The sequence below is a fragment of the Comamonas thiooxydans genome, from assembly GCF_000964545.1.
GTDB classification, from domain to species: Bacteria; Pseudomonadota; Gammaproteobacteria; order Burkholderiales; family Burkholderiaceae_C; genus Comamonas; species Comamonas thiooxydans.
The window spans coordinates 227004-284674 of record NZ_BBVD01000009.1; the positions used below are offsets into that span (position 1 = coordinate 227004).

The following is a 57671-nucleotide window of genomic DNA, read 5'->3' on the forward strand; positions in this document are numbered from 1 at the left end:
GCCGCGGCGATGCCGGAACGCTTCGCTGCCTCGCCAATGCGCCAGCGCGGAATATCGTGCGAATTGAGGGACATGCTTGACCTTGAAGTGACTTTATTGTTTTCAATACTGCCATGAAGCAAGAAAGCCTGTCCACCCACGCCCATGGCGGCGGCCACAATGGTCATTCACATGATCACGATCATGCACATCCGCATGAACATGTGCCAGCCACGTCGAAACCTATTGCCGCCACAGCCACATCGGCCTGCGGAACCGGCTGCTGCGCACCGTTTTCCATCAGCGAGCCAGCCAAGAGCCAGGCTCACGATGAGGGTGACGGTCATGACCATGCTCACGACCATGGCGTGCTGCCCGGCTGGCCGCGCATCTATGCCGCTCTGGCGGCGGCTCTGGCGGCCGAGGCCTGCCACTGGTTTGGCGGCGACGACGCCAACTCGACGCTTCAATATCTGGGCATGGCACTGGCCGTGCTGGGTATCGCGTTGTCGGGTCTGGGGGTCTACAAGGCCGGCCTCAAGGATCTGCTGCGCTTCAAGCTCGGAATTCATGCTCTGATGGCGGTGGCCGTCACGGGCGCCTTCATCATCGGCCAGTGGCCCGAAGCCGCCATGGTCATGGCCCTTTATGCGGCGGCCGAGCGCATCGAAGACCAGGCCATGGACAAGGCCCGCCTGGCCATCCGCAATCTGCTGCAACTGGCGCCAGAGACCGCCGATGTGCTGCAGCCCGACGGCAGCACTGTGCGCATGGCCGCCAGCGAGGTACCTTTGGGCGCCGTGCTGCGTGTGACGCCAGGCGCTCGCGTCCCACTCGACGGCCTGGTCACCGAGGGCGAAAGCTCGGTCAACCAGGCCCCCATCACGGGCGAGAGCGCGCTGGCGCACAAAGGCCCGGGCGACGAACTGTATGCCGGCTCCATCAACCAGGACGGCGAGCTGCACTTGCGTGTAACCGCGCCGGCCAGCGACAGCCTGATTGCACGCATCGTCCATGCCGTGGAGCAGGCGCAGTCCTCGAAGGCCCCTACACAGCGCTTTGTCGACCGCTTTGCCGAGATCTACACCCCGATCGTGCTGGTGCTGGCGATTGCCCTGGGCCTGCTCGCGCCCTGGCTGCTGGACTGGAGCTGGCATCAGGCCGCTTACCAGGCCCTGGCCCTGCTGGTCATCGCCTGCCCCTGCGCCCTGGTGCTGTCCACCCCCGTCACCGTGGTCAGCGCGCTCACGGCTGCTGCCAAGCGCGGTATTCTCATCAAGGGAGGCAGCGCACTGGAATCGGCCCGCCAGCTCAAGGCCATCGCACTCGACAAGACCGGCACGCTGACCACGGGCTCACCCAAGCTGGTGGACTGGCAGGGCTGGAATGCTGCGAGCAGCGATGAAGCCGCAGCCCGCGCCTATGCTCTGGCATCGCGCTCCGACCACCCCGTATCGCGCGCGATTGCCCAAGGGCTGGAGGAGCAAACAGGCAAGGAACTTGCCACAGCCCAGGCCTCGGCTCAGCAATTGCAGGCCCTGCCCGGCCGCGGCGTGCAAGCCCAGATCGACGGTGAACGCTGGACGCTGGCCAATCTGCGCTGGGTGGGCGAGCAAGGCTGGGACAGTGCCGAGCTCCAGGCCGCGCTGATGCTGCAGGAGCAACAGGGCCGTACGGTCACCCTGCTGGCCAGTGAGCAGGGCGTGCAGGCGCTGTTTGCCGTGGCCGACCCGCTGCGCCCGCAGGCCAAGGCGGCCGTGGCCCAGTTGCAATCGCTTGGCGTCAAACCCATTGTGCTCAGCGGCGACAACAGCGCCACCGTGCGCACGGTGGCCGCAGAAGCGGGCATCAGCGATGCGCGCGGCAATATGCTGCCCGAGGACAAGCTCAAGACCCTGAGCGAGCTGCAGCGCGACATCGGCCCAACGGCCATGACAGGCGACGGCATCAACGACGCGCCGGCGCTGGCTCAGGCCGATATAGGCTTTGCCATGGGCGGCATGCATGCCACCGACATGGCCATGGAGACTGCCGATGTGGTGCTCATGAACGACGACCTGCGCCGTATCCCCGAGGTGGTCGATCTCTCGCAGCGCGCTCACAGCGTGCTGTGGCAGAACATCAGCCTGGCCCTGGGCATCAAGCTGGCCTTCTTCATTCTGGCCGTCAGCGGCAATGCCAGCATGTGGCTGGCCGTGCTGGCCGATATGGGCGTGAGCCTGCTGGTGGTCGCCAATGGCCTGCGCCTGCGCCATTGGGGGAACAGGCCTGAAAACACATAAAATTCGACCTTAACCCTTGATCGGCAAGCGCAAGCAGCTATCTAATTTACGATTTACTGCACCGGGCGGGGAACTAAACCCCGCCCTTCGCTATCATTCAGCCCATGCGTCGCTTTTTCTCCTTGTTCCTGGTTTTGCTGCTGGCCCTGCGCGGCCTGGCAGGCGATGCCATGGCCATGGAGCAGAACACCGACCAGTCCCATCACATGGGACATGCGTTTGTGCAGACGCAGAGCTTGGACGAAGTGGCCGCCATGGCAGCCGCTGTGCACCACGCGCATGTAAGCCTCGCGGCCGACGCACAGCCGCATCACGACATGGCCGCGTCCCACAAGGCAGGCCCTGCAGGGACCGTCAACTGCAGCGCCAATGCCGCCGACAGCGACTGCCACCAGCATGAAGGCCATTGCACGGCCTGCGGCATCTGCCACTCGACGCTGGCCAACCCCGAGTTGCTGACGCTTCACTCCAGCCTCCCCCTGGCCGCCCAGCCGGCCCATGGTGCAGCGCGCTTTGCCAGCGCAGCGCCTGCCGACCTCGTCAAACCACCGATTTCTGCGCTCTGACGCCATAGGTGCGTCCGCATTTTGATAGCAGCCATCGCGCTAGCTGTCTAGTTTCGAGCCGTCAAACGCTCAAAACTGCGGACCTTCTCCCGGTTTTAGACGACAGGAATCCTCTATGCGCCAAGCGCATCCTCTTTCTTTGATAGCCATGGCTTTGCTCATGGCCGGCGTCAGCCCGCCGGTTCTGGCCCAGCCGTCTGCATCGACTCTCCCGGTGGCCCAATCCCCAGCCAACGGCAACCGCGTTTTCGATCCCGATGCTCCCACGCTGGCGCTGCAGCACCAGCCACTTGCCGCCAGCGCGGCCATCGTCGCCCAGCCCGGTGACTGGAAGGCCGCCAATGCCGCGGTGAGCGAGTTCCCGCGCGGCCATGGCGATGTGCTCAGGTGGGAGAAATCCCAGGGCAATGCCTCCGGCCCAGCCCCGGACAGCGGTGCTTCCGCACATCAGCACCATCACGGAGGCCAGCCATGAAGCGCCTTGCATTCAAAGCCACGCCTTTGCTCGCCGCAATGTCACTCACACTTGTGCTGGCCGGCTGCGCCAGCATCTCGCCCGACGGACTTCGCGGCGACGTGGCCAGACATACCGAAGGCAGGCTGCCCGCGGGTGCACAGCTGCCGTCGCCGGACGCCCAGGCCCTGCAGGATGCGCAGACCCAGATTGCCGACTGGCTCAAAGCCCCTGTCGATGCCGACACCGCCGTGCGCATCGCCCTGCTCAACAACCCTGGTCTGCAGGCCCAGCTGGCTGCGCTCGGCATTGCCGACGCGCAGCGCGTGCAAGTGCTGACCCTGCCCAACCCCAGCTTTACCTTCGGCCGCTTTCGCAACGGCCACGAGCGCGAGATCGAGCGCCAGCTCAGCTTTGGGCTGGTGCAGCTCATCACCCTGCCCTGGCGCAGCCGCTGGCAGGGCTGGCAGATGGAACAGGCCACTCTGACGGCCGCCCAGCAGGTGCTGCTGCTGGCCTCCGACACACGCCGCGCATGGCTGCGCGCCGTGGCAGCCGAGCAAGCCCTGGCCGCCAACGAGCGCATGCACGAGGCAGCGGCCCTGGGCGGTGAGCTGGCCCGCCGCATGGCGCAGGTCGGCAACTTCAGCAAGATGGATCAAGCCAGAGAGCTGGCCCAGCAGCAGCAGGCCGCCGCCCAGCTGGCGCGTGCACGCCTGAACGCCCAGCTGGAGCGCGAGCAGCTGGCCCGCCGCATGGGCCTGTGGGGCGAGCAGTTGGCCTACAAGCTGCCCGAGCAACTGCCCGCCTTGCCCAAAGCGACCGAGCTGCGCGGCGGCAATGACGCCGAAGCCACCGCCTTGCGCCAGCGGCTGGACTTGGGCGCTCTGCGCCGCGACCTTGATGTGACCGCCGGCCGCCAGGGCTGGGCCACGATTGGCACCATCTTTGGTGATATCGGCGCCAGCTACAGCAACAACACCAGTACTGAACGCGCCACCGGCCACAGCGACAAGACGCAAGGCTGGGAGTTCGACGTGCCGCTGCCGCTGTTTGACTGGGGCTTTGCCGCGCGCGGCATGGCACGCAACCAGGTTCTGCGCAGCGCATCGCTGCTGCGCGACAACGCCATACGCGCACGCAGCGAAGCCCGCAGCAACTGGCTGGCCTACCGCACGGCTTACGACCTGGCCCAGCAGCAGCAGGCCGAGGTTCTGCCCTTGGCCAAGCTGATGCAGGAAGAAACCGTCTATCGCTACAACGGCATGTTCATGAGTGTGTGGCAGTTGTTGGCCCAGGCCCGCAGCACCACGCAAGCGGTGGTGACCGCCACCGAGGCACAGCGCGACTTCTGGCTAGCCGAGACCGATCTGCGCCTGGCCCTGACAGGCACATCGCCAGGAACCACCCCCACCGTCAACACCAGCGCAGCGCCCGCTGCACAAGCCGAAGCAGGTCACTGATATGCAACGCCGATCCTTTTTCACTGGCGCTGCCACTGCAGTGGCAGCTGCCACAACTTCAATGGCCGTCAGCCGGGTTGCCATGGCGGCCCTGCCCGAGCCCGTCATGCAAGGCAGCGCCGACACGGCTGCGCCTTTGACGCCGCCCAACGGTCGCCCCTACCAACCCGTGGTCACGCTCAACGGCTGGACCACGCCCTGGCGCATGAATGCGGGCGTCAAGGAGTTCCACCTCGTGGCCGAGCCCGTGGTGCGCGAGGTGGCGCCCGGATTTTTCGTCAATATGTGGGGCTACAACGGCCAGTCGCCGGGCCCCACGATCGAAGTGGTGGAAGGCGACAAGGTGCGCATCTTCGTCACCAACCGCCTGCCCGAGAGCACCACCATCCACTGGCATGGCCAGCGTCTGCCCAATGGCATGGACGGTGTGGGCGGTCTGAACCAGCCCCACATCCCGCCGGGCAAGACCTTCGTCTATGAGTTCGAGGCGCGCCGCCCCGGCACCTTCATGTACCACCCGCATTCGGACGAGATGGTGCAGATGGCCATGGGCATGATGGGCTTGTGGATCACCCACCCCAAGACAGCCCACCCGCTGATCGACAAGGTGCAGCGCGACTATGCCTTCCTGCTCAGCGCCTATGCAGTCGAGCCCGGCACCATGACACCGCGCATCAACGAGATGACGGATTTCAATATCTGGACCTTCAACAGCCGCGCCTTCCCCGCCATCAGCCCACTGGTGGCTCGTCAGGGCGACAAGGTGCGCATCCGCGTGGGCAATCTGACCATGACCAACCACCCCATCCATATCCACGGCCATGAGTTCGAGGTTACAGGCACCGATGGCGGCCCTGTGCCAAAGTCCGCCCGCTGGCCCGAGGTGACGACGGATGTGGCCGTGGGTCAGATGCGCCAGGTCGAATTCATTGCCGACGAACCCGGCGACTGGGCTTTCCACTGCCACAAGAGCCACCACACCATGGGCGCCATGGGTCACGACGTGCCCACCATGATCGGCGTGGACCACCGCGGCCTGGTGGGCAAGATCCAGAAGATCGTGCCCGACTACATGCTGATGGGCGAGCGCGGCATGGGCGATATGGGCGCCATGGAAATGCCTTTGCCCGACAACACCTTCCCCATGATGACCGGCCAGGGCCCTTACGGCCCCATCGAAATGGGCGGGATGTTCACCAGCTTCAAGGTACGCAAAAACCTGGGTGCCAACGACTACAAGGACCCCGGCTGGTACCAGCAGCCCAAAGGGACCCGTGCCTATGAATGGCAGGGCGCACCTTTCGATGCCAAGGCCCCCCGCCAGAGCACGCCCGGCACCGCTCCCGGAGCCGCCACCGTACGCAAACCCGAAACCGGCCCCGCCACGGGTGCACACACCCAGCACTGATGCCAGGAGACTCCCATGAAGACTATTCATTTCATAGCTGCCTGCACTTTGGCAGCAAGCGCTGGCGCTAGTTTTGCGCATGGAAACAGCACCCATGCCAGCGGTCCCGTGCTCAAGGAGCAAAAGCCCTGGGGCATTGCCGCCGAGGCCAGGGAGGCCCGGCGCACCATCACCATCGAGATGACGGACGACATGCGCTTCAGCCCCAGTCATTTCAGCGTGAAAAAGGGCGAAACCCTGCGCCTGCGCGTGGTCAACAAAGGCCTTCTCATGCACGAGATGGTGCTGGGCACCCGGGCATCGCTCGATGAGCACGCGCAGATGATGCTCAAGTACCCCGGCATGGAACATGCCGAACCCTATATGGCCCATGTGGCCACAGGCCAGACCGAAGACATGGTGTGGAGCTTCAACCGCGCAGGCGAATTCGACTTCGCCTGCCTGATCGCCGGCCATTACCAGGCCGGCATGACGGGGCACTTCACCGTCACCGAATAACGCAAGAAAGGAATTCCCGATGACAAGCACCAACCGCCGCCACGTCCTGCATCTGCTGGCCGCCGCTGCCGGCATGGCTGCGCTGCCAGCAATGGCAGCCACTCCTGCCAAGATTGCCATGGAGGTCTGGAAAGACCCGAACTGCGGCTGCTGCAAGGACTGGATTGCCCTGATGGAGCAGGCTGGCTTCGCCGTCAAGGTGCACGACGTGGGCAACAGCGCCGTACGCGCCAAACTGGGCCTGCCTACCCGCCTGGGTTCCTGCCATACCGCCCTGGTAGGCGGTTATCTGGTCGAAGGCCATGTGCCTGCCGCCGATGTGCACAAGCTGCTGAAGCAAAAACCCAAGGCGCTGGGCATCGCCGTACCGGGCATGCCCATCGGCAGTCCCGGCATGGACGGCCCCGAGTACGGTGGCCGCAAAGACCCCTACGACGTGCTGCTGGTCACCCCAAGCCTGATGCGCAGCGATGTCAGCACCTCGGTCTTCACCAGCTATCGCGGCTGACCCCCTCAATTCAGGAGAACATGATGAGAAACCTCTTTCACACCACTTTGGCAGCCCTGAGCCTGGGCTTTGCGCTGACCACTCCCGCTTTGGCGCAGGATCACTCGGCACACGCTGGTCACGGCGCAGCAGCCGGCACTTCTACAACCGCACCTGCAGCTCAGGCCGATGCATTGACCGCCGGTGAAATCACCCGCGTGGACAAGCGCACAGGCAAGCTGACGATTCGCCACGAAGAAATCAAGAACCTGGACATGCCTCCCATGACCATGGTGTTTGCGCTGGCGGACGCCAGCCAGTCCAACGATTTCAAAGCCGGTGACAAAGTGCTGTTCCGCGCCGAGGACAAGGATGGCTCCCTGATCATCACCCGCATCCAGCCAGCGCCCTGATGCAGTCTCGCCGTTAAAGCGATGACGATGCCATGCAAGCATGGCATCGTCATCCCGTCACAACCCCGTGGATGTCACTCCCGCATGGCCTGCCACGCGCTCCAGTACATCCCCGGGCACATCACGACCGCTGTGCACCAGCAGATCAAAGGCATTGCGACCCTGCGCATCTCTGCGCCGAAGATCGACCCCGGCCGACCAGAACCAGCGCACAGCCTCCCACGCGCCATGGTCCACGGCCATCAGATACGGGGTTCGGCCCTTGTCATCCCCGGTCCTGTCGAGGTCGCTCCCCGCTTGCAGCAGCACTTGCAGCATCTCTGTGCGCCCGTTGAAGGCCGCCCAGGCGGTGGCGGTCATGCCGGTTGTCAGGCTCACCTGATCCAGCGGACTGCCTTGCTCCACCAGCCATTGGGCCGCGGCATCGTTGCCGCAATTGAGGGCCGTGATCAGCGCATTGAGGCCTGTGCTCTTTTGCACATAGGCTATATCGTCACCGTCCCTCAGGCGCAGCTCCAGCGCAGCAATATCGCCTTTTTCAGCGGCCTTGAGCAGTTTCATACTCATCTCAGTACATCCATTTCCTGATCAGCGCCCGCCCAAAGCGCTTTGCCAGCAGCACTTCGGCCTGCTCATCGCCATCATCCTGCCCCTGGGCCACAGCGTGACTGCGGCATAGCGACATCAAGGCCAGCGCGTCCAGATAGTCGCCCACATCGTCGAACATGCGGGTCAGCAAGGGGCTGCTGTCATGGTCCAGATACCAGACAGAGCCATCGCGACGGTCAAAGCACCATAGATTGCCATTGCCCAGGTAGTCCCCGAACACCACCAGCTCGCTCAACTGCGCCTTCAAGGCCAGCGCCTGTTGCGGCGCACTCATCTCCACAATATCGGCGATGCCCGGAAACACGACTTGCACCGGCCCGATGGCATCCATGTCTGCATCCGGCGCCATGAGATCAAAGCACGGACTCAGCAAGCGCTCGGCCCAGTCCAGCACACCGAGCTGCAAAAGATAGTCACGCAAGGACTCGGGCAGATTGCAACCCAGGCGCCATTCGCACAGGCGCAGCTCGGCCCGGCTGAATGGCCTGGCTTGGGCGGGCTCTTCATCCATCCAGGCATGAGCCTGCAGGCCTTGATACCAGTGGGCCAGCCGCTGATCGAGCGAAGCATCGGCGGGCTGCCAATACGGCTCGGGCAGGTCGGCCTCATCCCACACATCATGGTTTTCTACAAAGCGCTGGCTGCGCCCGAACTCGGCCTGCAAAAAACGAGACCATGCCACCGCGTCCGAGGGTGAAGGCCAGTGCATCTGAGCGAGCACCGCCACCGGCATCCAGGGCTTATGGCCCATGCGCGGCGCCTCATTCGCATCACGCACCACAAAGCGCAAGGCAGGCTGTGCCAGCAGACCTGCTGGCGGGGACTGATGTGGCGCATCGAGCTGGGCAGCGGCATCGGCAGGCAGATCCACCCAGTCGCTCAGCGTCAGTTCGGGCAATGCCTGCACCAGCGCAGGCAGGTCTTTGAAGATTTTCATGCAGGCATTCCGTGCATTGTGTGTTTTAGGTGCATGGGGTGCACAGGGCGTAGACTGCGCGTCCTATGTTGACGCTAGAGCAGTTTCACTCCGGGCTGGCCAATGGTTCACTGGCCCGCGCACACCATATCAGGCTCTGCGATGGGCTGACCGAGTTCCCCGCCGCGCTTTCTCAGCTGACCGAGACGCTGGAGATCCTCGATCTGTCCGGCAACCAGCTCACCACATTGCCAGAAGAGCTGACGCGTTTTGCGCGGCTGCGTATTCTGTTTGCCTCGAACAATCCGTTCAGCGAACTGCCCCGCGTGCTGGGCCGCATGCCGCAACTTGAAATGGTGGGCTTCAAGGCCTGCCGCATCGAGCATGTGCCCGAGGACAGCCTGCCGCCGCGATTGCGCAGGCTGATTCTCACGGACAACCGCGTGCAGCGGCTGCCCGAATCCATGGGCCGATGCACGCGCCTGCAAAAACTCATGCTGTCGTGCAACCAGCTGAGTCAGTTGCCCCAGAGCCTGGAGCATTGCCAAGCGCTGGAGTTGCTGCGCATTGCAAGCAACCGTTTCGAAGATGCTCCCGAAGTCATCTTCCGGCTGCCTCGCCTGGCATGGCTGGCGCTGGCAGGCAATCCATTAACTCAAAAACAGGAGCTGGATACGCTTTCAGGGCATGGGATTGAGCCCATTTCCTATCAAGATTTGCAAATCGCCGGCAAGCTGGGCGAAGGTGCCAGCGGCCGTATCTACCGCGCCAGCCTCAACGGACAGGATCTGGCACTCAAGGTTTTCAAGGCCGCCCAGACCAGCGACGGCACGCCGCAATCCGAACTGGCGGCAGGCATTGCGGCAGGACAGCACCCTCATCTGCTGACGCCGCTGGCGCAGGTTCTGGGCGCTCCTGACGGACAAATGGCCACGGCCCTGCCCCTGCTGGATTCAGCCATGCACCCGCTGGCCGGGCCGCCCAGCTTCGACAGCTGCACACGAGATGTCTATGACCCCGAACTTCGCCTGCAAGCCGACCAGGCCCAGCAGCTGCTGCAAGGCATACGTTCTGCCATCACCCATCTGCACGGCCGTGGTCTGCTCCATGGAGATCTGTATGCCCACAATATCCTGTGCAATCTGCAGACCGGGCAGGCCGTGCTCAGCGACTTTGGCGCCGCCGCGCTTTTGCAAGGCCTGCCCGAAACGCAGCAAGCGCTGCTGCAGCAGATCGAGCTGCGTGCGCTGCGCCACCTGGAAAACGAGGTTCAGGCTCTTGTCGGCTGAGTCTTATTGCAAGAATGCGGGCTTGGCATAACCCGCAAACTTGCTGTCCACCACGCCCTTGAACTCGGCGGACTTGTAAGCTGCAGCCAGATCCTTGGCCCATTGCGCATCCTTGTCCTTGGTCTTGACGGCCACGATGTTCAGATAATGCTCGGGCGTTTTTTCCAGCAGCACCGAGTCCGACAGCTTCAGGCCCGAGGAAATCGCAAAGTTGCCGTTGATGATGGCGTACTGTGCATCATCAAGCGCGCGCGGCAGATGAGCCGCATCCAGGGGCACGAGCTTGATCTTCTTGGGATTGGAGGCCAGATCCAGCTCGGACACGCGCAGCGGGTTCACGCCTTCCTTGAGCCTGACCAGTCCCGCCTGCTGCAGCAGCAGAATGCCCCGAGCCAGATTGCTGGCGTCGTTGGGCAGGGCAATGCGATCCCCCTCCTTCAGGTCGGCCAGACTTTTGCGCTGCTTGCTGTAGACGCCCATTGGTGCAATCGGCCCCTGTACCAGGGCCGTCAGATCGAGCTTGCGGTCGCCCTTGAACTGGTTGAAATAGACCTCATGCTGGAAGAAGTTGGCATCGAGCGAGCCATCGGCCAGGGCCAGATTGGGCTGCACATAGTCGTTGAACTCCACCAGACGCACCTTGTAGCCCTTTTTCTGCAGGATGGGGACGATGCCGTATTGCAGCTGATCAATGTTGGAGCCTGCCGTGCCGCCAATCACCAATTGCTTTTTGCCCGCGTCCTGGGCCGCCGCCGGCAAGACGCCCATGACCAGTGCAGCACCTGCCAGCAAAGTGGTGGCTAGAAGACTGCGGCGGCGCCGTGCCACGGAAAAAAGATGGGTCATGCTTGCTCCTCGTTGATGTACTGTGTTTTGATATCAAAGGTCTGACTCTGCATCCATGCAGAGGCCTTTGCAGTATCCAGACAGGGAGAGCAAATTCCAACCAATAAAAACCCATGCTCTTATTTGCTTTTCATCTAAAACCAGCAAATCCACGGGCATGAAAAAAGGGCCGCATCGCGGCCCTTGGCGTATTCAGTCCAACCCCATCACTTCAGGAAAGCAGGCTTGGAGTAGCCGGGGAACTGGCTGTCCACCACGGCCTTGAACTCTGGCGAGCGGTAGGCAGCGGACAGATCCTTGGCCCACTGGCTGTTTTCGTTGCCGGTCTTCACGGCCACCACGTTCAGGTACAGATCGGGAGTCTTTTCCAGCACCACGGCCTCGCTCAGCTTCAGACCCGAGGAAATGGCAAAGTTGCCATTGACCACCACATAGTCGGCGTCTTCCAGCACACGCGGCAACTGGGCTGCCTCCAGCGCCACAAACTTGAGCTTGTGGGGATTAGCGGCCAGATCCAGCTCGGAGATACGGGCCGGGTTCACCCCTTCCTTGACCTTGACGAGGCCTGCCTGCTGCAACACCAGCAATGCACGCGCCAGGTTGCTGGGGTCATTGGGCAGAGCCACCTTGGCGCCACTCTTGATATCGGCCAGAGACTTGTGCTTTTTGCTGTACACACCCATGGGTGCCACCGGGCCCTGAGCAATCGCAGTCAGCGCCAGCTTGCGATCCGTGGTGAACTGATCGAAATAGGCACGATGCTGGAAGAAATTGGCATCCAGCGAGCCATCGGACAGCGCCAGATTGGGCTGCACATAGTCGTTGAACTCGATCAGCTTGATCTGGTAGCCCTTTTTCTGCAGCTGGGGCACTATGCCTTTTTGCAGCAGGTCGTAATTGGAGCCGGCGGTGGCGCCAATCAGCAGGTTCTTTTTGGCCGGGCCCTGTGCCAGAGCAGGTACACCGGCAGTCGCCAGCAATGCTACTGCGGCAGTGCCCAGAACGGCACGGCGGCTGGCGGCAAAAGAAAAATGGGCGGGCATGGATCTCTCCTGGAATTGGATTCGCGTGGGCAGCACGGCTCTCATTTGTTTACCGAGCTGCAACAATGTGAGCAAGTATGACCCCTACACGGGCAAACCCTAAAGAATAAAAAACCATCTGTTTATCCATAAACATATATAAGAAATACAAGGAGCACTGGCATGAGCGCTTTTTCAACTATTGAGGATCTGCTCGCGCACGAAGGCCATATCGGCCGTGTGCAGGGCATTTCCGTGGGCCATTTCAGCGACTCGCGTCGCCCCACGGGCTGCACCGTCGTGCTGTGCCCCCAGGGTGCCGTGGGCGGTGTGGATGTGCGCGGCGCAGCCCCTGGCACGCGCGAGACCGATTTGCTGCACCCCAGCAATCTGGTGCAGGAGGTCCACGGCATCATGCTGGCCGGCGGCAGTGCCTGGGGGCTGGACGCAGCCACAGGGGCCGTGCGCTGGCTGGAAGAGCAAGGTGCCGGCCTGAATATCGGCGTGGGCCGGATTCCGCTGGTGCCGGCAGCCGTGTTGTTTGACGTGATGATGGGCGATATGCGCATACGCCCCGATGCTGCGGCCGGCTATGCCGCCTGCCGGAATGCGGGGCCGGACTCCGGCACCGGGCGACCCGCCGAAGGCAGCGTAGGCGCTGGCGCTGGCGCCGTGGTAGGCAAGGTCTTCGGCCACGAGCGCGCCATGAAGGGCGGCATAGGCACGGCCAGCTTTACCGTCGATGGCGTCACCGTAGGAGCCATCATTGCCTGCAATGCGCTGGGCGATGTATTCAACCCCTTCAACGGTGAGTTGCTGGCCGGGGCACGCACGGCAGACGGCCTGCAATTGTGCGGCACCCGCGATGCCTTGCTGACGGGCGAAGAGCCCAGGCCGATTCTGGCCGGCAGCAACACCACGATAGGCGTCGTAGCGACCGACGCTACCATCACCAAAGCCCAGGCCCACCGCCTGGCCGTGGTAGCCCATGATGGCCTGGCACGTGCCATCAACCCCGTGCACACCATGAGCGATGGCGACAGCCTGTTTGCCCTGGGCACTGGCCGCAGCGGAAAATCGCCGGGAATGATGACGCTGAGCACCTTGGCGGCCGAAGCCGTGGCCATAGCCACCGCACGCGCCGTCTTGCTGGCTCAATCGGTACAGATCGAAGGCCAGACGACACTACCCAGCCACCAGGATTTAAGCGCAAGAAGCTAGGCCATCGCCTCAAGTCGCCGCAACTGCCCCTGTGTCAACAATTTATCGCGCATGCGGCGCGTCATGGACTGGGTGCTTCCGTCTTCGGCGGTAAACAGAAACAGGCTTTGCTGCGGGCTGACCCAGGTGAGCTTGGTGCGCAGCTGCTGGCGCTCGTTGCACAGCTCCACCCAGGTGCCCAAAGGCCATTCGGCAACATCAGCAGGCTTGCTCTGCCCCATGGATGCATGCGTCGGCATGGGAGCAGAAACAACTGCTTCAGTCTCATTCAATGGAGCACTGACTATCTTTTGCGGCGCTGTGGTCTTGAAGACAGGTCCTGAGGAATGGGTTGCAGCCTGAACCTGCGCCTCTCGCATCACGGCCACTGATGGCGGATCCTCGACTCTGTCGGTCAGCACCGGCAAGGTGATATCCAGTCCTGCGCGCACGGTTTCTGAGGCACCATCCAGACCCGCCAGCACGCTGGGCAGTTCACCGAGTACATCCACCCTGGCAAATTCGTCGGAGCCGGACAGGCCCGCAGCCTCGGCCGCATCCAATACCCGCTGCTGAAGGCTTCCCAGCCGGGCCGCCAGTGCGGCGATTTCGACATCCGTGCGGCCCACGCTGCGCAAGCCTCGCGCCAGGCGGCGCTGCAACTTGGGCGCCATGGCCACCAGCCGCGTCACATCCTGAGCGGCCTGCGGCGACACGCTCCACAGCAGGCTGGGCACCAGCGCCAGATAGCCACCCGGGTCGCGCTCCTGCCCTGGTTCGGCCCGCTGCTGTGCTTGGGCAATCACACCGGCCCACGGGCCCGTCACAAAATCCAGAATATCTTCAGGCACACCCTTGGCACTGGGCAAGCTGCGAATCATCTGCGCCAGTTGCAGGGCATCGGGCTTGGTCTGCTCGATGGCGCTCACAACTTGACGATCGACCAGCCCCAGCGCCGAGCTCATCAGCCCTTGCCGCGTGGAATGCTCGACTTCGGTATGCTGGCTCAGCGCCGCAATGCGGCTCATACGACCTTCCGGCGGCCACTGCTCGCGCACAAATTGCAGCACTCGGGCAAATACATTGGCATTTGCCTGCCCTGCACTAGCCAACTGGTTCGCCGCAGCCTCTGCCACGGTGATGAAGTGGGCAAATCCCAGAGCAGATTCGCTGGCAAACCAGAGACTGCGAGCCGTCAGCTCGTCCAGCAACTGCCGTGCCGGGTGCAAGCGATCTTCAAAGAAAACACCGTCTTGCGCCACCAACTGGCTCAACATGGGTTCAAGCCGCAACAAGACCCGCTGCACCGGCGGCAGCAGGCGGCCGTCGCTGGTCATATGGCTCATCATTCGCTGCAGCGTGCGTATCTGAATCAGAGCACTGGGCGCCTGACTGGGCTGTGGTGCGCGCAATCCCCTCAGAGCACTGGGTACCCAGGGTTGTTGCGAAGTCTGCAGCGCATTGGCCGAATACGAAGTCCAGCCTGGCTCCAGCCCCGAATCTTGCACAGGCGCGATAGAGGCCGGCTCGGTCGCCGGCCAACCCGCCAGCATGGAGTCCGTCAGCGACTGGGGCACGGTGCAGCGCGAATCATCAATCCAGCGCAGATCTGAGGCCAACTCCTGCAACAACCGCAAGGTCAACAGGCATTGAGGCCGGGTGTCACCGTCCGCGCCATAGCGAGCAGGCTGCACGCCATGCTGGCGCAGCAAATTGGCAGCACGGGAATATTCAGAAGCCAGAATCGAGCCCAGCTGCTGCGACATGAATTCATGCCAGCAATCGGCCACTTCCGTGGCGGGCTGAACAGCCGTCAACGACTGGCTCAAAGCGCGTACATAGTTCTCCAGCCGCAGCGGATTGCACTCTGGCCGAGCGGATTCAAGCCCCTGAGCGCCGCTCATCAACGCATCCAGATCGGCCAGCGCCAGCTCGACCTGGGGCTCGACCATCTGCACCAGCTTGTGCTCGGCCTTGAGCTGGCGGCTGGCCGACTCGGCCATGGCCGCCAATGGCAAAAGCCGGCCAGTGACAGTATCCAGCGTCTGTGCAGAAAAGGAAAAAGGTTGGCGCGCTGACAGTACCAGCGCCTCCAGCAAATTCTGCGGGAAGCTGCTGATCACCGAGGCCCGGTGCTGCTGCAGGTTATGCAGCGCAGCGCCGAGCACATCGCGCCTTACAGAGTGGGAACCCGTCGAAAGCGATTGCTCCAACGCATATTCGGTGCGCTGCAACAATCGCAGCGCGAATGCATCAGCGCCACGCACCACCTGGACAAGGCAGGTGCGCAGCACGGAAACGGATGCATGTGCGAGGCTCATAGCCCCTAAGAATACCCGCTCCAGCCGATGCTGGAGACATTTTGATGCTTACTTCAACGCCTTGTAACGCATGCGCTTGGGCGCAGCACCTTCCTCACCCAGTCGTTTCTTCTTATCGGCTTCGTACTCCTGGTAGTTGCCGTCAAAGAATACCCACTGGGAATCGCCTTCGGCGGCCAGGATATGCGTGGCAATACGGTCCAGGAACCAGCGGTCATGCGAGATGACCATCACGGTACCGGCATATTCCAGCAGCGCGTCTTCCAGCGCACGCAGGGTTTCCACGTCCAAGTCATTGGAGGGCTCGTCCAGCAGCAGCACGTTGCCGCCTTGAATCAGCGTCTTGGCCAGGTGCAGGCGACCGCGCTCGCCACCGGAGAGGTTGCCGACCTTCTTTTGCTGGTCTTGGCCGTTGAAGTTGAAGCGGCCCGCGTAAGCGCGCGACGCCATGGTGAACTTGCCCACGGTGATCATGTCCAAACCGCCGGAGATGTCTTCCCACACGGTCTTTTCGTTGGCCAGTTCATCACGGTGCTGGTCCACAAAGGCCATCTTCACGGTCTGGCCGATATCCACCGTACCTGAATCAGGCTGCTCCTTACCCGCTATCAGCTTGAACAGAGTCGACTTACCGGCACCATTCGGTCCGATGATGCCGACGATGGCACCAGCGGGAATGTTCATCGAAAGGTTGTCGATCAGCATGCGGTCGCCAAAGGACTTGGAGACATTGGTGAACTCGATGACCTTGGAGCCCAGACGCTCGGCAACAGGAATGAAAATTTCCTGTGTTTCATTGCGCTGCTGGTATTCGTAATCGCTCAGCTCTTCAAAGCGCGCAATACGGGCCTTGGACTTGGCCTGACGCCCCTTGGCGTTCTGGCGTACCCACTCCAGTTCCTTCTTCAGGGCCTTGGCACGGGCTTCTTCGCCCTTTTGCTCGGCTTCCAGGCGGTTGCCCTTCTGGATCAGCCAGTCGGAGTAGTTGCCCTTGTAAGGAATGCCGTGTCCACGGTCCAGTTCCAGAATCCATTCGGCCGCGTTGTCGAGGAAGTAGCGGTCGTGGGTAATGGCCACCACGGTGCCGGAGAAGCGATGCAGGAACTGCTCCAGCCAGTCCACGGACTCGGCATCCAAGTGGTTGGTCGGCTCGTCCAGCAGCAGCATGTCAGGCTTGGACAGCAGCAGCTTGCACAGGGCAACGCGGCGCTTTTCGCCACCGGAGAGCTGCCCCACGATAGCGTCCCATGCCGGCAGGCGCAGTGCATCCGCAGCGATTTCCAGCTGATGCTCGGAGTCCGTTCCCGCAGCAGCGATGATGGCTTCCAGCTCACCTTGCTCGGCAGCCAGGGCGTCAAAGTCCGCATCTTCTTCTGCGTAAGCGGCGTACACCTCTTCCAGACGAGCCTTGGCATTGTTCACCTCGGCCATGGCTTCTTCCACAGCCTGGCGCACGGTGTGTTCGGGATTGAGCTGAGGCTCCTGGGGCAGGTAGCCGATGGACAGGCCCTGCATGGGGATGGCTTCGCCTTCATACTCCTTGTCCACACCGGCCATGATCTTCAACAGCGAAGACTTGCCCGAGCCGTTCAGACCCAGCACGCCGATCTTGGCGCCGGGGAAGAAACTCAGGGAAATGCCTTTCAAGATCTGGCGCTTGGGCGGCACCGTCTTGGTCAGCTGATTCATCGAAAAAACGTATTGAGCCATGTCCGAATTGCTTTGAGTTACTTGGATTTATGCAAAAAAGTGTGCCGCTTTACACGGCAATCAAACCATGATTATCAGTGCATGCGACAATACCCCTCGCAACAGGCGTCCAGTTGCCTGCTGCAGCAGCACTTCAGCTGGGGACAAAGGAAGCGTTTCCAAGCTCCCAACACGCAAACTATATCTGCCTACAACTGGCCAGGCACCCCACGGGTGCCATGACAGGCTGATACCCCGCGCCCAGGATTGGCGCAATTGATCACAATGACATTTGAAGAACTGAATCTGGCACCCGCCATTCTGAAGGCCGTACAAGAACAGGGTTATGAAAACCCGACTCCCATTCAGGCACAGGCCATTCCTCTGGTTCTCGCCGGGCACGATCTGCTGGCCGGCGCCCAGACCGGTACCGGCAAGACTGCCGCCTTCACGCTGCCCATGTTGCAGCGCCTGGCAAGCGGCACAGCGCCCAAGAACAAGTTTGGCGGCAAGGGCATCCGCACTCTGGTGCTGACCCCTACCCGCGAACTGGCGGCCCAGGTGGAAGAAAACCTGCGTAGCTACGCCAAATATCTGGACATTACCTCCACCGTGATTTTTGGCGGTGTCGGCATGAAGCCGCAGATCGCACGCATCGAAAAAGGCGTTGACGTTCTGGTTGCCACGCCAGGCCGTCTGCTGGACCTGGCTGGTCAGGGCTTCATGGACCTGTCCACCGTCGAGATGCTGATCCTGGACGAGGCCGACCGCATGCTGGACATGGGCTTCATCCATGACGTCAAGAAGGTTCTGGCTCTTGTGCCCAAGGACAAGCAAAGCCTGCTGTTCTCTGCCACCTTCAGCGATGAAATTCGCGAGCTGGCCAATGGTCTGCTGCGCAACCCCCAATCCATCCAGGTCACGCCGCGCAACACCACCGTGCAGCGTATCAAGCAGGTCATCCACCCCGTGGGGCGCGGCAAGAAAAAGCAGGTGCTGCTGCACATCATCCAGGAAAACAACTGGAGTCAGGTGCTGGTGTTCACCCGCACCAAGTTTGGCGCCAACAATGTGGCCGAGTACCTGACCAAGAACGGCGTTTCCGCCATGGCCTTGCACGGCAACAAGAGCCAGAGCGCCCGTACCCAGGCCTTGGAAGGCTTCAAGACAGGCGAACTGCGCGCGCTGGTGGCAACCGATATCGCGGCACGCGGCATCGACATTGATGAACTGCCCAACGTGGTGAACTACGAGATCCCCAATATCTCGGAAGACTATGTACACCGTATCGGCCGTACCGGCCGTGCCGGCCGCGAAGGCAACGCAGTCAGCCTGGTCTGCATGGACGAAGAAGGCTTCATGATGGATATCGAGCGCTTTACCAAGCAGGAGATTCCGGTACAGCCCATCGAAGGTTTTGGTCCTGAAGAAGGCGAGATCGCCGAGCCCATCGCCATGGGCCGACAGACCCTGTGGGGTGGCGCTGGCAAGCCTCCCAGCCGCGATGTAATGCAGGCAGCTGCCAAGGCAGCCCGCCAGGAAATGATGGAGCGTATCCGCTCCAACAAGACTCCCAATGGCAGCCGCGGTGGTCGCCGTCCTGCTGCAGATGCCCAGCAAGGCGAAGCAGAAGGTGAAGCACAGCAACGCCCCGCACGCCAGCACAAGCCTCGCAGCAACAGCCGCGTCAACAGCCAGCGCGGCCAGGGTCAGCAAGCGGTGGAACGTGGCGAACGCAACTCCGATCGCAGCAACTCGTTTGGCCAAAGCGACCGCGCTCCGCGCCCCCAAGGCAATAGCGATCAACAGCGAGCCCCCAAACGCGGCGGCGCCCGCCAGTTCGGTGATCGTGAGCGCGGCAACCGCTACGACGACCAGCCCCCCCGTGCCGATGCGCACCTGGGTACGCAACAAGGCCACGCCCGCCACAACGGCGCGCGCGGCGGCAACGCTGGTGGCCAGCCAGATCCAATGCGCACCAGCGTGGACAGCATGGCTGACCGTGGTCGCCGTGGCGGCTTTGGCGGTGGTCGTGGTGGCTTTGGCGGAGGCAATCGCGGTGGCAACCGTGGAGGCTTTGGCGGCGGTTACGGCCGTTAATCCACGGCGTCTATGGCTGAAGGTGTGAAATCACCTTCAACCCAACCTCCTGAAGGGCTGCAATCTCCAATATTGCAGCCCTTCTGTTTTTTCCAGCTGCAGCATCGCTGCGCGCTGACAGCCGACAGCAAGCCAGCCGACCTAATATGGGTTCCAGATGTGCGAAGCTCGAGCTTTCGCTCTTGGCATGTTCTTTTTATCTGCGTTGAACTTATGACATTTCTTACCAAGCCTGTTTTCTCTCATGCCAAGCGCACGCAGTCCGTCTGGACCCAAAGCATGCTCAAGCTGACGACAGTGGGCTCGGCAGTGCTGTTGACGGCCTGTGCCAATGTGCAGCTGCCGCCCTGGACTGGCATGTCAGGCCCGGCACCGGCCCCTTCCGCAGCAAGTTCTCCTGCCGCCCCTTCGGTGATCAGCCAAGCGGTTGCCCCTACGCCACAGCTGACAGCCCTGCCCTATAACCCGGCCATCGAGTCTCGCTTTACCGACCCCACCACTCTTTATGACACACCGGGTCTGGGTAGCGGGCGACAACAGTTCAGCACGCAGACAGAAATTTCTGCATGGCTGCAATCAATGAGCAGCAAGGCCGGTAACGGCTCGCAACTGTCCACCGTCACTATCGGCACCTCTCAAAGAGGGCTGCCGATTCAAGCACTTATTGCGACTCAGGGCCAAAGCACCCAGGCAACAGCCATCAACAGCAGCGGCAAACCCACCGTGCTTTTGGTCGGCGGCCAGCGTGGCGACGAACCCGCCAGCACTGAGGCCCTGCTGGTCGTCGCACGCGAACTGAGCCAGGGCGGCCTGCTGGCGCCTTTGCTGCAGCAGACCAACATCATCATCGTACCCCGGGCCAATCCTGATGCGGCAGGCACGGCCAGCCACGTCACAGCAGATGGCACAGACCTCGTTCACGATCATTTGCTGCTGAGCACTCCGGAAGCACAGGCCCTCGCCCGCCTGACCCGTAACTACCGGCCTGCAGCTGTGATTGATCTACGTGAATTTGCAGCAGCTGGCACGTTGCTGCAGAAATTTCAGGCCGTGCAGCGCTACGACGTACTGCTGCAACCCGCTGCCACGGCCAATGCACACGAATTTGTCAACAAGGCAGCGCGAGAGTGGTTCAGTCAACCCATACGCAACGCTCTCAAGCAGGCAGAGCTCAGCAATGAATGGTTTTTTCAGCCCAGCGCTCAGCCTGAGGACAAATCAATGTCCATGGCCGGTTTGACTGCCGACACTCTTGCCAACACCAGCAGTCTCAAAAACTCTGTCGCTCTGCTGATAGCCAGCCGCGGCTCCGATCTGGGGCGCCTGCACATTCAGCGCCGCGTGCACAGCCTGGTCACTGCGGCAACTGCAGCACTGCGAGCCACAGCCGAGAAATCAAAAAACCTGAAGCAGGTCGAATCCTTTGTGTCCCGCGACATTTCCGCTCTCGCTTGCCGCAACACCCTGACCATCCAGGCCAAACAAACACCTGAGCAGCGCACCATCCGCATGCTGCAGGCCGAATCCGGCCAGGAAATCGAAGCCCGTGTGGACTGGAATTCATCGCTGAACATAAAGCCCGAACAAAGCCGTCCCCGCCCATGCGGTTACTGGCTGTCAGCTGACTCAGGGCGAGCCGTCGACCGTTTGCGCCTGCAGGGGGTGCAAGTCATGCAGATTGCAGAATCTGGTCAGATGCTGGCAGAAAACTACACCCCATCCCGTACCAGCAGCAACACCCCTGTGCTGACGCGTGGCGCCATTGAAGCGCCAATGGGCAGCTACTACATCACTCTCAACCAGGCAAAAGCGCATTTGGCGACTGCAGCCCTCGAGCCTGACACACCTTTCAGCTATGTAAGCAAAAGCCTGATTACTGCCCTCACGGACATTGCACGCGTCGTCGCCGCACCATCGGTCGTTTTTGAAGAAGAAATGGAATGAAAATATAGAGGCAAGATCGCAGAGTCTTAAATGCACTCTGCAGCACGGCTGATGCAGAAATCAAAAGCCCGTTCATGCAATTGCATGAACGGGCTTTTTCTTCGCTTGGCCTGCCCGACAGGGATCGAACCTGTGACCCACAGCTTAGAAGGCTGTTGCTCTATCCAACTGAGCTACGGGCAGATGATTGATTTCACTAGGTTTTTTCGCTCTGGACTCAACCTAGATTTGCGGAGCGCTCCGCATCGGTCATTTCTCGTTTGATATGACCGGTCGTTATTATGCCTTGGTTCGGGCCGTCTTCGGCACAACGCGCGGCAGGCATGCATCCACCGCCAAAAGGGTTCATGAGTGGCATGCCCGTCCAACTGATTGCGTCCCCGGTTACTTTGCCGCTGGCTGATCGCAGCGCACGCGCGGGCTCGCCCGCCAATGACTTCGCAGGCAAGCAGCTGGATATTACAGACCTGCTGGTCACGCACCCCAAGGCCACGTTTGTGTTGCGCGTGGCCGGCCCGTCCATGCAGGAACACGGCATCGATGACGGCGATATCGTCGTGGTGGACAGGGAGTTGCGCGCTCGTGATGGGAGCATCGTCGTGGCGGTTGTCGAGCGCGAGCTCGTTATCAGAGTGCAGCTCGGGCAGCAGGTCGGCATCGGCGCTGCCCGCCATGGGCTGCCAGTCGCTCAGCACCAGGTCGGTGTGTGATGCGCCCTGGTAGGCAGACATCGCAGCCCCGCCCTTGAGCGGCGCTGCGCCCAGCGGCGCCGCAAACGACGTGCGGCTGCGGCTTTGGCGGCTTAGTTGGTTCTTGCGGCCCATGCTTACACCAGGTAGATGGGCTTGCGCACGGCCTGGCCGTTGCGCTGGGCCAGTTCGGCGTTGATATCGTCAATGGCGCGGCGCAGCTGCGTCGTGTCGGCATTGAACTGCACGGAGCGCGCGCCCACGCCATCGGTGCTGTGGCTGGCCTGAGTGGGGCCGGTCAGGCGCACATCGATGGCGGCCAGATAACTGTCGCGCCGGGCGGTGAGCTGTTCGGTAGTGAGGTGGCTGTAGAGACCCATGCGCCAAGCTTCTCAGCGCAGCGCGGACATTTACAGAGGACAGATGTCACCAAATTATGTCCGCCCCCTTGGGATCTTATGCAGCAATGCCTTTAACAATCAAATTAATAGCAAAGATAAGATACCCGGCACAGAAAACAATATCTTGAGAGGGAAAATGGACGACTACTACAAGCTAGCTGCCGCTTATTTCAAGGAGTTCGAGCCAAGAAGCTCGTTTCCCGGACTCAAGAGCTACCACTGGTATTTATCGATCTTCCTATTCGCACTGTTTTTCTACTTTGGCTACGAATTTTTCTTCGCTGAAATGCCATCAGCAGACAAGCCGTTTTGGCAGTTCTTGGGAATAGAAGTTGCCTTCCTTTTATCTTGTGGGCTAATTGCATTCGAACGTTTCAAACTCACTGTGCGAGCGACCAGCGAAGACAGTGATCTAAGGCCGATTGAGCGCCTGACCATGTCCAAAAGATCAAGGCTAGAGGCCCTACTTGAAAGGCCCGCGTGGAAGTTCATGGCAACAGCCAAAGAAATCATTGAACTTCGGGCCCTGGAAAAAGCCTGCCGCTCGACCTCTGACAAAGACTTTGACGAGCTATTTCCCAAAATCTACGACCCTGAATCCAAAGCGCGGCTGCTGACACTCATGACCGCGTTGATTGGCCTGGTTATCGCCTTTCTTGGCAAGAGTGAAGCCTTGAACTTCATGGAGACGATGGGTGATGAAGGAACATGGGCTTTTTTGAAGGCATTGGCACAGCTAGCCGTCGTGACATTCGTTGCGTGCGTTGTCGCGTATCAGGTTTTGCGCCAAATCTATGAGCTGGTCCTGTACCTCTTTTCGTCCCTATTCCCTGTACTGCACAACCGGCAAGTGACACTGGATTACTTGCTACGCGATCTCATCCAGCTCCATCGTGCAGAGCCCCCGGTTCTGCCTTCAACAGAAGCACCACACAAAGCCAACACCGTTTCAGCCCGCCACATGCCCTTTGCGCCGTCCGTACCTACGCGACGAATTTGGACTGCACGCCGTCGACGTGCGTGAACATGATGTACACACCTTTAAAGATGCAATCGCATCTTTTTATTGCAACTGAGGCTCTGATTCATAAAAATAGATCCGATTGCTTCTTTTTAAGCAAGATCATCTGCTGTAATTTAAAAAAAGATGCAAAAGCATCTATCAGTAGAAAAATTTGCAAAAGCATGCAAAAATAGATGCGAACCAATCTTTTTCTGAACCATGCAACACACCATTCAATCCGTCGCTGATTTGGGCCTGGTGCTGCGGGCCGTACGCAAGAGCCAGGGCCTGCGTCTGGATGACTTGGCTGGTAGCGCTGGCGTAGGCCATGTATTTGCCCGCGAAGTGGAGCATGGCAAGGAAACCGTGCAAATGGGCCGCGTGCTCAAGCTGCTGGAAGAAGCTGGGATCAAGCTCAGCGTTGAAATTCCTTCAGATGCGCTAGAACACCTGCAAGCGCTGCAAGCCACCGGTCTCAAGCCCTTGAAGCCCCGTACAAGCAGCAATAACAAGCAGACCCAGTCATGAGCACTGCACGTCAACTACAGGTGCGCATCAATGACCAGATTGTCGGCACCCTCAGTGCACAAGACGATATCTGGCGCTTTGCTTATAGACCTGAATGGATAGCAAACTCCCAAGCATTTGCGATGGCTCCCGGGCTACCGCTGTCTGAAAATGAATATATCGATGGCTCAACCCAGCGCCCCGTGCAGTGGTACTTTGACAACCTGCTGCCCGAAGAAAACCTGCGCAGCGTTTTAGCCAAAGAAGCCCAGATTGACGAAGCCGATGCCTTTGGGCTGCTCACCTACTTTGGGGCGGAATCAGCAGGCTCACTGGTTCTTGCTTTGCCAAATGCACCTGCAGCGGCAACCGGCCTGATTGCGCTGCCCCTGCCAGAGCTGGATGCGCGCATTCGCAACCTGCCCCGTGCCACACTGACGCACAACGCCCCCAAGCGCATGTCTTTGGCAGGTGCGCAGCACAAGATGGTGGTGATCTACCGAGAGGGCGAGCTATTTGAGCCACTGACCGGCACCCCGTCCACCCACATCCTCAAGCCCGACAGCCAATCGACGGACTACCCGCACTCCGTCATCAACGAATACTTCAGCATGCGGCTGGCCGCTGCAGTGGGCTTGAACGTACCCGCCGTACACCACCTCTATGCGCCAGAGCCCGTTTACCTTATTAATCGCTTTGACCGCAGCCCAGCACCAGACGGCAGCACACAGCGCCTGCACATCATTGATACCTGCCAACTACTGGGCAAATCACGCGCTTTCAAATACGAGCAAGCCACACTGGGCACCTTGACACAGGCCATTGAGCAATGCAGCGCCAAGGCGCTGACACGCTTGCAACTGTACCGCTGGCTGGTGTTCAACTACCTGATCGGCAACGCAGACAACCACCTCAAGAACATCTCATTCCACATCAGCCACGAAGGCATCCGACTGGCCCCTGCCTACGATCTACTTTGTACTGCCGTGTATGACACAAAGGCTTTCAACGACAACCCTGTATGGCCAGCAACGCAGCTAGCTCTTAGCCTGGGTGAAGCCACAAGATTTGACCAGATCAACCGTGCCACCATGCTTCAAGCAGGTAAAGCGCTGGGCCTGAGTCAATCTACCGCCCTGCGCGAGCTGGAGAAAATGCGCAAAACACTGCCCGAACAGGCAGACCAGTTGCTTGCCGAAATAGAAGCCAGCTACCCCGCCCAAATCGCAGCCAGCCCAGACCCTGGCAAAGCAGCGCAATACCAGGGCGGCGAGTGGCGCCTGCTGCTAGCGATACGCCACGTGATCTTGAAAGAAACCTTGCAACGCCTGCAGTAACCCCCGAACAAAAACAAAGCCCCTGCCAGCCAACGCCAGCAGGGGCTTTTTGTCATAGTGACAAAAACTTCAAGCCGAATCAGCCTCTAGCGCTTATCCATCAAGCGCTAGAAGCTATCAAATTTGCTTACTTGAAGGTCATCATCAGCAGGTCGGGCGCGGCTTGCGAGGTGGGAAGGCCGGGCTTGGCGGCCTGCTTTTCGCGATGCTGGGCGCGTTGGGTAAGGCGCTGGGTGCAAGCGGTGGCCAGGGTGGCGAGCTGGGCGTCGGTGGCTGAGAGGATCTCGCCGCTGGCAATGCGCTCGGGCAGCGCGTTGAAGGAGACGATCATCTGGTCGTCACCAATGGGCTGGGCATGGGGCACGCTGGGCTGGCCTTCGCGATCGTAGCCCAGGTTGAGCAGATAGCGGGCGTGGCGCCAGTCGGTGCTGTCTGCAGCCATCACGGCGTCGAACACGGCCTGCGTGACCTGGGCTGCCGCCTGAGTGGCCAGTCGCTGGGCGAGCTGGATGCGCTGCGGGTCTTGCGCGGGCTTCTGCAGCTCGGCTTCCATGCGGTTGAAGGCGGCGATATAGGCCAAGCGCCTCTTTGCCGGTAAAGCCCATGGCCAGCAACATGAAGCCTTCGCGGGTCATGCGGTAGGCACTTTCCTCGCGTGATGCACCGCTGCCGATTTCAACGAAATGAACCATGCGCGCAAAATTGCGCGCATGGTCTTCTGGCATCTCTGCAGTCAAGCTCCGGATGGCGCGCATCACATCACGATGACGTTTGCCAAAGAACTGAGCGACCTGAAGACTTGTAGTGGTGACAGTGCCGTCGTGAATGGAAAGCTCAGGACGAGCAGCGACGACGGATGCAGAAGAACCGGTAGAGATGTCAGCCATGGTGAGGCTCCTGTTGATGGACTTTGAGCCATCACCTCCCCTGCCAAGAGAAGGTGGTGGACCGTGCAGGGTTGGCAGACCGGCAACAGGCACCGGCACACCCTCGCGGGTGTCCCCACACGGCCCACCGTAAAGCGGAGCCATGTGCACGCAGACATGCTCTAGAAAGCAAAAAGCCGCTGACCATCTTTGTATGGCGCGGCCGCTGCGCCTGTTGTTTCCGGGCTGCCAAGCCCAGATCACGCTTACGGGCGTGACGCTCAAATTCTACTTCAAAACAAACTACAGCTGCAATTCGTTTATTCATCCGAAAATCCTTGTCAAGGGAATTTCGCACCTAATCGCTGGGTAATGCAAATAAAATAACAAAAAGATACAAAATGTAATTAACCAATTTTGGTTAATTCACAAGAGGATCCAATGGAGTACGCAGCAGCACTGAAGGTTGGTCAGAATGATATTAAAGCTCTTGTTAATTTAGAAAGTTTCAGAAGGGATAGATTCGCCCCTATTTTGATGATGCGAGGCATCGACAGAAAATATATAGATAATTTTCTTCAAACGTGGGGACCTACCAATTTTTATCTAGACACATCCAGATATAAAATCGACGAAGATGACCCATTCTTGGTCTCAAGCCAAGTTAACGATCCAAGCAATTTTTACAAAAATAAATTCGATTTTTATCAAAGCTGTAAATCAATAAATAACTCATTGATACCAACAGTCGGCTGGAAAGCAAATGACCCAGCAAGAGAAATAGTACAGTTCGCATTAAATCTAGAGAAATCTTACGAGTGCATCGCAATAAGATTTGATGCTGCAGCTGACGGCGATAACGAAATCAACATCGTTAGAAACATATTAAACTCAGTACAAAATCCAAAAAAATTTGACGTAATCATTGACTATGGGAAACAATTAAAACTAACAACAACACCATCAAATGCATCTGCAATTGTAAATGAATTGATGAAAAATTATGGTGTGCGAAAAATAATCCTGCTCAGTTCATCTTTCCCGGAAGATAAACCACCATCAGGGACAACTAGATACATGCCATGCAATGACCTAATTTGGCAAATCCCCCTTATAAGAGCAGAGAAAAAAGATAACATTATCTATGGCGATTATGCAGCCACAAACCCGGACTCCATTGTGGAATATATTCCGGGGATGGCTGTCATACCTTTTGCAAATTATTTGGAGACTTACGATTGGTGGCAAGGCCGCAAAGGTAAAGACAAAGAATTTTCAAAATATGTTGACTTAGCCAAAGATATCATCAGCCTTCCCGGATATCACGGAGATAACTTCTGCTGGGCTACTAAGGAAATATCTAGAATCGCAAAACTACCAGCAATACAAGGAGAAAGATATGGTAGCAACGGTAGCTGGAATGGTTACAAAGTAAACCAGCATATTTGCGCCATTCTTGAGAACTTCAGCAAAATTGTAGCTAGCTCTTCTGGTTCACAAGGAAGTGGACAAGCAGATGAGGATGAAGACGAGTTCTAAGATACAGAGTATCTTTCTTTAATCGCCTTTAGCACATAAGCCTTCAACAAATCGACCGACACCGAATTTGAAACTCGGTGTCGAACTTCTTTAATCAACTCTTTTCTTGTAACAGAAAGCCCTTGCTCTTTGCACAATTCATCGAGCTCTTTTCTCCACAGCAAACCAGTTAGATCATACGAATTAACAGACTTGTTCTGTTGAGCAGGTCGCAAAACAGCCAACGCACCGTACTCATCAACAATGAGAATTCCGACAGCAGGAATGGACTCCGACAGAGCTCGAACGGCATGCTTACGGTGGCAGCAAAGCCACACTTCATCAAAAACTCGCAGGTAAGCATCCATCTGGTGCGGCCAGCGAGTCAACGTATCAGCTTCGGACTTAACTTCAAAACCCGTCAACTTTCCGTTTGCATGCACTAAATCGGCCCGGCAGGTCTTGTCGATGATGCACAGCTCATCAACCAATACATCCGCAGGCCCAGGATCTTTGGCATTGACGACCCACGAGCGGAGCATTTGACGGATTTTTTCAGGGCTTTGCATAGCTGGATGATTATAAGTATCGACAACAGGAGACAGCTCTAAGTGAGACTACGAGATTTCGGTGGCACAGAACAAGGTGCAATAGGCTTAGAGCCAACCTCTGTGCTAGAAAGCAACCGCTGCACCTGTCTCACACTCAGCCCAAACCGGCAAGCCAGCTCCCGCGCATTACACCTATCAAAGCTGGCGCGAATCTCTTGAGCCACACGCTCCCGCTCCCGCTCCCGCTCCCGCTCATTGCGCACATAGACATTGAGCCCACCCAGCCGCTGCACATAGCGGCGCACCAGCTCTTCCGTCAAATCCTCCACCCGCTCCACGCCATGGCATAGCGCGGCGGCGGCCAGCTCTTCACTAACAGGCCATGCCTTTGCAAGGTAAGTCCAGTGAGGCATCCCAATTGAAGCCGCAGCCCCCCAACACCACGGGCGTGATGATTGCGGTCGATGGGACGGAAATGCCTTTGGTGGAAGGCTATTGAGGAAGCAGCGAGTTCATGAGGGCAGATTCAGACTTTTAGCCCAAGCCTCTGCGGTCCTTGTAGCTGACTGCGACAGGCCATCCTGGGCGGCCTGCAGACTCTGACCGCCACCAGCAGGGCAATTGGTGCAGCCGGCATTCGGGCCACAGGTGCAGACCGCTGTAAGCGTCTGAGATCCGCGACCCTGAATTGAGTTGACCACATCCCGGATAAATGCCCCCAGTTCTGTCGCGCTCTTGGTGTGCACCAAATGAGGCGCCAGCGCATGCACAAGGGAATACTCCAGGTCGTTGCGGTGATCGCGCTGCACCCCGACCACGTTCGACCCTAGTGTGCCACCCGTCTTGGGTTCCAGCTCCTTGAGCTTCTTCAGGATCTTGTCGGCCACTTCCACGATGGGCAGCGCCAGCAGCGCGGAGCTGAACAGCGCGAACAGCATGATGTCGATCACCAGGGCGGAATCGCTGCAAAGACGGTAGCCGAACACGGCCAGGAGCAAGGCGATGACCACATAGAGGATGGCTGTCGCGTGCTTCTTGATGAATTGCATGGTTACTCCAGATTCCGGCAGCCGGCCGGTGCGGGCCGGAAGGCTTAGAAAGCAGAGATGCGCTCGCCCAGGATCACAGACAGCTCGCGCATCACATCGAGCTGGCGGCGCATGCGGGCCTGCTCATCGGGGTCCAGCTGGCGGAACAAGGCATTGCGCAGGATGAACTCATCCAGCTTGGTGATACGAATGTCCAGCTCCTGCTTTTCATCCAGCACGCGTTGCTGGTGAGGCGGTAGCGCGCCGGCGCTGGCAGTGCCACCGTTGATGCAGTGCTCCAGCATCGCCTTGGCCTGGCCGAAGTGCAGCAGGTTCGTGCCAGTGGGGCTCATGCCAGCGTGTGCCGGGCGGGTGAAGGTAATGCCACAGTCAGGCGCAAAGTCAGCCGGCAGTGGCCAGGACAGGAAGCGGCCGACCATCTGCTCCGTGATCGCAATTTTGCTCATTGGGTTTCCTTGGTTTGAGGAATCACTGGCCAGGCTGCGCGGCAGGTTGCTGCATCAGCTGCGTGGCCATCAGCTCGGATTGCCAGCTCCGTGTATCGCTGGCTGCACTGTCCGAATACGCGGCTGAGGGCTCGGGCGTACTCGATGAGGGCGGCGGGGGAAGCGTCGGCAAGTCGCTGCTCGGCTTCGGACAGTTGCTTGTGCAGGCCGTCACGCTCACGGCGAGCGCGATCTGCAGCAGCCTGCAAGCCGGCCTGCTTCTGGATGGCGTCATTCAGGGCTCCTTGGTATTTGTCGTTGACCGTGCGTTCCACGGCCAGCACGCGCCGGCCCGCGGACGTGCGTTCATCAGCGATCTGCTCGCGGTACTGGCTGGCCTGCAGACGCTCGTCGGCCAGCTCCGCTCCCAGGCGCGCAGCCTGGAAAGACCACGCCAGCGTCGCGCCGGCAGCCGCGGCCGCCAGGGATGTGTAGAGGGTCAGCCGCGCCATGACAGCCCCCACTCGCAGAGCTCGGCATTCGCATCCCCGCGGATCTTCAAACCGGGCAGCACCACGGACAAGCCATTGACCGTACCCTTGTTCCAGCGGACGTTTTCACGGCAGGCCTTGACCCAGTTGCCCGCGTTCGCATCGCGCCTCATGGTGCTGGTCTGGAAATTCCCATCGCCCTTGTTGTGCAGGAAGTCGTAGAACGTAGCCTGCTGAAATGGGTTGTAGCTGCCCCAGTAAGTCAGTGAGCGCTTGGCGATCTGCTCATACTGCACATAGCGCTGTTTCTCCAGGCGGAAACAATCGGCAAGGCTGTACCACTTGCCGGCGATCACATCCTTGCCGGTCAATCCATTGCAGACCGTCAGCGGCTGCCCCTTACCCAGCTTGTCCACGTAGGGCGTGCCGATGTGGCGATTGCTGGATTCATAGAACGCGGCCATGACCATGGCAATGCGCATGCCATCCGGCATGTCGAGGTCGGCCGCCACGGTCTGGATGTATTGATTCTGCTGTGCCTCAGCCGTCGCGGCCTGGTCAACGTAATAGCTGCCGCCGCCCAAGCCGCTCAACACCAGCAAGGCACAAATGCTGGCGCGCAATTGCGCTGGAATCTTGCTCATGGCGTGCCCCCTACGGCAGCCTTGGCCTTATCGCGCAGCTCCTGGCGCGCCTGCTCATGCACATAGTCACGGCGCCATTTCCAAATCAGATAGGCCGCCTGCAGCGCCACAAAAGCGATGGTTGCCACCACGGCCCAATCACTGAGAGGAAGCCCGCCCAGTCGCGCTGCGCCGGCTGATGCGGCTCCGGGCGTGGTCTGCACGGCCGCAATGGCTATGTCTTGTTTTTGCTCGGCACTCAGATGCTGGTGAATGCCCAGCAGCGCCAGCATTGATGCGAGAGCTTTTTTCATGCCCCGAAGTTTTCCGGGAGCGGGCTCAGCGGTCGAACCCTAGAGGGGTGCTACGAATATCGATCTAGGGCCAGAAGTAATCCTTATCGTTTCTAGACATACCGCAACAATGCGCGGCAAATCAGTTGGTAATGTAGAACGTCTATCTAGCAACATGCTAGCCTTACCTTGATCAGTCTTGAACAAGCTCGAATGTGCTGGAGCCGCCTGCGGTGAACGAACCAGAGCTATTGCGTGCATCTGTTTCTGCACTCTGGTTCTGCCGGCCATCGAGCCAACCGGAGTGCTGCCTTGCGCCGTTCCATTCTTCTTGTCCTCGCTTCTTTCTTTGTGATTTGGGCAGTGGAGGCTTTTTGGCTCTCACCATCGCCACCTGGTGACCTGCTGTGGGTGATGCGGCAAGAAGGCATGCTGCTCACCGGTATTCTGGCTTTGGGGGCCATGACTGCCATCATGGTTTTGGCCTTGCGCCCTCGGTGGGTGGAGTCGCCTTTGGGCGGCATGGATAAGGCATACCGTTTGCACAAATGGCTGGGCATCATTGCCATTACGTTGAGCTTGGCGCACTGGCTGGCCAAGCAGTCCAAGCCCCTTATCGCGACGGCTATTGGTAGCACTGGCAGGCTGGCCAAAGTACCCGTGCCCGAGTGGGTCAGCCTCCTAAAGCCCTATGCCAAAACCTTGGGCGAATGGACCTTCTATGCATTGATCCTGATGCTGGTCATTACGCTGGCTCGTCGCGCAGTTCCATACAAGCGCTGGTACTGGTTTCATCGATTCATGCCTCTGGCGTATTTGATACTGGTGTTTCATGGCATTGTGCTGACTCCTCCTGGCTATTGGAGCGGAGTGGGCGGCTGGCTGCTGGCGTTGACAATGGCCCTCGGCGTCGTTGCCGCCGTGATGCAACTGGTGCGTGACCTGCGATCGCGCTATCCCCATGCGGGCACCGTACTGTCATGCACACAGCTCGGCGATGTGCTGGAGGTGCAATGCCGTATGGATGATTCCTGGCCAGGCCATGCTGCGGGGCAATTCGCCTTTTTGCGCCTAGCGGGGGAGCAAGAGGCGCACCCGTTCACGCTGTCCGATGCGGACCAGCAAGATCATGTCGTGCGCTTTCACATCAAACAACTGGGCGACTGGACTCGCAGCCTGCCCGAGCGTCTGCAGCCCGGCATCGTTGTGGAGCTGGACGGTCCTTATGGCCGCTTTGTGCCTCCGGATCACGATGATGGTGCCGTGCACGTATGGGTTGGCGCCGGCGTTGGCGCAACCCCCTTTCTATCGTGGCTAGGCCAACTACACCATGACGGTCATGCCCCTCAGGCCTGGCTGCAATACGCCTGCCAGCATGCAGCCGATCCTCTTGCCCAAGCTCTGGAAGAGGCTGCGACGCTTCATCCCGATGTGCATCTGGATATCTTTGCTGATGGCCGTCGCTGGTCGCCCAAAGAGGTGCTTCAACGTTATCAAACCAATAAGCCGCTGCGGGTGTGGTTTTGTGGTCCCGCTGCCATGGGCAAGCAATTAGAGCTGACCCTCAAGCAATCGCTACCAGCGGATTCCTGGCAACTGCACAGAGAACACTTTGAGTTTCGATAAAACTATCGCGGAGGAAATTCACCAGACCTACCAGAGCTTCAACCTGGATTGATTCGTCACCAGGCCCTTCTTACTGATCCAGCGATCCGCTGTAGTTCCAGCTAACCCCACCGCGAATGTCCGCCGACGCAGACACCATGCTCCAGGCGCTGGCCACGCGCTGCGCTGAAGTCGTGAGGCCAATCTTGGCCGCCTCCAGCCGCACGGCATTGCTCTGGATGGCCACATCGGCATTGAGCTTGGCCGTCTGCAGGCTGATGTTGCTGCCGGCCTCGTACTGCTTGATGTCAGCCTCCCAGCGGCGCGTATAGTTCGCGGCCGTCGCCTCGATGGCATTGGCGCTCACCTTGTAGCCATCCACCAGAATGGCCGACTGCTTGGCCGCGGCGTCCATCTTGGCTACTTCAGCCGACAGGCGCGCCTTCCAGCCATCCCACTCCAGGCCCTTCGCGGCAATCTTGACCTGGGCCTGGGCAATCGCCACCCGGGCACGCTCGGCCTGAGCGCTGGCAAAGGCGCTATACGCCTGTACCTGGGATCGGTAGGCATCCTGTTTGATGGCCTCGCCCTGGGCGCGCGCCTTGTACAGCTCCACCTTGGAAGTCTCGGCATTGAGGGTTGCCACAAAGGCGCGGATTGCCTCGCCACCGGCCTGAATCCGGGTCTGCTCCAGGCTCACCAGCGTCTGGGCGGCCTGCACGCGGGTCTTGTAAATCTCCACGGCCGCCATGCGCCCATCAATCTCGGCCTTGTAGCGCGCCACCAGCGACTGATTGATCTCGGCCTTGGTCTGCTCGGCCTGCAGCATGGCCTTGTAGACCTCCACCTTGTTCATCTCGGCCTTGATGACAGTTTCATAGGCCATGGCATAGGCGCGGTAGCCATCCAGCAGTGCCTTGAAGCGCTCGAGCGCCGCGTTATGGGTCGCAATGCCATGGTCGGCCGTCGCCTTGGCCGCCTCAAACGACAGGCGATCGAGCTGCATGGCCTGGTCCATCAACTGCCCTTCCAGCGCCAGCCCCTGGGTGATTGCATCCTTGACGTTGCTCTGCTCAAGCTCGGCCTGCTTGATGGCAATATCGCGCGACAGGCCCGAGAGCTTGTCGTGGAACTCGCGCCGGGCATCGGCCAGTTGGCCGACCAGCACGCCGGACGGCAGCGGAAAGCCCAGCGCCTCGGCCGCGCGCATCACCTCCTGCTCACGCGCCAGCGCCACCTGGGTTTCGCGGTCGCGCGATCGATCCCAGATGGCCTGCTCTGCTTCGGGCTTCAGCCCGGTGCCGCCCTGAATGCGGGCGCTGATTACGGCCTGCAGATTACTCAGCAACTGCGAGGCATAGCCTGGCGCACGCTTGAACTCGAATGGCGCAGGCTCCAGCAGCTGCAGCTCGGGCATGTCGTCCAGTTTGGCCAGCCAGTCCTCGTGCAGGTTCACCCCGCCAAACTGGTGCGTGGTCAGCGCCAGAAACTCCGGCGCATCGGGCAGGCTCACATCGGGGGCATCGGGAATCGCCACCTCGCGCATCTGGGGCAAGACCGGCGCCTGGCCGATCACCAGCTCGGGAGCGGCGCCAAAGTCCATGGCCGGCGGCTGCAGATCAAAGCCGGGCACCTCCACATCGGGCAGGCTGGCCAGATCCAGCTGGCCAGGCATATCGCCCGGCACCGCAAAGCCCACCTGCGGCATCGTGGGCAGGTCCGGCACTTCGGGCAAAGATGGTGCCGCAATCGTGCCCCAGCGCACGCTGATGGTGGGGGTGGGCAGCACCAGGTTGTTGAAAGCGTCCTGCATGGACTTGGACTCGCGCAGAGCCTGGTCGGCCAGTGCAATCGAGCGCTGGTACTTGTCCTGAACAATTTCGGCCGGGCCGTTGAAATCAAACTCTGCCATCTCAAACTCTCCGTGTTTTGGACTTCACGCTCATCACCTCCACGCGGTCCAGCGTGAAGGCCTGGCCGTCTGGGGTGCTCAGGCCGAAGCCCAGATAGTTCTCGCGGATGCCCTTGCCCACCGGGCAGCGCGTCTGGTCGCTCTCGCGCAGTGGAAAGGTGTAGCCCCAAGCCTGATCTTTCGGGCCAAATACCGTAAACCGCGCCTCGCCCTGGCCGCGCATGGACAGATAGACCATGGCAATCTGCTGCTTCAGGGTGTTCTCTCGCAGCGTGGCCGGCAGGCGCAGCTCGGTCGTGATCGGCAGACCTGCATCATTATCGCCGCCAAAGGCAAACAGCCCGTCCACACCCGCGCAGTGCGTGGTCGTGACGCTATCAAAATCATGGCGCGTGTACTCGGTGACGGCGCCGCTCAAGGTGTTGCAAACAATGGTGTTCATGGTTCTAGGCAGAGGCTATGAATCCGGTCATCTGGGCCGGGTTGATCGGGGCGATGGACGCCAGCGGCACGGGCGAACCCCGGGGCGGAAGTGCCCAGGCCGCAACCACTTTGTCCTCCTGCAGTAGCTCCACAACGCCAGCGGCACTGCTGCCCTGCCAGCTCCCCGGGTCGATGGCGGCGCGCACCGCCAGCGATGGCAAGGCCTCCAAACTGGGCCAGGGGATGGGGTAGTTCTGGGGCGTGAGCGTGGCGCCAGTGGTCACGACTTCCAGCGGCGCGTCGTAGGAGGGCACGTAATAAGGCACATCGCAGCCCACAATCAGCTGCTCGCCTTCGGGGCCCGTCGCCGGAAGCTGGCCCTTCTCGGTCATGGACTGGTATTCGGGCGGCACGGATCGCTCCAGATCCTCGGTAGCCAGCCAAGAGCCTTTGCCGCCGGTCACCGATGCCTCGGCAACGCCGGCCAGCGACTGGCGAAAGAACACCTGCCCCTTGCGCTCAAACACCACGGCCGCCTTGGTGCCGCTGGTCGTGACCGTGCTCGCGTCATTGACACCAGCAGGCACAAAGGCCTGTGTCACCACCTCCAGATAGGCCACGAATTCCAGCAAGGGATCGATGTACAGCAACTGCCTGCGCGCCGCGATGCCTTCGACGGCACGGATCGTGAACAGCTCCGGCTGCAACAGCTCGTTGTTGTGGCGCACTTCGTAGCTGTATTCGGTGACCACTTGCACATCGACATCCAGAAGGGCTATCGACCCCCAGGGCGTCTGCAGCAGCTTCTTGGAAACCAGCTGGCCGCTACGCGTCTTGACGGCCGCCTCGCTGATCGCTGCACTGGCAATGAAGTCACGCCACTCCTGCAATACAGCGGCACCAGCTTCTCCCTCGGGTAGCTGAAACAAGAGGCTGACGCGGCCGCCTTCTGGCGGATCTTCGATGTTCTCGACGTTGATATAGCGGTAGAAATATATGCCGTCTCCCCGCGCCAATGCCTGCGAGTCTGCATCCGGGCGATCCAGGCGCACGGTCACATGCTGGCTGTCCTGCGACTGCAGGCTGAAGACTTGCCGGTCATCATTCCAGCCATAGCCCAGCAGCACCGGCGCGCTGCGGGTGAACTCATACTGATAGACCCAATCCCAGGCCACCTGCCTCGTGAAATTGACCTGCGCCGGAGCGATGCCGCCCTCGCGGAACGGAATCACGAACAAGCCGGATTGACTCGACCTCATGGAGCCTTGCGAGCTCTGACGCCATTGCGGCGAAGTGGGAGGAAAGCTCACACCCGCTGGTATCACCACCGTCATGTTGGCCGAGCCGACCGCCACCGTATCCAGTTCATAGCCACCAGCCGAATTGATGCGCAGCTTCAGCTCGTGGGTTAGTGCCTGCTCGGCAATCCACTTGCGCTGCGCCAGGGTCGGCAATTCCTTCAGGCCAATGCTCTGACTAGGGCTCACCACGCCCACGCTCACGCCGGTACCGCCGCGCAGCCGGCTCTCGCGTGCTACCCCGTTCACATCCGCAATCACGGTGTCAGCAGGGAGCACTGGCGTGAAGGTCGCAATGACTTCGGGTACCGCAAACACTTCATCCGGGCTGATGACAAAAGACGCATCGGACACCAGCGGCGCCTCGGCCACACTCACGCTCTGCTTGTCCAGCTTCGCTTGGACATAGACACCATGGACGCCGATAAAACCCAGGCCGCCATTGGCATCACCGTAGGCCATACCCAGGGCAATGCTGCTCGCGCTTCTGGGCTGGGGCACCACGGAGTCGCGCAGTCGGTGCTTGCGATTGGGCATTTCTTCAATGTCGCCCCCTCGGTTCGTCGCGTCCGTGAAATAGCGCGCGCTGCGGTTGGAGACCCAGGCTCCCGTGCCGCCAAATGCACTGTTCACTTTGCGATAGCGCCAGCGGCCGGCGTGGTAGCCGACCAGGTACAGCTGCGCTGCGGTGCGAACCAGCACGCCTCGATCCCCGCTTTCCAGATCGGGCTGCTCGGGCCACAGCTGCACGATGGTGGTATTGCCCACCGTGGTGATGCGATACGGGCTGCCGTCGCCCAGCACGCCGCTTTCGGTGGGATTGGGCACATGCGCAAACGTCGCGCGCCGTGCAAAGCGAGCGAAAGCATCCTGCACCGCCCTCACCTGGTCGCGCGAAGCACTGCCCTCCTCAACACGCAGCTGCACCGGCGCAAGCCCGTTGAAGGGCTCGCCCGTCACCCTGCGATTGAAGGGATTGAATAGCTCAGCCATGCGGCACCGCCATGTACTGAGGAATGCCATTCACCTCGCGGAAGGCCGCGCTTACCTCCTTGGCTGGAGTCTTGAACCGGTTGGCCGTCAGGCTGGTGGTCTGTCCACCGTCAAAGCCGGCCACCACCTCGCCGCCGGCAATGCACAACATGGCCGCGCCCGCCCCGGTGCCGTCGCCCAGCGCCAGCCGATGGCCCGGTGCCTCTATTCCTGAGCCCAGCACAACCGGGCCGCGCTTGGTCGCGGTATAGATCAGGCCGTCAAAGGTTTCCCCGCCCAGGAAAATCAGATCCTGGGTCGTGCCCACATAGATGCCCGTATCCACGGGCACCAAGGCCGTAATCTCTGCCGTCATGGGCTTGAAGTCGCGCCAGTCGCTCAGATGCGGCACGGCGGGTCGGCTGGCCCACAGCACCTTGCCCTGGGCCACAAGCACACGGCCGCGCCAGAACGCCATCAGCGTGCCATCTGGCAGCACCTGGGCTCCCAGCGTGCGGGCCGGCAGCACCAGCGCACTATTGCGCCCGCCGAATTCAAAGCTGCGCTCCACCGCAGTACCGGCAAAGAACATGCCCTCGCCATCGCGCCCGCTCAGGTAGACATTCAGGGCATACCCAGGCAGCTGCGGCAGCCCATCCAGGCGCAGGCCGCCTTGCAGCACCGATACCGGCTCGGACACCCGCACCGGCCCCTCGGCGCGGTCGCTTAGGCGCACATGGCTCAGGCCGTAGCGGTACTGCCCCGGCTCCAACTCGCCAAAGGCAAAATCCAGCGATCCCAGGATGTCCGGCTCGGGCACCGCGAGCATCTGGGCCGTCAGCCCGTCCGTGATGCCGCGCTGCAGCCCCGTCGAAAACAGCGTGCGCCCGTCAGGCAGATTGCAGTACCAGACCCGCTCGGGGCCAATGTTGGGCCATAGCACCGTGGTAAGTCCGTGCGCAGCAATCGAAACCAGTGCCCCCTCGGTCGTCGCCAGCTGAAACCCAGCCCCTTGCCAGAGGTTCTTATGGCAGACCTCAGACAGGCGCTGGTAGCCACCGCGGCGCGATACCTCGCCATCCAGGCCAATGTCCACATCCTTGGCGGCCAGCAAGTCCGAAGCCTTCAGACGATGCTCGGCCTGCACATTGTTGATACCGGTAAAGCTCTTGAAGGTCAGCATTGATTCGTCCTTGCAACGGTCGGGCTGCCCAGCTCCAGGGCAAAGCTCTGGCGAACATGGAAGGCGTAGGTCAGCGGGCCGGGATGGCCCAACTGCAGGGAATCAGCCGACTCGACCTGCACCACCCTCTGCGCCAGCCTGACGGAAGGCACGCCACCCACGGCCAGAGGGATGCCTGCCGGCCGCAGGCCTGTGTGAATCCCCGCCCGCCCCAGAGTCAGAGCATGCCCACTGGCCGGCTTGACGACCTGTACCGTGCGCGGCTGGCCCAAGGCCATGGCTTGGCTGGGTGCAGCCTTGGCTACCTGCACCATCCGCGCGCTGCCCATGCGCAATGCATCCGCGCTTTGTGGCTTCACCACGATGGACGGCAGCTCGATAGCCGCCGCGCCAAAGCGCATCGCGCGCGCCGCCGGCACCTGGTAGGTCACCGAAGGTTGCGGCTGGGCCTGAGTCGCGGTCGCCTGGCCCGCCACGCACATGCCCAGGCCCCAGGGCTTGAGCTCCACATCGGTGCCGGTCTTGACCTTGGCAGCGCCCAGCGCCAGCGCGTCGGCAGGCTCGGGGAAAACCGTCAGCACCAGGCGGGCTTGCCCTTCAACGGCCATGGGCAGCGGTGCTGGGTATAGCGTGGCCTGGAACTTGGCAGTTGGCACGCCGGCCTGCGCCAGCGTCAGCGAAGGTGGGCGAATCGGCTGCTGAATCCTGTGTGCGCCCAGCGCCAGCGCGTCGGCCGATGGCGCCAGCAACACCCGCACAGAGGTTTGCGTGCCGCTGAGCGCCATGGGAATGCCGCGCGTAGGTACCAGCGGTGCTTCGGACGAGCCCCCCGAGCTATTGATGGAAGCGCCATTGATGAGCGGATAACTCATGAACCGCCATCCACCATAAAGACACCGCGCCAATAGAAGCGTCCAGGGATGGGGCCACCGACGCCGGCTTGAGTGACCGTGACTTTAATGTCTTCGACCAGCGCGCCACCGGCGGCAATCGGGATGCGATGGACGCTCAAGTTCCCGCTGGCCACCAGCGAATCCAGGCTCACGGCATTGGCAAAGCGGGTGGGATCGGCCTCGGTGCCAAGGGAAACCACGGGCATCTGCGTCACATCCGTGCTCGCGCGCCCCATAAAGCCCACCTCGGTCACCATCAGAGGGTGGCGAAAGTTGGTGCTCTGCACCACCGGCATGACCTGCGGCACCAGGTTCCCGCGCAGCGAGTTGTCCTCGGTATCAAGCACCGACAAAATTTCGCCGGGGATCAATGCGGGTTCTTCGCTGAAGGTCAGGGAATCAATCGCTTTCTCGACCACCACATCGGCCCAGTATTGATAGCCGTTGGGCGTGGAAGGCGTGAACACCGCGCCTTGCTTGAAGTTGTTGTAGCTACCAGCAGCCCAAGCCTTGGGCGCCCCAATGTCTGCCGGCCAAAAGCCTCCGGTACTCTCATGCGCCAGCGCCAGGTCCTGCCAGATCCGGTAATGGTTACCGCTGTACTCTCTGTCTTTTGGGCGCTGGGCTGGCAAGGGCTGCAGCACGGGGTAGGCGCCGAGCTGCACCGCCCAATCGACGAGCGAACGTGACCTGAACACAAAACTGTTGGTTCCAGCGGGGCGCTTCTCGCCTGCCTCGACCGCAGCACCGAGCAATACCGACTGGTTCTCGCCACCAATGCGCGCCACCGTGCCATCGTCCTGCAAGAACGACTCCAGCATGCCGGCAGTCACATTGGCGCTGACCTTGGTGCCAACAGGCCACGCCTTGGCCAAGGTCCCTTCTTGGGCGCGAAACACCTCAAAGATATTGGTAAAGCGGGTGTATACATGCACGATTTCAAACACACCGGGCATGCTGTCATGGGTGAGCGTGACGGGCTGGGCGCGATCCAGCTGACCAGTACCTTCTACAAACAGGTCCGCATGCGCTGGATCACTCACCTCAAATACGTAGTAACTGCCATCACCAGGAACCCAGGACTCCGGCAGATCTTCATACTGACTGCCATCCGGCAAGAGTGTGTAGTACGGTGGAGGGGTGTCCAGCAACGGGGTCTGCAGCGCAGCTTCAGCGCTATTGCTAAAAAGCATCTTGCGGGCCATGGCGCTCCCCTCCCCCTTACGCCGTGCCCAGCAGGCTGACGATCTTGGCGGCCGCGTTCGACCACTGCACCACCACGCCGCTGCCGTTGGTCGTCATGGGAAAGCCCACCACGCTGGGCAAATACAGCACCACCGGGGAAGTGGCAGCCGTGCCTGTGTCGGCGTAGAGGGCGATGTAAGACGCCGTAGAACCTGCTGCGACCGCGCCAAAGTCCACATCGTTGGCGTCCAGCACGCCGCCCGCCACCGTGACGCCCGTCAAGGTAACAGCCGCGCCCACCACCGCGCCCAGGTCAGGCAGAAACTCATGGGCCGCGTCATAGACATAGCTGCCGGGCAGCATCACGGCCTTGAGCGTCGCGCCGGTCAAGGGTAGCTCGGCTGAGAGCAAACGCTCAGCGGCCTTGGGATAGAACGGCAGACCCACGGCCGCGATCTTGTTGGGGCCGGTATCCCAGGGCACGCGCACCTCGCCACCATTGGTATCCATGGGCAGGCCTTGCACCGAATCCATATAGAACAGCAGCGGCGAAGTCGAAGGGCTACCGGTGTCCATATAGAGCACCACAGCCTTGATCTTGCTGCCGGGAGCAAGAATGCCAAATTCAGCGGGGGCTGCGTCGAACACGCCACCGGTCACGCTCTTGCTCGTCAGCGTCTGATCGGTACCGACACGGGTGACGGCCGACAGAAACTCATGCGCCGCGCTGTAGGTATAGGCGTCAGATACCAGTGCCACCTTGATGGTGGCTGCGGCAAAGTTGATGGCGCCCGAAAGAATCTTCTCGGCACCCTTGGGGTATGCGGTGTTGGACATGGCTGCTCTCCAGAGATTGCAGCCAATGTCCAAGAATCAGGGCTCGCTGGCGAACCCTAGAGGGGTGACCAGCAGTAGCCCAGAAGAATGAGGAATCCCCCGTACGAATCATCAGAGCGCTGACACTCAACTGAAGCGTAAAGATTTGGTTATCCGCGTATTGCGTTGAGTTGCGAAGTCCAGATAATCGCCGAACAAATACTTACGATCGTGAGGGAACCCATGCGGATCAGTCCTGATTCTCGTCATCAAGCTGTCAACGGATGCAGACTGGCCTGCGTGGTGCTCTGGGCTTTGATTCTCGTGGCTTGTGGCGGCGACAGCCCAACTGCCGCTGTCGACAAACCAAGTACAGAGTTGCCATCCACCCCTCCGGAAGTTTCGCCCACCCCACCGGAGGTTAAGCCGCCTACCACCCCTCCAGAAGTCCCCCCCATCTCGACGTTGCCGTTGGGAGGCCTTAAGGCCGACTGCCTTGGGCCCAACTGTGGATCGCTGGCCAATGACACGTACGCAGGCGGCGGGGTTGGCATTTGGAAGGTGTCCAACAGCAGCAACAAGGCAGTCGCCGTACCACTATCCATCAGGGGGCTCAGCGGTCAGGACGTGACATTGGTGTTTACCAATACCACGCTCACATCACAGCCCATGACGCCAATCACACTGACACCAAGTGTTCCGAGATCGTCAGTTCTTCGCTCCATGCAGCAGACAAGGACTTCCCAAGGCATAAGACCCGTTCCATCGGAAATCAGCGAATTCAACCGCGTCGGTGCTCCTGCCTTGCTGAGAAAAAGCAGCTTCGCGCCATCGCGCCGAGCGCTGCAACGTGCGATCCCTCCATCCATTGGCGCTTCCCGCCAGTGGTACGTGCATGTGGAGGCCATGGAAACTCGTCAAGCCACTTTGGTGCGCAGTGCTACACGCGATGGCATGACCGTCAATATCTGGCTGGAGGATGGCGAAGCGGGGGACAACAAGATCTCTGCTGCAGTACTCGACGGAATAATGTCCCGCTTCTTCACAAACTCCAATGCTGTGTACCACCGTGCTACTGCGATGGTGGGCCAGCCTTGGGGTGCCCACGAGTTCGACGACCTGATCCAGACAGAACAACCGCTGGACATTGTGTTAGTCAACTTTGATCGAGATCAGCAGCCATATGGATTGATGGGCTACTTCTGGTCATACAACAATTTCAAAGTCACCCCGAGCACTCCGGAAAGCAACGAGTCGCTATCGGTCTATTTGGACACGGAAACCATTTACCGCACTCCAGGGGACATCGGCTTGAACACCCAGTACAACACACTGGCACATGAATTCATGCATATGGTGAACTTCTATCAGCGCGGCGTGTTGCTTGATAACACCTTCGAAACATGGCTTGAAGAGACTTCGGCGCTGATGCTCGAGGACGTGCTCTCCGACATACTCACACCTGGATATAGTCCAATCCGCGATGGTCGCTTCCCCGACTACTTGAACCAATCCGGCTTCAATTGCAATTTGATTGACTGGGATTTCGACCCTAGCTCCAATTGTTTCGGCTACAGCATTGGAGGCAGCTTCGGAGCGTACTTATTGCGCCACTATGGAATAGGCTTCTACCAAAACCTTCTACGTGGCAACAATTCAGTCGACGGGTTCGTGATTCTGGATAAAGCCATTCGAGATGCCGGAGGCCCTGGGACAGTGGAAGCCATTCGCCGCGCCGCGCTCAATGCTGCACTTCTGCCCGCAAGCGGCTCCCCAGCTGGATTTGGCATGCCTCCGCGAACAGAAAATGGCATCACACTGTATGCTATTGATGGCCCTGCGTACATCTTGGATCGAGTGCTGCCGACCTCTGTCCCAGCAGAACTGGTGCCGCTAGGCAGCTTCCCCGTTGTTCGACCTGCAGTATATGGAACATACACAGAGACCGTTTCAGTGCCGCCAGGCACCACTCTGTCAATCGTTGTACGTTAACCTACCACTAGAGCCTCACCAGAACGGGCAGCGATGTGGCAACCCTTAACTGCCATGGATACGTATTCCAGCGGTGCTACCCCAACGACCGCACCTGCTCGTGCATCTGCTGTCGCAGCGCCTTGGGCGCGGTCTCGGCAATGCGGTCGCTGCGGTCCTTGCCCATCTCCCGCACGCGCTTCCACACATCGGGCATCTTGACCACGATGGGTTGCTCGGGGTTGTCGCGGTTCCAGTCCGCCAGGCGCTCGCGCACCCGTTGAACGGCGGCATCGTCCTTGCGGAATAGCGCGTCAGCCCATTGCGCTTTGATTTCGCTGCTGGTCTGGGTATAGAACGACTTGCTGCGCTGCATGAAGCTATTGGCCTCCTGCACCTCGGCCACGCTCTTGGGCTGGAAACCGATCGCTTTCGCTGCGGCTTCGGCCAGGGTCGTGTCGATCACCTTGTAGCCCTTGGTATCGCGGTACATGCCTGTGGCCACCATGTCCAGACCCTTTGCCAGATTACGCACCGCAGTGGGCGCCCATTCCAGCACTCCCCTGCCTGCAGTTGCTGCATCGCCGTTCACGACTCCCTTGATCACATCACGCGCGCCAGAAAAGCCGCGTGAAACTAGGTCGCCAGCAGGCCCAATGATTTCCGTCATGTCCCGCTCGCGGTTGGGCTTGTCCAGGAACAGGCCGGTACCGGGCAGCAGGTTGCCCATGCCCAGGCGTCCGGACACATCGATGGGCGCGCCCGGCAGGCCAGACAGGCCCTGCTCCATGAACTCGCCCAGCTCCTTGCCCACCACGTTGGCCAACAGTTCCTTGCGCCATTGCTTGGCGCTGATGTTGTAGCCCATCATCTGGCCGGCGCCATCGATCAGGTCCTCGGCATCCTCCATGAAGGGCACGCCGCCGGCGCCGCTCATCAGCAGCAGCATGGCCAGGGCCCAGCCCACCGCGCGCTTGCCTTCTGGGCCGCCCTGGGTCCACATGCGCTGCATCAGCTCCAGATAGCTGACCGAATAGGTCTTGAAGGTGAACAAAGTCCCACCCACTGCGCCGCGCGCCCACTTGGGCTTGTTGGCCTTGGAATAGACGAACTGTGTTTCCAGCACCGCCTTGCGAGCGAACGCCCCCGGATCCGCCATACCCTGGTCCTTGGCAATGCGGTAAGAAGCAATGAAGGTGCTGCGACGGTTGAACTGCTCGGCCAGCGCAAAGGGCTGACCCCAGAGCACCTTGCCCTGCTCCCACAGGTTGCCGGCCTTGGCGCGCAGATCGCCCGTCTTGGTACCGTCGCCCGAGCGCAGCATGCCCGCGCCGCGGGCCTGGGCCATCAGCTGGTGGATTTCCTGGGGACTCACCACGCCGTCATCCTCTGCCGACTGCAGCGCCTTGGCCAGGTCGCTCTCGTACTTGAAACCCTTGGTCCCCATGTCCTTGAGCGCGCGGGCCAGTTGCGCGCCGGCCTTCTTCATGCCGCCGTACTGGCTCAGCCAGGGCAGCGTGACCGCGAATGGCTGGGTCGTATTCACAAAGGCCGAAGCAATGGAACCGCCCAGGTACTGAGCAAACAGCATGCCGCGCACGGCCTGGCCTTCCTCCTGCGGGTCGCGGATGTAGTCGCGCAGGCCCATGGCCAGATCCTTGAGCTCGCCCTGCTCCTTGGGGATCTTGCCGATGGCCGTTTCCATCTTGCCCGCGTTCAGGCCCATGGCCCCGGCGCGTGCGTTGGAGTAAACAAAGTTCGCCACCACTCGCCCCACATCCTCGCTGAAACCGGCGATGCCCTTGCGGTGAATCAGCCGCTTCATGGCGCTGTGGTTGTTCTTGGTGAGCTTCAGAAACTCCTGGAATGCCTTGTCCTGGGCTTCATTGCCCTCGGCTTTCAGGCCCAGCATCTCGCCAAACTGCTCCAGAGTCTCGGGCGTCACGCCGGCAAACAGCTTGTACGCCTCGGCACTCATGGTGCCCGTGGTGATGGTCGCGCTCTTGAACTCGTGCTCGAGTTGCATCTTGGCCCGGTTGGAGTCGCGCGCGGTTTCGTACATGCCGAAATACAGGCGCTCACCATTGGCATCCACCACATCCACCGTATAGCGGCCAAAGCGCGACAGCGGGGCATAGCCGCCCTGCTGCAGATCCACGGCCGTCTCCAGGCGGCGGTTGATCAGCTGCATATAGCCAGCCAGGCGGTCGCGCGAGTCCGGGTCGGCCTTGGCATCCTGCTCCAGCGTATCCAGCAGCAGCTGTGCGGCGGCCTCCACGGAGGGCTGCGCCAGCACCGCATCGCGCATAGGCTCGTACTTCTCGCCCACTATGCGCAGCATGTCGGTGCGGGCCGTCATGTCGATGGAGCGATCGATGGCCGCGCGGGCCTCGCGGTACAGGCTGATCTGGTTGGCATCGGCTCCAAACTGCGCCTGCAGCTCCGCATCGGTCCAGACAATGCCGGCCTTGAGCATCTTGTTCTCAAAGCGCGCGTTGATGTTCTTTTCAAACTGGGCCACAGGCAGGCCCTGCCACATGGCCAGCACCTCAGATTTGATCTTGCCGTGCTTGAGCAGCATCGCCGCCTTGTTGTGGGCCGACAGATTCGCATAGCGCTTTTGCAGATCATCCACCAGGGTCGGCTTGCCGTTCTCGTCGCGCGCCCAGATCAGCGTACCCTCAAACAGCGGTCGGGCCACGGCCTTGTTGTCGGCGGCAGAGACAGGCTTTTTCTTGAGGTCGCCCAGAGACTCCACACGCGGCAGAATGCGCGGCGCCATGTCGGCCGCGTCATTGGCCAGCATGCTCACATCGTCGATGTTTTGCTGGGCCGATTCATAGACCGGCTTGAACGCTGGCGCGCGCTCGGCCAGGTGGCGCATGGTGCCCACGGACTTGTCCCAGAGCGATACCTTGCCCTCGTGGGTGAAAGTCTTGCTCAGCTGGTCAAGGGCGCTGTCCTTGAGGTCTGCGAAGCGCGAGCGGCTGAACATCGGCTCGTCTGCATCGCGCTGTTCCGTACCTTTGGATAGACTGGTGCTCTCCCCCGCAGAGCGGATGGAAGTCAGGTCTTGGCCATCGGCCTTGGCAGATGCGTCCACCCACTGAGCTGCGGGGGATTTTTCATTGGCGGACTGAGCAGATCCACCCCGCTCTCGCTCCAGCGGACTTTTGGTATCCAGCCTCAGCAGGCGGTTGAGTTCGCGTGCAACATCTTCCGTGGCCGCCTTGCCCTGCTGCACGCCATTTGTTAAAGTGGGGGCGTCTCCTGATGTCGTTGAGCCAGACCGTTCGGATGCCTTTTTGGCATCAACACTGGATACTCTCGGCTTCAGGAGATTTTCTTTGAGCGAAACACTATGCAGGTACATCCGTTGGGTGTTGTGGTCACGGCGAACCAGAACCGTCACGATGTTGTCCTTGCCTGAAATGCTCACCGGCGCGGATGTGTAAAAACTATCGGTATTGCCGGCAGTGGTTCGATACACCAGTGCACCACGCTCGATCACATCCTTGACTGCTGCAAAAGCCACCTTCTTGGCATCGTTGGCACCGCCGTGCGCTATCGAGCTTTTGGCAGAGCGCGCATCCAGAACCACCTCACCGAACTCCGGACTTATAGCTTTGCCTCCTTGCTGAGCAAAGAGCTCCGCAGCCCATTGCTCAATGGCGGCATATCCGCCTGATGGCGCGTTCTTCAGATCCAGGACCGCCACCGGCGCGCCCTGCAGCAGCAGAGCTTTTTCCATGTCGGTTTGCGGTTCTGCACGGGAGCCACGGCTGAACGAGGCCACTCCACTCCCAGCCCCTACTGAACCGCCGTTCTCCACCCATGCCCGCGCCGGCAAGATGAAGTTGCGAATCAGCTCAGCATCCGTCAGCGCCAGCGACTTGAAGCCCGGCACGTTGGTGCGCAACCAGGTGCGGATTGCAGCCACGGCACGGCGCACAAAGCCCAACTCGGGCGTGTTCTGCGCCATCTCAGCCAGCACCTCCTCGGCAGCCGTGCGGCGGTCCAGGCGATTGACGCGGCGCAGACCATACTCCTCGATCTTTGCATCCACATCTGCCTTGCGCATGGTGGCCACCTGATTCAGGATCAGGCCCAGGTCCTTGCCGAACAAGCCGCGCAGGCCGTGGTGGCCCAAGGCCTCATGGAATAGCACGCGCGCTGCATCGTTGGGCGTCTTGAGCTTGGACGCCATCAAATACACCTTGCCCTGGTAATAGAAGCCCTCCGGAGCGCCCCGGGCGCCGCCGCTGCGCTGCTTGAGGTCAGCACGCCGCGCGCTCTCGGGCACCACCGCGTCCTGCATATCAAAGGCCACGATCACCTCGGGCCCGTTGGCCCAGGCCTGCCGAATGGCATCGGCCGTGCCCTTGACCGCGCGCACCGCCTCGGCACGGGCCGCCGGCGAATAGCTGGGGCGTACATTCACTGCGGGGGCTGCAGCTGCAGCGGCACTGGCTGACTGTCCCTCATTCATGGCTTGGAGAAAGCCTGCCACATCAAAGTCTTCCCCTTTGGCCGTGCCTGCAGCATCGCGCCGAAATGCTGGCTTTTCTGTACGGGCTGCAGCCGCCTCGCGCATCCTTTCAGGCACGCTCTTGGGCTTCGCTGCTGGGGCTGCAGCGGCCACGCTGGCGGCCTCCCTGGCAGCCTTGGCCTCCTTCATGCGCTCCGGCACCGACTTGGGCGTAGTCACAGGTTCCGGCGACGGGGCTGCTGCAGCTTCCGTGTTGGCGCTGGGCGAAGCCTTCACCGCAGCCAGCGCCTGCTCCACCGGTGCATCCAGCACGATGGCCTTGACCTGCTTGCCTTCATCGGCTGCCGCGACTGCCTGGTGGTGGCCGTCGATGATGTGGCCATCGCTCGACACGATCACTGCGCGATCGCCGGTGGCGCTCTTGGCGGCCTCCACCTTGGACGGAGAGTATTCAGCCTGGGTCGGCTTGAGCTGGGCCGCGTCCACGGTCGTGGTTTCATGGGCAATCCCCTGTGCATTCACGTGCTTGACCAGTCCGCCATGGTTGGCCGTGGGCACCTGGGGCATCTCAGCGCGTGGAATGCCCAGCGTGCCAGTCTCTGCCGCGAACTGCTTTTCATCGCCCACGGGCTGCGCGGCAGGCTTCGCCGGGGCCTCTCCGGAGACAGCAGAAGGCGCTGCATTTGCTACGCTTTCTGCAGCGTCTGGCGCTTTACTGGCAGGCGCTACAAGCGGCTGCACCAGCGAATCCATCAGCTTGTTGCGGATCTTCTCGCCAATATCCGGCCATGCCCGCGTGTGCAGGTTCTTGCGTGCAATGGGGTTCAGGCCTGGCGCGGTGGCCGTCACGGCCTGGCGCTCTACCGTGGTCATGCGTGTCCAGCGTTCGCTGGCATCAAGCTGTCGCTGGCGCTGGGCTTCACGGTCGGCATTGCCTTCGCGCGCGATCTGGGCGGCCTTGCCTACGGCCGCTGTTGCCGCGCCGGCCGCTTCCGAGACTTGCGCTTGAGCTTTCGCAAGGCTCGCGCTCTGGTCTTGCGCTCCAGGGTTCGCAGTTGGGGTGGTGCCATTGCCTACCCCTTGGCCTGCATCTTGGCCAGCTTGCGCTGCTCCTGCTTGCGCAGGTTGCGCGCCGCCTTGCTGGGTTTGATCGGCTTGAGAGACATTGCCATTTGCTCCTGATTCAATAGCTGTCAGCGGTTTTTGCGCAAGCGCTTGGAGTGCTTTTTCAAATTTCTTGGTGCGCTTGTGGTTGGGTCCGTAATGGGCGATGGCCTGCTGCAGCTCCTGCTCGCTCATGTCAGGGACCTGCTTGGCCAGGATCTGGTTGATGCCGGTCAGCTGCACGGGTGCGGGCGCGCCGGCAGTCGAAGCGCCGCGCCCCTGACCACCGGCGGCCTGCAGCTCCAGTCGGGTGAGCTGGGTCTGCAGCGCATTGCGCTGGGCAGCCCTATTGCCGTCCCAGCCCTGGGCCGACCCCTGCTGCTGCATAAAGGCAATGCGATCCTTGAGCTCGTCCATCTGGGCCTGCAGCGATACCTCGCCGGTATCCGGATCCACGCCGGCAGGCACCTGGGGTGCGGCCTGCTGCTGCTCAGCCACTGGCGAGGCCTGGGGCTGCAGCACAGGGGAAGCGCCAGAATCCACAGCCATGGCGGCAGCCTTGGAAAGTGCGCCCGCGCTCGGATCCAGGCCCATGGCCTGAGAAGGTGTCAGCTCTGGCGCGGCCGTCGCGGCAGGTTGCTGGCCAGCAGCACCCAGCTCCGTGCCCCACTCCGGGGCAGGAAAGTCGCGCGTGAAGTCGATTTCATTGCCTTGCGCCTCGGGGGCCGCGCCAGGCAGGGTTTCATAATCCAGATTTGGAGCATTGGCTGGGGATGCCGGCGCTGTGCCGGGCTCCATCTCGGCAGCCGCGCCGGCCGAGGTTGTCCACGCGGCAGGCTGCAAGGCACCGGCGGCCTGATCTTGGCCGGGGATCGCGCCTGGGGCATTGGCTGCAGCGTTCCTGGCATTCGCCGCTGCATCATCGATCTGCTTGTCCTTGAAGCCACGATAGCCAGCCGCGCCAGCACCCATGGTGCCTCCCGACAGGATACCCATCACGATGGCGTCGTCCAGGCCTTCGCTCCAAGACTTGCCCAGTGCCTCGTTCTGCAGGATCTGCTCGGACACAGACTGGGGCAGCTCTTCCAGCACGCCCTCGGTAATCGCGCCCTCGCCCATCTGGCGCAGGATGCTCTTCTGTGCAGGCTGGGCCAGAGGATTGACGGCTGCGGCTGTGGCGCGCTCTGCGGCATGCTTGGCCATGCCTTTGGTGCCCTGGGCCAGCATCATGTCGGCATCGCCAATGCCCAGACGGTTGGCAACCTTATTGCCGGCAAAGCCCAGCGCACCGGTAGCCAGGCCAGTGCCAGCGGCCAGGGCCGCCTGCTTGGCGGTCAGCTCACCGTCTGCTGTCTCCTGACGGATCTGCTCTGCGGCCGAGCCAGCGCCCACCACACCCTCGCCAGCAGCGCCAGCGATGGCAGCGCCCTTGGCCCCCATCTGCCCAAGGCGTGTAGCAGCCATGGCGCCGCGCCCGATGGCACCGCCTGCGCCCATCGCCCCCAGTGATTCACCCACCGCCATAGCGATCAGCGAGGGATTTGAGAGTGCAACAGCAGCCTTTCCGGCGACACCATCTGCATTCTGGAATTCAGCCTTCTGGGCCTTGGTCATAACAGAGTGCCAGCCCTCGGCAATCTCGCGAGCTTCCTTGAACCGGACGCCAGCGCCCTCCAGCGCCTTGCCGGCTTTGCCACCCGACACAAGGTCTGCAACGCCAACTGCCGCCTCCGGCACAGCCAGCGCGGCCTTGACAGTTGTGGCGGCTACGTCCTGGGCTATGCCTTTTATGCCACGAGAGGCAGGAGGTGCAGGCTCTGACCCAAATGCATCCTCATAGGAAAATTTACCAGCCTGCTTTGATGGGGGGCTGCTATCGGCGGGCGCCTGTCCGTAGGCATCTTCATAGGAGAAAGTGCTTTTGCTCATCCCCCAATGACACCTCACTCCAAGCCGAAGTGTCGAACCCTAGTCGGTGGACATCAGGCCATAACGAATCATGAGGTCAAATGTGGAAAAGCCCCACACTAGTGGGGCCTGCCATGTTGGTGTGCGATCTCAAAAAAGGTCACCAACCTCCAAGATGCGAAAGTTAGAGTGATTTAGGAGCCGCGTCGTTCGTCCTTTGATATGAATATCACCACGGCACTCTATCCACTTTCGCTTATCGTGAGCGGTTACAGCCTCATGGTATTCCTTCGCATCTAACTCGATGTTCACACTACGAGTCGAATCATTAACTGACGCTTCGATCGCAACTTTCCCAACATTGGATCCATTGTCACGATGCAACTTCCTGACGAAACCTATGATTGTCTGGTTGCGAAGGACATAGTCATCTCTGTAGTAATTCGCAGCGACTTTCAGAGTTTGAACATCCTCTGAAACAAATGAATAGACCTTGGTCACTCCATCGAACCACGGGCCAGATGCCCCACTAATGCGAATTTCAAAATCTCGCTTCTGCCCCTCTCCACTGAATCCCATCAATGCATCGCACAGGTTAGCACTCGCACCTGAAGCGACTGCTTTGTCAAAGGCAGCCACATCACCAGTTTGATCATATTGGCCGCCCGCTGTTCTTAAGGCGTCTAAGCCATGAGCCAAGCTCAGCGCTACCCCCTCTACTGGTTCCGCTCCTTGAATTGAGTCCTGTCGAGGAGGATCCTGCTGCGGCACTAGGACATTGACCACGTAGCTGCCCACTTGTGTTTGCCCGAGTAGCAGTGAATCAATGTAGCTAGCAGCTTCCTTGGGAGGTTTTCCAGCGAATTGCTTACGCTTCGCAAACATAGCCATGGCTGCCGACATGAGCATTTCTTTAGCTTTCGAGACAAGCAAGACTCCATCGCTGATCGGGATGGCGCCACCTTTAGTGTCTGCGCCGATCACTCGTATAGAGACGATGCTGGAAAACAGATCCAAAATTTCGCTCGTAATGTCCTCAATCGATCTCTTCTCAAATCTAGCTATCGATTCGACAACGTCGCGCATGCGCTCTGCATAGTCCTTGAGGTCCACAGAGGTCGGCAGAAGCACCTCGGCATCCATGACCTCAGCCCGATGCCATACGGAAGCGACATCACGAATTTTTCCATCAAGAGACCATCCATTTTTTTGCAGGTAGGTCTCAAGCTGCTTAATAGTCACGCTCTCAAACGAACGATGTGTACGACTTGTCATAAGCCCTCCAGCCTGCTGGCTGCATCCATCATCTGCCGCAACACATCCGTTGTGAGCTTTTGACGCAGAGGTACATCGACAGTGATGGTTGAGCTATTTTCCGTGGCTGGGGCATCCCGAAGCGATACCCAGTAACAGCAATTGTTCAAAGCCATGTGCTTTTTGCGGTGCGAAATCCACTGATCTGTAACGTTCGGAACAATCAGCACGGCAAGATACCGAGGAACAGCGACGTTCTTCCCACGCAAATCATCGTAATTTTTCCTTGACAAAGGAAACTTGATCACTCCCTTGTTGATTAAATTCTGTGAGGTGCACTTCATCTGCAATTGAATTGCAGGATTTCGGACAAGCGTGCCCACATAACCTTTGGTCTGAAAAGTTACATCAACGCTATCGTCGTCAACCCTAAACTCGCCTCGATTCAGCCCTGCCTGCGCCGCAAGCGCGCACAGATAAGCATGCTGGAATTCCTCTTTCTGCTTATTCGGATCCATCCACATCTCCTGTAACCACATGCTACAAGAATCAATGGAGCCAAATACTGTACATATATACAGTTATACAGCAACTCTTGAAAGTTCGATGGCGTTACACCCATAATTTTCGATCGTGGAGACTCGGAAATGGGCTAAAGGTATGGCAAACGCTGCTACCTAGTGTGGTAGTTGGCTCTGCTACAGTTCCCTTGCAGGAGGGAACATGCAAAAGAGGATGAGAGCGATGCTAGGTGGCGCACTGCTGGCGCTGGTCGCCGCGCAGGCCCAGGCAGCCAACTACGCCACCTGCATCCTGGACAAGGCCCCTGGCGCAGTAAACGACATTGCGGCCCAAGCAGTACACCAGGTTTGTCTAAAGGCAAACCCAGGTGCCATTCAGGCAGTCCAGCAAGGTTCAGGTCGCGGCCTCATGGGCTACAACTCTGGCGCCGAGTGTGTCGTAGCTAAGGCCAAGGACACTCGAAGCAACCAGGCTGCAGCCATGATCGGAGTCGCCTGCAGGAAGCTGTATGACAAGCCCACCTTCACATATGAAGAGGCCTACGGCTCAGGACGCTAGCCAACCAACTCAAACTCCGATCCATTCCAGCGCGCTTGTCCGCGTGGAGTTTGATAGACCTGACCAGCTTTCAGCGAGTCCTTGGCGGGGACCGGCGGTTTACCGCCAACTCCACCCACCTCCTGCACATCTCCAGTACGGCTGTTGTAGCGAATGACAGACCCTGCAGTTGTGGAGCCGTCCAAGTTCTTGGTTGCAGGCGTGACTTGCACCTTCCAATCAGCTTCATCCTTGCCTGAATAAGCGCGCATCTGGTTTGCAAGCGCGGCCTGCTCTTCGGGAGTCTTGGCATTGATGTATGCCTCCTGCAACTGCCCCAAGCGCTCGGCTGCGCGAATCTGTGGCGCGCGCAGGCGTTCGTCGCTGTTGATGCGCTGAGCATCGAGCTGGTTGCGCCGCTGATCGATATCCAGGCGGCGCAGTCCCAAGCCCAACTGCCCCTGCGCACGGCGATCAGCACCCGCCTCAGCCATGGCCGCGCGGTGCAGGCCTGCATTGACTTCATTGGTGCGCAGTTGCATATCGGGCACTTTGCCCTGAGCCGCCAGGTCGGCGCGACTCGCATCCAGGAAGTTCTGGGCTGCAGGATTGTTGGCCGCGCCTCTTCCGCCCCAGCGCTGAGTGTTCATGATGGAGCTGGCTGAGGTTTCCAGATTCTTAAGGCGCTGGCGCGCTGCCCAGTCATTGCCACTATGCGCAACGGCAGGCGCGCGCAGGCCAAAGCCACCCTCATCCGATGGACCACCAGCGCCCCCCGTGGCTGCATTGGAAGCTGCAAGGTTGTCAGCAGCAGCCAAATTCCGCGCATTTGGCTTGCCAGTGAATCCAGCCGGGAAGCCCATACCGCCTGCTTGGTCACTGTACTGGCCGCGCCCATGGCTGTACACGCCCTCCATCACCTGGTTGCTCGGGGTTTCCGCCGCTGAGCCTGTCGGAGTTGTAGATGCACTCTGGCTTGCAGGCGCCGGATTGGAGGAACCACGGCCAGCGCCGGCGGAAAAAGTCGCAGGAGGAGAGGCTGCCACGGCTGCTGCAGCCGCCGGCGAAGCACCACCATAGAGCCCAGCACCAATGGCTGGAACTGCATTTGCCGCGCGGCCAGCGCTATTCAGTGCAGTGGATGCCGCGTTGAGGCCGCGGCTGATTGCGCCGCCAGTCGATGCAACACGGCCAACACCGCCCAGCCCGGGCAGGGAAGCCACGGCATTGCCAATATTTCGCCCCGCTTCGGTATTGCTCCAAGAGTCCTGCGATCCATCAGCAGCGGGTGCCTTGGGCCCGCCGGTTGGGATCTGAGCCAAAGCATCAGCGCGCTGACCGTCCGTCATGCCGGCTGGCGCTGGTGTTGGACTGGCCGCTGGCGCGCTGGGTGGCGCGCTGCTGAATCCGCTGTTACCCGGCAGGCGGTTGCCTGGGAAGGTATTGCTGGGGCTCGGAGCCGCGCTCAGCTTCAGGCCCAGTCCGGGCAGCTGATCCTCTGGCGCGCCGCCGTTGGCAAAGAACACCTCTGGCTTGAGCCCCAGTTGTGGCGCGGCCTTGGATTGCGCGCCGCTGGCGCGGGGTGCATTCAGACCGTATGCAGCCACAGGCGTATGCGTGGCATCCACTACACCCTGAAGTGCTTGCTTACCGCCCATGGCATGCACAGTATCGGGCGGCAGTACGAATTCGCCCGGCTTGAACATGCCAGGAATGCTGTCGGGCGCCTGGTTCTGGGCTTGGGCTCTGGCTTTGTCCAGCTTCGCGCTCTTGTCTGTGGGGATAGGTTTGGACAGTCCGAACATGCGGCACCTTAAAAGATGTAGGTCGCGTTGACCTGGGGAACATCGTGGCGAGTGGCGCGGCGCAGGTCTGCATCGGGCCGCGCGCCAAAGTAGCCGGTAAAGGCCGCCTCGGCCGTGGCCGCGCGCTGCGGGTCAAACCCGTCGCTATCGGGCTGGCTGAAAGCCCGGTGCAGCGCCCAATACACCAGATGCTGGTGGCTGGCCGCGTGGATTTCCGGCTTGTCGGTATCGTTGGCCAGGGGTTTGAGCGGCAGGCGGTAAGCCTCCAGCGTCAGCACCCCAGCCTCGCGCGGCGTGGGCACCAGGCGCAGCGCGCCCTCGGTCTGGATGGCATACATCGCATCGCAATCCAGGCGCACACGCCAGTCGGGGTGGTGTCGATCCAGCCATTCGCGCGTCACCAGATCCACGGCCTTGCCACGATGGGCCGCCGCGCTCGTCTGCCAGTGCAGATGCGCGATTTCATAAACCTTGGCGTGGAGCTGATACGAAGCCTGACCCGCGTTCACCGCAATGGTGGTCACCGCCGGCGTGCTGTCATCGAGCAGCAGACGGCCGCGCACGGCTGCCTCGTCCTGCGCTTCATTGAGCCAGCGCGTTACAGCGTCGTCTTCCCACAGATAGGGCTCCAGCTTGTCGGTGGCGTCCTCGCGGAAAGAGGCAATCAGGTCCTCGAGGTTCATCAGCGCACCCCGAACTGGTGAATCAGGCCGTTGACCGTAATACGCATTTCGTCCACCTTGGCCTTGGCATCAAAGGCGTGGTCGTACTTCTTGGCGTACTCGGTAAGCGCTGTTTTGTTCATGCCTTGCACGGTGATCAACATGGCTTCGCGCTGGTCGTCCACTTCCTTGGCCTTGTCGTCCAGCGCTTGCTGCTCGAGCGCTGCAATCTCTTGCTCAGTGAGCTCAGGCTTCTGCGCATTGGATGGGTCGCTGCTTTGATCTGCAGTCAGCATCGCGCCCAGTTCCAGGCCTTCTGTGCCGGTCTGCTCCTGGCTCAGTTGCTGCTGTTCAGCAGCCGCGGGCTTGAGGTCTGCAGTGCGCTTGAACTCCACAAACTTGAGCAGCGGCTTGGCAATGGCTTCGCTCACCAGGCGCTCCTCTTCGGGTTGCCAGATGTGGCCCGTAGCGCGGTCACGGTAGATTTTTCGGCCGATATAGGTAATGCGTACAAAGTTCATGATGCTGGGGAGTGTTCAGATGGACGAATACGGGCGCTACCCAAAGGCAGGCCCGCATCCTGGGAGCGCTCTTTACAGGGCGCCGGTGGAGATGGCCTGCACCACCACATCGACGCGGGCGGCCTTGGCATTGGCCGCGCCCGAGGTGGTCAGCACCAGATAGGCATCCTTGGGCAGGGTCACGGGCGCCTTAGTGGATGTATTGCGCAGGCGCGCGGCGGCGGCCAGATCCAAAGCCGCGCCAAAGTAGGTAGCATCCTGGGGCGTCTTGGCGTCGTCCACAGCATCGACGTATTCAAAGCCCAGGTCGCCCTTGACGGTGGCGGTCAGGCCTACAGAGACAATGGCAGCGGAGTCCACCAGCGTGGAGCCAGCAGGCAGCACGCCCAGACGCACCTTGTCGCCGGCGGCCAAAGGCACATTGGAGTCAGCGTCCAGCGCGCCGCCGTTGGCGCCTGTCTTCAGGATGAAATGCAGGACATTGAGGTTGCCCCAGGGTGTCGCACCGAGTTGGTTGCGGTGCTTTTGAGAGTTGGTCACGGTGGCCATGGTCGGCTCCTAGATTGAAACGAGAGGAATCACTCCATCCAGTCAGGCAAGGCGCCGCACCATGGCCGCGCCCTGCTCTGCCGGATTACTGGCGCGCGCCGATGATGGGCACTGCGGTATCGAGGGCGATCACACCGTGGTCGGTGTAATGCTTGGTGCCATTGCCTTGGTCAACGGCCCAGCGCACCTTGGATGTGCCTTGGATGGCGCCAATCAGCAGCTCCATCTTGTCGTCGTGGTCGAATTCCTTCTCCTTCCAGAAGAAGGGCATGCCACCATGGCGGCTGGAAGCAAACGCTTGCGCCAGAGCCTGGCCGCCCAGCAGCAGCGCGCGATCCACGGCATGGGTCGTGCCGAAGCTGGCCGGCACGATGCAGGAGCTTTCCTGATCGCTGGTGTGGCTGGCGCAGTACTTGATGGTGTCGCCGGCATAGAAGCGGATGGGGCGCGGCTGCTTGCAGATCAGAATGCCGTTCCACAGACCCACTTCGCCCAGGAACAGAGGATGACGCTCGGCCTGGCTGGCGCGGGTCAGTGCGTTGGCCTGGAATGCGCGGAAATCCTTGTCCTGCGAGAACTGGTGATATTGAGCGGGGCTCACCATCAGCATGCGCAGAGGGGAATCGTCGGCGGCATGGTCGCCTGGCAGACGGATCGCAGGGGGCGGCAGCGCGATGGACTCCACCAGCGTGCGGCAGGCATCCACAATCGTCATAGTCAGCGCATCGGTGGATGCGATATCCATTTCGCCGGCATTGACCGCGAAGCCCTTGATCGCATCGCCATCGGCCACATAGTGGCGGTTCTTGGTGGGAGCCAGCAC

At 60.6% G+C, this 57671-nt stretch carries 50 protein-coding genes, 1 tRNA gene and 1 pseudogene (2 of these 52 cut by a window edge); 20 read left to right on the plus strand and 32 right to left on the minus strand.

Annotated features, from left to right (window positions below):
- Positions 1 to 74, minus strand: partial view of a Cd(II)/Pb(II)-responsive transcriptional regulator gene (locus Cth01_RS16225; RefSeq protein ID WP_034381187.1) — the beginning only. The gene continues 400 nt to the left of window position 1, outside the view; 74 of the gene's 474 nt are visible here — the first part of the coding sequence; its start codon is at positions 72 to 74; the stop codon falls past the left edge of the window.
- 39 nt (positions 75 to 113) lie between these two features.
- Between Cth01_RS16225 and Cth01_RS16230 the strand changes: the two genes are divergently transcribed.
- The 8 genes from Cth01_RS16230 (at position 114) to Cth01_RS16265 (ending at position 7550) form a co-directional block, all read left to right on the plus strand.
- A complete protein-coding gene (locus Cth01_RS16230; protein WP_174447101.1) occupies positions 114 to 2261 on the plus strand; it encodes a heavy metal translocating P-type ATPase in 2148 nt (715 codons plus the stop codon).
- Between the two features lie 104 nt (positions 2262 to 2365).
- On the plus strand, positions 2366 to 2827 hold the full coding sequence (locus Cth01_RS16235) for a hypothetical protein (RefSeq protein ID WP_045839746.1): 462 nt from the start codon (positions 2366 to 2368) through the stop codon (positions 2825 to 2827).
- 115 nt (positions 2828 to 2942) lie between these two features.
- A complete protein-coding gene (locus Cth01_RS16240) occupies positions 2943 to 3302 on the plus strand; it encodes a hypothetical protein (protein ID WP_045839747.1) in 360 nt (119 codons plus the stop codon).
- Positions 3299 to 4744 (plus strand): TolC family protein, encoded by a 1446-nt coding sequence (locus Cth01_RS16245; protein ID WP_045839748.1) that lies wholly within the window; start codon positions 3299 to 3301, stop codon positions 4742 to 4744. The genes Cth01_RS16240 and Cth01_RS16245 overlap by 4 nt, the downstream gene beginning before the upstream one ends.
- A 1-nt stretch (position 4745) precedes the next feature.
- Positions 4746 to 6152 (plus strand): multicopper oxidase family protein, encoded by a 1407-nt coding sequence (locus Cth01_RS16250; protein ID WP_034361657.1) that lies wholly within the window; start codon positions 4746 to 4748, stop codon positions 6150 to 6152.
- Positions 6153 to 6167: 15 nt separating this feature from the next.
- Positions 6168 to 6650, plus strand: a complete 483-nt coding sequence (locus Cth01_RS16255) for a cupredoxin domain-containing protein (protein WP_045839749.1) — start codon at positions 6168 to 6170, stop codon at positions 6648 to 6650.
- 19 nt (positions 6651 to 6669) lie between these two features.
- Positions 6670 to 7158: a DUF411 domain-containing protein gene (locus tag Cth01_RS16260; protein ID WP_045839750.1), complete on the plus strand. Its 489-nt coding sequence runs from the start codon at positions 6670 to 6672 to the stop codon at positions 7156 to 7158.
- Between the two features lie 23 nt (positions 7159 to 7181).
- Positions 7182 to 7550: a copper-binding protein gene (locus tag Cth01_RS16265; protein WP_045839825.1), complete on the plus strand. Its 369-nt coding sequence runs from the start codon at positions 7182 to 7184 to the stop codon at positions 7548 to 7550.
- Between the two features lie 57 nt (positions 7551 to 7607).
- Here Cth01_RS16265 and Cth01_RS16270 read toward each other — a convergent pair whose 3' ends face one another.
- Positions 7608 to 8117, minus strand: a complete 510-nt coding sequence (locus Cth01_RS16270; protein WP_045839751.1) for an ankyrin repeat domain-containing protein — start codon at positions 8115 to 8117, stop codon at positions 7608 to 7610.
- A 1-nt stretch (position 8118) separates the two neighbouring features.
- On the minus strand, positions 8119 to 9096 hold the full coding sequence (locus Cth01_RS16275) for an SMI1/KNR4 family protein (protein ID WP_045839752.1): 978 nt from the start codon (positions 9094 to 9096) through the stop codon (positions 8119 to 8121).
- Positions 9097 to 9161: 65 nt separating this feature from the next.
- Here Cth01_RS16275 and Cth01_RS16280 point away from each other — a divergent pair, with 65 nt between their 5' ends.
- Positions 9162 to 10364 carry a leucine-rich repeat-containing protein kinase family protein gene (locus Cth01_RS16280; protein WP_045839753.1) on the plus strand — a complete coding sequence of 401 codons (1203 nt, stop codon included), beginning with the start codon at positions 9162 to 9164 and terminating at the stop codon, positions 10362 to 10364.
- 3 nt (positions 10365 to 10367) lie between these two features.
- Here the strand turns inward: Cth01_RS16280 and Cth01_RS16285 are convergent, their stop codons facing one another.
- Positions 10368 to 11210 carry a MetQ/NlpA family ABC transporter substrate-binding protein gene (locus Cth01_RS16285; RefSeq protein WP_034381178.1) on the minus strand — a complete coding sequence of 281 codons (843 nt, stop codon included), beginning with the start codon at positions 11208 to 11210 and terminating at the stop codon, positions 10368 to 10370.
- Positions 11211 to 11416: 206 nt separating this feature from the next.
- Complete coding sequence (locus tag Cth01_RS16290) at positions 11417 to 12253, minus strand: MetQ/NlpA family ABC transporter substrate-binding protein (protein WP_045839754.1); 837 nt, start codon at positions 12251 to 12253, stop codon at positions 11417 to 11419.
- A 162-nt stretch (positions 12254 to 12415) separates the two neighbouring features.
- On the opposite strand from Cth01_RS16290, the gene Cth01_RS16295 reads away from it, so the two are divergent.
- Positions 12416 to 13453 carry a P1 family peptidase gene (locus Cth01_RS16295; protein WP_045839755.1) on the plus strand — a complete coding sequence of 346 codons (1038 nt, stop codon included), beginning with the start codon at positions 12416 to 12418 and terminating at the stop codon, positions 13451 to 13453.
- On the opposite strand, the gene Cth01_RS16300 is transcribed toward Cth01_RS16295, so the two are convergent.
- Complete coding sequence (locus Cth01_RS16300; protein WP_045839756.1) at positions 13450 to 15753, minus strand: DUF1631 family protein; 2304 nt, start codon at positions 15751 to 15753, stop codon at positions 13450 to 13452. The genes Cth01_RS16295 and Cth01_RS16300 overlap by 4 nt on opposite strands.
- Positions 15754 to 15801: 48 nt before the next feature.
- A complete protein-coding gene (ettA, locus tag Cth01_RS16305) occupies positions 15802 to 17463 on the minus strand; it encodes an energy-dependent translational throttle protein EttA (RefSeq protein ID WP_003063408.1) in 1662 nt (553 codons plus the stop codon).
- A 264-nt stretch (positions 17464 to 17727) separates the two neighbouring features.
- On the opposite strand from ettA, the gene Cth01_RS16310 reads away from it, so the two are divergent.
- Both Cth01_RS16310 and Cth01_RS16315 read left to right on the plus strand, forming a co-directional pair.
- A complete protein-coding gene (locus Cth01_RS16310; protein WP_045839757.1) occupies positions 17728 to 19542 on the plus strand; it encodes a DEAD/DEAH box helicase in 1815 nt (604 codons plus the stop codon).
- Positions 19543 to 19755: 213 nt separating this feature from the next.
- Positions 19756 to 21486, plus strand: coding sequence for a M14 family zinc carboxypeptidase (locus Cth01_RS16315; RefSeq protein WP_045839758.1), 1731 nt, complete (start codon positions 19756 to 19758; stop codon positions 21484 to 21486).
- Positions 21487 to 21592: 106 nt separating this feature from the next.
- Here Cth01_RS16315 and Cth01_RS16320 read toward each other — a convergent pair.
- Positions 21593 to 21669 (minus strand) — tRNA-Arg (locus tag Cth01_RS16320).
- 173 nt (positions 21670 to 21842) lie between these two features.
- On the opposite strand from Cth01_RS16320, the gene Cth01_RS16325 reads away from it, so the two are divergent.
- On the plus strand, positions 21843 to 22196 hold the full coding sequence (locus Cth01_RS16325; RefSeq protein WP_233425205.1) for a LexA family protein: 354 nt from the start codon (positions 21843 to 21845) through the stop codon (positions 22194 to 22196).
- 116 nt (positions 22197 to 22312) lie between these two features.
- On the opposite strand, the gene Cth01_RS16335 is transcribed toward Cth01_RS16325, so the two are convergent.
- The gene (locus Cth01_RS16335; protein ID WP_045839760.1) at positions 22313 to 22555 is read right to left on the minus strand and encodes a hypothetical protein; all 243 of its coding nucleotides are present in this window, start codon (positions 22553 to 22555) and stop codon (positions 22313 to 22315) included.
- Between Cth01_RS16335 and Cth01_RS16340 the strand changes: the two genes are divergently transcribed.
- The 3 genes from Cth01_RS16340 (at position 22554) to Cth01_RS16350 (ending at position 25423) form a co-directional block, all read left to right on the plus strand.
- The gene (locus tag Cth01_RS16340) at positions 22554 to 23600 is read left to right on the plus strand and encodes a hypothetical protein (protein WP_139032125.1); all 1047 of its coding nucleotides are present in this window, start codon (positions 22554 to 22556) and stop codon (positions 23598 to 23600) included. The two genes, Cth01_RS16335 and Cth01_RS16340, sit on opposite strands and share 2 nt — an antisense overlap.
- A gap of 198 nt (positions 23601 to 23798) precedes the next feature.
- Positions 23799 to 24107, plus strand: coding sequence for a helix-turn-helix domain-containing protein (locus tag Cth01_RS16345; RefSeq protein ID WP_034395508.1), 309 nt, complete (start codon positions 23799 to 23801; stop codon positions 24105 to 24107).
- Positions 24104 to 25423, plus strand: a complete 1320-nt coding sequence (locus Cth01_RS16350; RefSeq protein WP_045839762.1) for a HipA domain-containing protein — start codon at positions 24104 to 24106, stop codon at positions 25421 to 25423. The genes Cth01_RS16345 and Cth01_RS16350 overlap by 4 nt, the downstream gene beginning before the upstream one ends.
- A 127-nt stretch (positions 25424 to 25550) precedes the next feature.
- Here Cth01_RS16350 and Cth01_RS24330 read toward each other — a convergent pair whose 3' ends face one another.
- Together Cth01_RS24330 and Cth01_RS24510 are read right to left on the minus strand one after the other, a co-directional pair.
- Positions 25551 to 26003, minus strand: a complete 453-nt coding sequence (locus Cth01_RS24330) for a Rha family transcriptional regulator (RefSeq protein ID WP_233425211.1) — start codon at positions 26001 to 26003, stop codon at positions 25551 to 25553.
- 55 nt (positions 26004 to 26058) lie between these two features.
- A pseudogene (locus Cth01_RS24510) lies at positions 26059 to 26454 on the minus strand (Rha family transcriptional regulator); the annotation flags it as partial.
- Between the two features lie 276 nt (positions 26455 to 26730).
- On the opposite strand from Cth01_RS24510, the gene Cth01_RS16360 reads away from it, so the two are divergent.
- Positions 26731 to 27828: a beta family protein gene (locus Cth01_RS16360; RefSeq protein WP_072248291.1), complete on the plus strand. Its 1098-nt coding sequence runs from the start codon at positions 26731 to 26733 to the stop codon at positions 27826 to 27828.
- Here the strand turns inward: Cth01_RS16360 and Cth01_RS16365 are convergent.
- The 6 genes from Cth01_RS16365 to Cth01_RS16395 form a co-directional block, all read right to left on the minus strand.
- Positions 27825 to 28376 carry a sce7726 family protein gene (locus tag Cth01_RS16365; protein ID WP_055477417.1) on the minus strand — a complete coding sequence of 184 codons (552 nt, stop codon included), beginning with the start codon at positions 28374 to 28376 and terminating at the stop codon, positions 27825 to 27827. The genes Cth01_RS16360 and Cth01_RS16365 overlap by 4 nt on opposite strands.
- 494 nt (positions 28377 to 28870) lie before the next feature.
- Positions 28871 to 29407 carry a hypothetical protein gene (locus Cth01_RS16375; RefSeq protein WP_045839763.1) on the minus strand — a complete coding sequence of 179 codons (537 nt, stop codon included), beginning with the start codon at positions 29405 to 29407 and terminating at the stop codon, positions 28871 to 28873.
- A 44-nt stretch (positions 29408 to 29451) separates the two neighbouring features.
- Positions 29452 to 29853 (minus strand): crAss001_48 related protein, encoded by a 402-nt coding sequence (locus tag Cth01_RS16380; protein ID WP_233425206.1) that lies wholly within the window; start codon positions 29851 to 29853, stop codon positions 29452 to 29454.
- Positions 29850 to 30344 (minus strand): hypothetical protein, encoded by a 495-nt coding sequence (locus Cth01_RS16385; RefSeq protein WP_045839827.1) that lies wholly within the window; start codon positions 30342 to 30344, stop codon positions 29850 to 29852. The genes Cth01_RS16380 and Cth01_RS16385 overlap by 4 nt, the downstream gene beginning before the upstream one ends.
- Positions 30332 to 30967, minus strand: a complete 636-nt coding sequence (locus Cth01_RS16390) for a lysozyme (protein WP_045839764.1) — start codon at positions 30965 to 30967, stop codon at positions 30332 to 30334. Before Cth01_RS16390 ends, Cth01_RS16385 begins: the two co-directional genes overlap by 13 nt.
- Entirely contained in the window at positions 30964 to 31260 is a 297-nt protein-coding gene (locus tag Cth01_RS16395) for a hypothetical protein (protein WP_045839765.1), read from the minus strand. Before Cth01_RS16395 ends, Cth01_RS16390 begins: the two co-directional genes overlap by 4 nt.
- A gap of 291 nt (positions 31261 to 31551) precedes the next feature.
- Here Cth01_RS16395 and Cth01_RS16400 point away from each other — a divergent pair, with 291 nt between their 5' ends.
- Positions 31552 to 32865, plus strand: coding sequence for a ferredoxin reductase family protein (locus tag Cth01_RS16400; RefSeq protein WP_052703368.1), 1314 nt, complete (start codon positions 31552 to 31554; stop codon positions 32863 to 32865).
- A gap of 70 nt (positions 32866 to 32935) precedes the next feature.
- On the opposite strand, the gene Cth01_RS16405 is transcribed toward Cth01_RS16400, so the two are convergent.
- Genes Cth01_RS16405 through Cth01_RS16435 form a run of 7 tightly spaced genes read right to left on the minus strand, consistent with a single transcriptional unit; the run spans position 32936 to position 41547 of the window.
- Positions 32936 to 34756, minus strand: a complete 1821-nt coding sequence (locus tag Cth01_RS16405; protein WP_045839767.1) for a coiled-coil domain-containing protein — start codon at positions 34754 to 34756, stop codon at positions 32936 to 32938.
- Position 34757: 1 nt separating this feature from the next.
- The gene (locus Cth01_RS16410; protein WP_045839768.1) at positions 34758 to 35198 is read right to left on the minus strand and encodes a hypothetical protein; all 441 of its coding nucleotides are present in this window, start codon (positions 35196 to 35198) and stop codon (positions 34758 to 34760) included.
- 4 nt (positions 35199 to 35202) lie between these two features.
- Positions 35203 to 37470, minus strand: coding sequence for a hypothetical protein (locus Cth01_RS16415; RefSeq protein ID WP_045839769.1), 2268 nt, complete (start codon positions 37468 to 37470; stop codon positions 35203 to 35205).
- Entirely contained in the window at positions 37463 to 38632 is a 1170-nt protein-coding gene (locus tag Cth01_RS16420; RefSeq protein WP_045839770.1) for a hypothetical protein, read from the minus strand. The genes Cth01_RS16415 and Cth01_RS16420 overlap by 8 nt, the downstream gene beginning before the upstream one ends.
- A complete protein-coding gene (locus tag Cth01_RS16425) occupies positions 38626 to 39504 on the minus strand; it encodes a hypothetical protein (protein ID WP_045839771.1) in 879 nt (292 codons plus the stop codon). Before Cth01_RS16425 ends, Cth01_RS16420 begins: the two co-directional genes overlap by 7 nt.
- The gene (locus Cth01_RS16430; RefSeq protein ID WP_045839772.1) at positions 39501 to 40730 is read right to left on the minus strand and encodes a hypothetical protein; all 1230 of its coding nucleotides are present in this window, start codon (positions 40728 to 40730) and stop codon (positions 39501 to 39503) included. The genes Cth01_RS16425 and Cth01_RS16430 overlap by 4 nt, the downstream gene beginning before the upstream one ends.
- Positions 40731 to 40746: 16 nt before the next feature.
- A complete protein-coding gene (locus Cth01_RS16435) occupies positions 40747 to 41547 on the minus strand; it encodes a hypothetical protein (RefSeq protein WP_045839773.1) in 801 nt (266 codons plus the stop codon).
- Positions 41548 to 41769: 222 nt separating this feature from the next.
- Between Cth01_RS16435 and Cth01_RS16440 the strand changes: the two genes are divergently transcribed.
- Positions 41770 to 43518, plus strand: a complete 1749-nt coding sequence (locus Cth01_RS16440; protein WP_045839828.1) for a M30 family zinc metallopeptidase — start codon at positions 41770 to 41772, stop codon at positions 43516 to 43518.
- Positions 43519 to 43594: 76 nt separating this feature from the next.
- Here Cth01_RS16440 and Cth01_RS16445 read toward each other — a convergent pair whose 3' ends face one another.
- The 3 genes from Cth01_RS16445 to Cth01_RS16455 form a co-directional block, all read right to left on the minus strand.
- On the minus strand, positions 43595 to 50794 hold the full coding sequence (locus Cth01_RS16445; protein ID WP_139032123.1) for a PLxRFG domain-containing protein: 7200 nt from the start codon (positions 50792 to 50794) through the stop codon (positions 43595 to 43597).
- A 354-nt stretch (positions 50795 to 51148) separates the two neighbouring features.
- On the minus strand, positions 51149 to 52273 hold the full coding sequence (locus Cth01_RS16450; RefSeq protein WP_045839774.1) for a hypothetical protein: 1125 nt from the start codon (positions 52271 to 52273) through the stop codon (positions 51149 to 51151).
- Complete coding sequence (locus tag Cth01_RS16455; protein ID WP_045839830.1) at positions 52270 to 52770, minus strand: DUF4365 domain-containing protein; 501 nt, start codon at positions 52768 to 52770, stop codon at positions 52270 to 52272. Before Cth01_RS16455 ends, Cth01_RS16450 begins: the two co-directional genes overlap by 4 nt.
- A gap of 205 nt (positions 52771 to 52975) precedes the next feature.
- Between Cth01_RS16455 and Cth01_RS16460 the strand changes: the two genes are divergently transcribed.
- Positions 52976 to 53332 (plus strand): hypothetical protein, encoded by a 357-nt coding sequence (locus Cth01_RS16460; RefSeq protein WP_233425207.1) that lies wholly within the window; start codon positions 52976 to 52978, stop codon positions 53330 to 53332.
- Here the strand turns inward: Cth01_RS16460 and Cth01_RS16465 are convergent.
- The 5 genes from Cth01_RS16465 to Cth01_RS16485 all read right to left on the minus strand — a co-directional run.
- Positions 53329 to 55116, minus strand: coding sequence for a hypothetical protein (locus Cth01_RS16465; RefSeq protein WP_052703360.1), 1788 nt, complete (start codon positions 55114 to 55116; stop codon positions 53329 to 53331). The genes Cth01_RS16460 and Cth01_RS16465 overlap by 4 nt on opposite strands.
- Positions 55117 to 55124: 8 nt before the next feature.
- Positions 55125 to 55799, minus strand: coding sequence for a phage adaptor protein (locus tag Cth01_RS16470; RefSeq protein WP_045839775.1), 675 nt, complete (start codon positions 55797 to 55799; stop codon positions 55125 to 55127).
- Complete coding sequence (locus tag Cth01_RS16475; protein WP_045839776.1) at positions 55799 to 56299, minus strand: hypothetical protein; 501 nt, start codon at positions 56297 to 56299, stop codon at positions 55799 to 55801. The genes Cth01_RS16470 and Cth01_RS16475 overlap by 1 nt, the downstream gene beginning before the upstream one ends.
- Before the next feature lie 72 nt (positions 56300 to 56371).
- Complete coding sequence (locus tag Cth01_RS16480) at positions 56372 to 56848, minus strand: hypothetical protein (protein ID WP_045839777.1); 477 nt, start codon at positions 56846 to 56848, stop codon at positions 56372 to 56374.
- 85 nt (positions 56849 to 56933) lie between these two features.
- Positions 56934 to 57671: the 3' portion of a phage capsid family protein gene (locus Cth01_RS16485; protein WP_045839778.1), read on the minus strand. It continues 552 nt past the right edge of the window; only the last 738 of its 1290 coding nucleotides appear in the window; its start codon lies beyond the right edge, outside the window — the gene reads right to left on this strand; its stop codon occupies positions 56934 to 56936.

Coding starts and splice junctions, on each gene's coding strand:
- Cth01_RS16230 (WP_174447101.1), top strand. CDS start 114: ATGAAGCAAGAAAGCCTGTCCACCCACGCCCATGGCGGCGGCCACAAT.
- Cth01_RS16235 (WP_045839746.1), top strand. CDS start 2,366: ATGCGTCGCTTTTTCTCCTTGTTCCTGGTTTTGCTGCTGGCCCTGCGC.
- Cth01_RS16240 (WP_045839747.1), top strand. CDS start 2,943: ATGCGCCAAGCGCATCCTCTTTCTTTGATAGCCATGGCTTTGCTCATG.
- Cth01_RS16245 (WP_045839748.1), top strand. CDS start 3,299: ATGAAGCGCCTTGCATTCAAAGCCACGCCTTTGCTCGCCGCAATGTCA.
- Cth01_RS16250 (WP_034361657.1), top strand. CDS start 4,746: ATGCAACGCCGATCCTTTTTCACTGGCGCTGCCACTGCAGTGGCAGCT.
- Cth01_RS16255 (WP_045839749.1), top strand. CDS start 6,168: ATGAAGACTATTCATTTCATAGCTGCCTGCACTTTGGCAGCAAGCGCT.
- Cth01_RS16260 (WP_045839750.1), top strand. CDS start 6,670: ATGACAAGCACCAACCGCCGCCACGTCCTGCATCTGCTGGCCGCCGCT.
- Cth01_RS16265 (WP_045839825.1), top strand. CDS start 7,182: ATGAGAAACCTCTTTCACACCACTTTGGCAGCCCTGAGCCTGGGCTTT.
- Cth01_RS16270 (WP_045839751.1), bottom strand. CDS start 8,117: ATGAGTATGAAACTGCTCAAGGCCGCTGAAAAAGGCGATATTGCTGCG.
- Cth01_RS16275 (WP_045839752.1), bottom strand. CDS start 9,096: ATGAAAATCTTCAAAGACCTGCCTGCGCTGGTGCAGGCATTGCCCGAA.
- Cth01_RS16280 (WP_045839753.1), top strand. CDS start 9,162: ATGTTGACGCTAGAGCAGTTTCACTCCGGGCTGGCCAATGGTTCACTG.
- Cth01_RS16285 (WP_034381178.1), bottom strand. CDS start 11,210: ATGACCCATCTTTTTTCCGTGGCACGGCGCCGCCGCAGTCTTCTAGCC.
- Cth01_RS16290 (WP_045839754.1), bottom strand. CDS start 12,253: ATGCCCGCCCATTTTTCTTTTGCCGCCAGCCGCCGTGCCGTTCTGGGC.
- Cth01_RS16295 (WP_045839755.1), top strand. CDS start 12,416: ATGAGCGCTTTTTCAACTATTGAGGATCTGCTCGCGCACGAAGGCCAT.
- Cth01_RS16300 (WP_045839756.1), bottom strand. CDS start 15,753: ATGAGCCTCGCACATGCATCCGTTTCCGTGCTGCGCACCTGCCTTGTC.
- ettA (WP_003063408.1), bottom strand. CDS start 17,463: ATGGCTCAATACGTTTTTTCGATGAATCAGCTGACCAAGACGGTGCCG.
- Cth01_RS16310 (WP_045839757.1), top strand. CDS start 17,728: ATGACATTTGAAGAACTGAATCTGGCACCCGCCATTCTGAAGGCCGTA.
- Cth01_RS16315 (WP_045839758.1), top strand. CDS start 19,756: ATGACATTTCTTACCAAGCCTGTTTTCTCTCATGCCAAGCGCACGCAG.
- Cth01_RS16325 (WP_233425205.1), top strand. CDS start 21,843: ATGCCCGTCCAACTGATTGCGTCCCCGGTTACTTTGCCGCTGGCTGAT.
- Cth01_RS16340 (WP_139032125.1), top strand. CDS start 22,554: ATGCGCCAAGCTTCTCAGCGCAGCGCGGACATTTACAGAGGACAGATG.
- Cth01_RS16335 (WP_045839760.1), bottom strand. CDS start 22,555: ATGGGTCTCTACAGCCACCTCACTACCGAACAGCTCACCGCCCGGCGC.
- Cth01_RS16345 (WP_034395508.1), top strand. CDS start 23,799: ATGCAACACACCATTCAATCCGTCGCTGATTTGGGCCTGGTGCTGCGG.
- Cth01_RS16350 (WP_045839762.1), top strand. CDS start 24,104: ATGAGCACTGCACGTCAACTACAGGTGCGCATCAATGACCAGATTGTC.
- Cth01_RS16360 (WP_072248291.1), top strand. CDS start 26,731: ATGGAGTACGCAGCAGCACTGAAGGTTGGTCAGAATGATATTAAAGCT.
- Cth01_RS16365 (WP_055477417.1), bottom strand. CDS start 28,376: ATGCAAAGCCCTGAAAAAATCCGTCAAATGCTCCGCTCGTGGGTCGTC.
- Cth01_RS16375 (WP_045839763.1), bottom strand. CDS start 29,407: ATGCAATTCATCAAGAAGCACGCGACAGCCATCCTCTATGTGGTCATC.
- Cth01_RS16380 (WP_233425206.1), bottom strand. CDS start 29,853: ATGAGCAAAATTGCGATCACGGAGCAGATGGTCGGCCGCTTCCTGTCC.
- Cth01_RS16385 (WP_045839827.1), bottom strand. CDS start 30,344: ATGGCGCGGCTGACCCTCTACACATCCCTGGCGGCCGCGGCTGCCGGC.
- Cth01_RS16390 (WP_045839764.1), bottom strand. CDS start 30,967: ATGAGCAAGATTCCAGCGCAATTGCGCGCCAGCATTTGTGCCTTGCTG.
- Cth01_RS16395 (WP_045839765.1), bottom strand. CDS start 31,260: ATGAAAAAAGCTCTCGCATCAATGCTGGCGCTGCTGGGCATTCACCAG.
- Cth01_RS16405 (WP_045839767.1), bottom strand. CDS start 34,756: ATGGCAGAGTTTGATTTCAACGGCCCGGCCGAAATTGTTCAGGACAAG.
- Cth01_RS16410 (WP_045839768.1), bottom strand. CDS start 35,198: ATGAACACCATTGTTTGCAACACCTTGAGCGGCGCCGTCACCGAGTAC.
- Cth01_RS16415 (WP_045839769.1), bottom strand. CDS start 37,470: ATGGCTGAGCTATTCAATCCCTTCAATCGCAGGGTGACGGGCGAGCCC.
- Cth01_RS16420 (WP_045839770.1), bottom strand. CDS start 38,632: ATGCTGACCTTCAAGAGCTTTACCGGTATCAACAATGTGCAGGCCGAG.
- Cth01_RS16425 (WP_045839771.1), bottom strand. CDS start 39,504: ATGAGTTATCCGCTCATCAATGGCGCTTCCATCAATAGCTCGGGGGGC.
- Cth01_RS16430 (WP_045839772.1), bottom strand. CDS start 40,730: ATGGCCCGCAAGATGCTTTTTAGCAATAGCGCTGAAGCTGCGCTGCAG.
- Cth01_RS16435 (WP_045839773.1), bottom strand. CDS start 41,547: ATGTCCAACACCGCATACCCCAAGGGTGCCGAGAAGATTCTTTCGGGC.
- Cth01_RS16440 (WP_045839828.1), top strand. CDS start 41,770: ATGCGGATCAGTCCTGATTCTCGTCATCAAGCTGTCAACGGATGCAGA.
- Cth01_RS16450 (WP_045839774.1), bottom strand. CDS start 52,273: ATGACAAGTCGTACACATCGTTCGTTTGAGAGCGTGACTATTAAGCAG.
- Cth01_RS16455 (WP_045839830.1), bottom strand. CDS start 52,770: ATGGATCCGAATAAGCAGAAAGAGGAATTCCAGCATGCTTATCTGTGC.
- Cth01_RS16460 (WP_233425207.1), top strand. CDS start 52,976: ATGCAAAAGAGGATGAGAGCGATGCTAGGTGGCGCACTGCTGGCGCTG.
- Cth01_RS16465 (WP_052703360.1), bottom strand. CDS start 55,116: ATGTTCGGACTGTCCAAACCTATCCCCACAGACAAGAGCGCGAAGCTG.
- Cth01_RS16470 (WP_045839775.1), bottom strand. CDS start 55,799: ATGAACCTCGAGGACCTGATTGCCTCTTTCCGCGAGGACGCCACCGAC.
- Cth01_RS16475 (WP_045839776.1), bottom strand. CDS start 56,299: ATGAACTTTGTACGCATTACCTATATCGGCCGAAAAATCTACCGTGAC.
- Cth01_RS16480 (WP_045839777.1), bottom strand. CDS start 56,848: ATGGCCACCGTGACCAACTCTCAAAAGCACCGCAACCAACTCGGTGCG.